45 protein-coding genes, 1 tRNA gene and 5 pseudogenes (1 of these 51 only partly in view) are annotated in these 57671 nt (G+C 39.8%); 31 read left to right on the top strand and 20 right to left on the bottom strand.

Annotated elements, in window-relative coordinates; all coding sequences use genetic code 11:
• The 12 genes and pseudogenes from ACX27_RS15080 to ACX27_RS15025 form a co-directional block, all read left to right on the top strand.
• Window positions 1-690, top strand: partial view of a two-partner secretion domain-containing protein gene (locus tag ACX27_RS15080; RefSeq protein ID WP_062293950.1) — the 3' end only. The gene continues 1770 nt to the left of window position 1, outside the view; 690 of the gene's 2460 nt are visible here — the last part of the coding sequence; the start codon falls outside the window, past its left edge; the stop codon is at window positions 688-690.
• Window positions 691-740: 50 nt separating this feature from the next.
• Window positions 741-1358 (top strand): Uma2 family endonuclease, encoded by a 618-nt coding sequence (locus ACX27_RS15075; RefSeq protein WP_062293947.1) that lies wholly within the window; start codon window positions 741-743, stop codon window positions 1356-1358.
• The gene (locus ACX27_RS35990) at window positions 1348-1485 is read left to right on the top strand and encodes a hypothetical protein (protein WP_200929950.1); all 138 of its coding nucleotides are present in this window, start codon (window positions 1348-1350) and stop codon (window positions 1483-1485) included. The genes ACX27_RS15075 and ACX27_RS35990 overlap by 11 nt, the downstream gene beginning before the upstream one ends.
• Window positions 1486-1797: 312 nt before the next feature.
• Window positions 1798-4269: a beta strand repeat-containing protein gene (locus tag ACX27_RS15070; protein WP_062293944.1), complete on the top strand. Its 2472-nt coding sequence runs from the start codon at window positions 1798-1800 to the stop codon at window positions 4267-4269.
• 73 nt (window positions 4270-4342) lie between these two features.
• Complete coding sequence (locus tag ACX27_RS15065) at window positions 4343-6781, top strand: beta strand repeat-containing protein (protein WP_062293940.1); 2439 nt, start codon at window positions 4343-4345, stop codon at window positions 6779-6781.
• Window positions 6782-6823: 42 nt separating this feature from the next.
• Window positions 6824-8056 (top strand): hypothetical protein, encoded by a 1233-nt coding sequence (locus ACX27_RS15060; protein ID WP_062293937.1) that lies wholly within the window; start codon window positions 6824-6826, stop codon window positions 8054-8056.
• A 17-nt stretch (window positions 8057-8073) separates the two neighbouring features.
• Complete coding sequence (locus ACX27_RS15055) at window positions 8074-9276, top strand: hypothetical protein (RefSeq protein WP_062293933.1); 1203 nt, start codon at window positions 8074-8076, stop codon at window positions 9274-9276.
• A gap of 248 nt (window positions 9277-9524) precedes the next feature.
• Window positions 9525-10505: pseudogene (locus tag ACX27_RS15050) on the top strand (S-layer family protein); the annotation flags it as partial.
• Window positions 10506-10697: 192 nt separating this feature from the next.
• Window positions 10698-11007, top strand: a pseudogene (locus tag ACX27_RS30940) (hypothetical protein); the annotation flags it as partial.
• A 960-nt stretch (window positions 11008-11967) separates the two neighbouring features.
• Window positions 11968-13869, top strand: a complete 1902-nt coding sequence (locus tag ACX27_RS33895) for an SdrD B-like domain-containing protein (protein ID WP_062293919.1) — start codon at window positions 11968-11970, stop codon at window positions 13867-13869.
• Window positions 13773-16334 (top strand): SdrD B-like domain-containing protein, encoded by a 2562-nt coding sequence (locus ACX27_RS33890; RefSeq protein ID WP_235526674.1) that lies wholly within the window; start codon window positions 13773-13775, stop codon window positions 16332-16334. The genes ACX27_RS33895 and ACX27_RS33890 overlap by 97 nt, the downstream gene beginning before the upstream one ends.
• 251 nt (window positions 16335-16585) lie before the next feature.
• On the top strand, window positions 16586-20755 hold the full coding sequence (locus ACX27_RS15025; protein WP_062293914.1) for a non-ribosomal peptide synthetase: 4170 nt from the start codon (window positions 16586-16588) through the stop codon (window positions 20753-20755).
• A gap of 352 nt (window positions 20756-21107) precedes the next feature.
• Here ACX27_RS15025 and ACX27_RS15020 read toward each other — a convergent pair whose 3' ends face one another.
• From ACX27_RS15020 to ACX27_RS15010, 3 genes are all read right to left on the bottom strand, one after another.
• Window positions 21108-22277, bottom strand: coding sequence for a pyridoxal phosphate-dependent aminotransferase (locus ACX27_RS15020; RefSeq protein ID WP_062293911.1), 1170 nt, complete (start codon window positions 22275-22277; stop codon window positions 21108-21110).
• Window positions 22278-22326: 49 nt separating this feature from the next.
• Window positions 22327-22668 (bottom strand): hypothetical protein, encoded by a 342-nt coding sequence (locus tag ACX27_RS15015; protein ID WP_062293908.1) that lies wholly within the window; start codon window positions 22666-22668, stop codon window positions 22327-22329.
• Window positions 22669-22957: 289 nt separating this feature from the next.
• On the bottom strand, window positions 22958-23359 hold the full coding sequence (locus ACX27_RS15010; protein ID WP_062293905.1) for a fasciclin domain-containing protein: 402 nt from the start codon (window positions 23357-23359) through the stop codon (window positions 22958-22960).
• Window positions 23360-23515: 156 nt separating this feature from the next.
• On the opposite strand from ACX27_RS15010, the gene ACX27_RS15005 reads away from it, so the two are divergent.
• On the top strand, window positions 23516-24454 hold the full coding sequence (locus ACX27_RS15005) for a putative 2-dehydropantoate 2-reductase (RefSeq protein ID WP_062293902.1): 939 nt from the start codon (window positions 23516-23518) through the stop codon (window positions 24452-24454).
• 432 nt (window positions 24455-24886) lie between these two features.
• Here ACX27_RS15005 and ACX27_RS15000 read toward each other — a convergent pair whose 3' ends face one another.
• The 3 genes from ACX27_RS15000 to ACX27_RS14990 form a co-directional block, all read right to left on the bottom strand.
• Complete coding sequence (locus ACX27_RS15000; protein WP_062293899.1) at window positions 24887-25381, bottom strand: hypothetical protein; 495 nt, start codon at window positions 25379-25381, stop codon at window positions 24887-24889.
• 98 nt (window positions 25382-25479) lie between these two features.
• Window positions 25480-27612 carry a pentapeptide repeat-containing protein gene (locus tag ACX27_RS14995; RefSeq protein ID WP_062293895.1) on the bottom strand — a complete coding sequence of 711 codons (2133 nt, stop codon included), beginning with the start codon at window positions 27610-27612 and terminating at the stop codon, window positions 25480-25482.
• Window positions 27613-27671: 59 nt separating this feature from the next.
• A complete protein-coding gene (locus ACX27_RS14990; protein ID WP_062293892.1) occupies window positions 27672-28013 on the bottom strand; it encodes a hypothetical protein in 342 nt (113 codons plus the stop codon).
• 378 nt (window positions 28014-28391) lie between these two features.
• Between ACX27_RS14990 and ACX27_RS14985 the strand changes: the two genes are divergently transcribed.
• The 3 genes from ACX27_RS14985 to ACX27_RS14975 all read left to right on the top strand — a co-directional run bounded on the left by ACX27_RS14985 (window position 28392) and on the right by ACX27_RS14975 (window position 30611).
• On the top strand, window positions 28392-28829 hold the full coding sequence (locus ACX27_RS14985) for a hypothetical protein (RefSeq protein ID WP_062293890.1): 438 nt from the start codon (window positions 28392-28394) through the stop codon (window positions 28827-28829).
• 241 nt (window positions 28830-29070) lie between these two features.
• Window positions 29071-29142, top strand: a tRNA-Cys gene (locus tag ACX27_RS14980).
• A gap of 230 nt (window positions 29143-29372) precedes the next feature.
• Window positions 29373-30611: a site-specific integrase gene (locus ACX27_RS14975; RefSeq protein WP_062293886.1), complete on the top strand. Its 1239-nt coding sequence runs from the start codon at window positions 29373-29375 to the stop codon at window positions 30609-30611.
• Between the two features lie 204 nt (window positions 30612-30815).
• On the opposite strand, the gene ACX27_RS14970 is transcribed toward ACX27_RS14975, so the two are convergent.
• Together ACX27_RS14970 and ACX27_RS14965 are read right to left on the bottom strand one after the other, a co-directional pair.
• Window positions 30816-32117, bottom strand: a complete 1302-nt coding sequence (locus tag ACX27_RS14970) for an Arm DNA-binding domain-containing protein (RefSeq protein WP_062293882.1) — start codon at window positions 32115-32117, stop codon at window positions 30816-30818.
• A gap of 84 nt (window positions 32118-32201) precedes the next feature.
• Window positions 32202-33500, bottom strand: coding sequence for an Arm DNA-binding domain-containing protein (locus tag ACX27_RS14965; RefSeq protein WP_062293879.1), 1299 nt, complete (start codon window positions 33498-33500; stop codon window positions 32202-32204).
• Window positions 33501-33882: 382 nt separating this feature from the next.
• Here ACX27_RS14965 and ACX27_RS14960 point away from each other — a divergent pair, with 382 nt between their 5' ends.
• Entirely contained in the window at window positions 33883-34080 is a 198-nt protein-coding gene (locus tag ACX27_RS14960; protein WP_062293875.1) for a hypothetical protein, read from the top strand.
• A gap of 183 nt (window positions 34081-34263) precedes the next feature.
• On the opposite strand, the gene ACX27_RS14955 is transcribed toward ACX27_RS14960, so the two are convergent.
• Complete coding sequence (locus ACX27_RS14955; protein WP_235526645.1) at window positions 34264-34569, bottom strand: helix-turn-helix domain-containing protein; 306 nt, start codon at window positions 34567-34569, stop codon at window positions 34264-34266.
• A 281-nt stretch (window positions 34570-34850) separates the two neighbouring features.
• Between ACX27_RS14955 and ACX27_RS33885 the strand changes: the two genes are divergently transcribed.
• Both ACX27_RS33885 and ACX27_RS32430 read left to right on the top strand, forming a co-directional pair.
• Window positions 34851-35843 (top strand): endonuclease domain-containing protein, encoded by a 993-nt coding sequence (locus ACX27_RS33885; protein ID WP_235526644.1) that lies wholly within the window; start codon window positions 34851-34853, stop codon window positions 35841-35843.
• Between the two features lie 28 nt (window positions 35844-35871).
• Window positions 35872-36030 carry a hypothetical protein gene (locus ACX27_RS32430; RefSeq protein ID WP_158507387.1) on the top strand — a complete coding sequence of 53 codons (159 nt, stop codon included), beginning with the start codon at window positions 35872-35874 and terminating at the stop codon, window positions 36028-36030.
• 109 nt (window positions 36031-36139) lie between these two features.
• Here ACX27_RS32430 and ACX27_RS14945 read toward each other — a convergent pair whose 3' ends face one another.
• The 3 genes and pseudogenes from ACX27_RS14945 to ACX27_RS31750 all read right to left on the bottom strand — a co-directional run.
• On the bottom strand, window positions 36140-36394 hold the full coding sequence (locus ACX27_RS14945; protein WP_062293873.1) for a hypothetical protein: 255 nt from the start codon (window positions 36392-36394) through the stop codon (window positions 36140-36142).
• A gap of 87 nt (window positions 36395-36481) precedes the next feature.
• The gene (locus ACX27_RS14940; RefSeq protein WP_200929949.1) at window positions 36482-36811 is read right to left on the bottom strand and encodes a hypothetical protein; all 330 of its coding nucleotides are present in this window, start codon (window positions 36809-36811) and stop codon (window positions 36482-36484) included.
• 310 nt (window positions 36812-37121) lie between these two features.
• Window positions 37122-38155: pseudogene (locus tag ACX27_RS31750) on the bottom strand (IS630 family transposase); the annotation flags it as partial.
• 125 nt (window positions 38156-38280) lie between these two features.
• Between ACX27_RS31750 and ACX27_RS14925 the strand changes: the two are divergent.
• Window positions 38281-38730 (top strand): annotated as a pseudogene (locus tag ACX27_RS14925) (pentapeptide repeat-containing protein); the annotation flags it as partial.
• A gap of 400 nt (window positions 38731-39130) precedes the next feature.
• Window positions 39131-39901, top strand: coding sequence for an FHA domain-containing protein (locus ACX27_RS14920; RefSeq protein ID WP_062293859.1), 771 nt, complete (start codon window positions 39131-39133; stop codon window positions 39899-39901).
• Between the two features lie 94 nt (window positions 39902-39995).
• Here ACX27_RS14920 and recA read toward each other — a convergent pair whose 3' ends face one another.
• A complete protein-coding gene (gene recA, locus ACX27_RS14915; protein ID WP_062293856.1) occupies window positions 39996-41066 on the bottom strand; it encodes a recombinase RecA in 1071 nt (356 codons plus the stop codon).
• Between the two features lie 461 nt (window positions 41067-41527).
• Between recA and xseA the strand changes: the two genes are divergently transcribed.
• Window positions 41528-42775 carry an exodeoxyribonuclease VII large subunit gene (gene xseA, locus ACX27_RS14910; protein ID WP_062293853.1) on the top strand — a complete coding sequence of 416 codons (1248 nt, stop codon included), beginning with the start codon at window positions 41528-41530 and terminating at the stop codon, window positions 42773-42775.
• A complete protein-coding gene (gene xseB, locus ACX27_RS14905) occupies window positions 42775-43008 on the top strand; it encodes an exodeoxyribonuclease VII small subunit (protein WP_062293850.1) in 234 nt (77 codons plus the stop codon). The genes xseA and xseB overlap by 1 nt, the downstream gene beginning before the upstream one ends.
• 71 nt (window positions 43009-43079) lie before the next feature.
• On the opposite strand, the gene ACX27_RS14900 is transcribed toward xseB, so the two are convergent.
• Window positions 43080-43493 carry a heavy metal-responsive transcriptional regulator gene (locus ACX27_RS14900; protein ID WP_062293847.1) on the bottom strand — a complete coding sequence of 138 codons (414 nt, stop codon included), beginning with the start codon at window positions 43491-43493 and terminating at the stop codon, window positions 43080-43082.
• A gap of 371 nt (window positions 43494-43864) precedes the next feature.
• Between ACX27_RS14900 and ACX27_RS14895 the strand changes: the two genes are divergently transcribed.
• Together ACX27_RS14895 and ACX27_RS14890 are read left to right on the top strand one after the other, a co-directional pair.
• Complete coding sequence (locus tag ACX27_RS14895; protein WP_144427468.1) at window positions 43865-46438, top strand: sensor histidine kinase; 2574 nt, start codon at window positions 43865-43867, stop codon at window positions 46436-46438.
• A 93-nt stretch (window positions 46439-46531) separates the two neighbouring features.
• Window positions 46532-48684, top strand: a pseudogene (locus ACX27_RS14890) (sensor histidine kinase).
• Between the two features lie 240 nt (window positions 48685-48924).
• On the opposite strand, the gene ACX27_RS14885 reads toward ACX27_RS14890, so the two are convergent.
• The 4 genes from ACX27_RS14885 to ACX27_RS14870 all read right to left on the bottom strand — a co-directional run bounded on the left by ACX27_RS14885 (window position 48925) and on the right by ACX27_RS14870 (window position 52575).
• On the bottom strand, window positions 48925-50169 hold the full coding sequence (locus ACX27_RS14885) for a bifunctional sterol desaturase/short chain dehydrogenase (RefSeq protein ID WP_062293844.1): 1245 nt from the start codon (window positions 50167-50169) through the stop codon (window positions 48925-48927).
• A 135-nt stretch (window positions 50170-50304) separates the two neighbouring features.
• Window positions 50305-50529: an RRXRR domain-containing protein gene (locus tag ACX27_RS14880; RefSeq protein ID WP_062293841.1), complete on the bottom strand. Its 225-nt coding sequence runs from the start codon at window positions 50527-50529 to the stop codon at window positions 50305-50307.
• A gap of 627 nt (window positions 50530-51156) precedes the next feature.
• The gene (locus tag ACX27_RS14875) at window positions 51157-51942 is read right to left on the bottom strand and encodes a DUF5331 domain-containing protein (protein ID WP_062293838.1); all 786 of its coding nucleotides are present in this window, start codon (window positions 51940-51942) and stop codon (window positions 51157-51159) included.
• Between the two features lie 297 nt (window positions 51943-52239).
• The gene (locus ACX27_RS14870; protein WP_062293834.1) at window positions 52240-52575 is read right to left on the bottom strand and encodes a (2Fe-2S) ferredoxin domain-containing protein; all 336 of its coding nucleotides are present in this window, start codon (window positions 52573-52575) and stop codon (window positions 52240-52242) included.
• A 55-nt stretch (window positions 52576-52630) separates the two neighbouring features.
• Between ACX27_RS14870 and ACX27_RS31745 the strand changes: the two genes are divergently transcribed.
• Window positions 52631-52861 (top strand): hypothetical protein, encoded by a 231-nt coding sequence (locus ACX27_RS31745; protein ID WP_144427467.1) that lies wholly within the window; start codon window positions 52631-52633, stop codon window positions 52859-52861.
• Between the two features lie 13 nt (window positions 52862-52874).
• Here the strand turns inward: ACX27_RS31745 and ACX27_RS14865 are convergent, their stop codons facing one another.
• Together ACX27_RS14865 and ACX27_RS32425 are read right to left on the bottom strand one after the other, a co-directional pair.
• A complete protein-coding gene (locus ACX27_RS14865) occupies window positions 52875-53849 on the bottom strand; it encodes a cysteine synthase A (RefSeq protein ID WP_062293831.1) in 975 nt (324 codons plus the stop codon).
• 23 nt (window positions 53850-53872) lie between these two features.
• Complete coding sequence (locus ACX27_RS32425; RefSeq protein ID WP_158507386.1) at window positions 53873-54136, bottom strand: hypothetical protein; 264 nt, start codon at window positions 54134-54136, stop codon at window positions 53873-53875.
• A 170-nt stretch (window positions 54137-54306) separates the two neighbouring features.
• On the opposite strand from ACX27_RS32425, the gene ACX27_RS14860 reads away from it, so the two are divergent.
• The 5 genes from ACX27_RS14860 (at window position 54307) to ACX27_RS14845 (ending at window position 57529) form a co-directional block, all read left to right on the top strand.
• Window positions 54307-54597 (top strand): hypothetical protein, encoded by a 291-nt coding sequence (locus ACX27_RS14860; RefSeq protein WP_062293828.1) that lies wholly within the window; start codon window positions 54307-54309, stop codon window positions 54595-54597.
• On the top strand, window positions 54584-55222 hold the full coding sequence (locus ACX27_RS14855; RefSeq protein WP_062293824.1) for a hypothetical protein: 639 nt from the start codon (window positions 54584-54586) through the stop codon (window positions 55220-55222). The genes ACX27_RS14860 and ACX27_RS14855 overlap by 14 nt, the downstream gene beginning before the upstream one ends.
• Window positions 55222-55431, top strand: a complete 210-nt coding sequence (locus ACX27_RS31740; RefSeq protein WP_144427431.1) for a hypothetical protein — start codon at window positions 55222-55224, stop codon at window positions 55429-55431. The genes ACX27_RS14855 and ACX27_RS31740 overlap by 1 nt, the downstream gene beginning before the upstream one ends.
• A gap of 125 nt (window positions 55432-55556) precedes the next feature.
• Entirely contained in the window at window positions 55557-56099 is a 543-nt protein-coding gene (locus ACX27_RS14850) for a hypothetical protein (protein ID WP_062291211.1), read from the top strand.
• 746 nt (window positions 56100-56845) lie between these two features.
• Complete coding sequence (locus ACX27_RS14845; protein WP_062293820.1) at window positions 56846-57529, top strand: site-specific integrase; 684 nt, start codon at window positions 56846-56848, stop codon at window positions 57527-57529.
• The last annotated feature ends 142 nt before the right edge of the window (window positions 57530-57671 follow it).

Below are 57671 nucleotides of genomic sequence, written 5' to 3'. Positions count from 1 at the left end.
TTAGCCAATACAAAAGCAGGCGAAGGCGGTAACATCAATCTGCAACTGCGAGATTTATTACTCATGCGTTATGGTGGCTTTATTAATGCAGAAGCAGGCGGTACTGGCAATGGTGGCAATATTAGTATTAATGCTCCAGTCATAGTTGGGCTAGAAAATAGTGACATTATCGCCAATGCCGTACAAGGAAAGGGTGGTAATATTGCCATTACAACTCAAGGTATTATTGGTTTAAAATTCCGTGATACCCTGACTCCAAGAGAAGATTTGACAAACGATATTACAGCGAGTTCTGCATTTAATGTAAATGGCTCAGTAGAAATTAACAATATTGGTGTTGACCCCAATTCAGGTTTAGTTGAATTACCAGCAAATGTTAGCGATCCATCGCAAAAAATAGCTAGTGGTTGTACTGCCAATACTAGTAGTAGTTTTGTTGCCATTGGTAGAGGTGGAATACCACAAAACCCGATGCAGGAAATTAGGAGCGATCGCACCTGGTCAGACATCCGCGATATCTCTGCATTCCACACCACAAAACCAGCACAAGCCCAAATACCAAAAACTTCAGAAACTCTTGTCCAAGCTACTTCTTGGCGACGTAACGCCCAAGGCAAAATTGAGTTAGTTGCTGTTCACAGTGGCTATACACAACCGGATTTAACCTGTGCTAGCGTCGTAGCCAACTAATCACTTTGGTTGTTAAGAATGCTAAAGTCAAAACAAGCGGAGGTTTTGCAATGGCTCAAGTTTTACCCAAACTATTAACCTTTGAAGAATTTGTGGTATGGCTACCGGACAACACCGGAAAACGTTACGAACTACATGATGGAATCATCGTAGAAATGCCTCAACCAAGTGGAACACATGAAAAAGTTACGGGTTTTTTAGCAGGAGAAATTACCGTTGAATATAAACGCTTAAAATTGCCATACTTTATCCCTAAAACAGCATTAGTCAAACCACCAAGAAAATCATCAGGTTACTCGCCAGATGTGGTTTTAATCAACGATGCTAATCTACATAATGAGGAACTATGGGAGAAAGAATCGACCGTCATGTACAGTGAATCGATTCCTTTGATTATTGAGGTTGTGAGTACAAATTGGGAAGATGATTACTATACTAAATTAGGAAATTACGAAGCTATGAAGATTCCCGAATATTGGATTGTAGATTATGCTGCTTTGGGAGCTAGAAAATTTATTGGGAATCCTAAACAACCAACTATTTCTATTTATCATCTAGTTGATGAAGAATATCAAGTTACTCAATTTAGAAATTCAGAAAGGATTTTATCTCCCACTTTTCCAAATTTACAACTAACTGCTAATCAGATTTTTCAAGGTGTTTTATAAACTCACAGACTTATCTACGAAAAACCAAGGCAAACAGGTAAGAAGCGATCGCCGTAGTAGTTTTGTCACTACAGAAAGGGGTGGTGTACCACAAAATCCGACACAGGAAATAAAGAGCGATGTCTAGCGACAAGACGCTTTGCGTCTACGCACTTGGTCAGGCATACACGATATCTCTGCATTCTATATAAAAAACCAGCACAAAACCAAATTTCTAAATCACCAGAAACACTTGTCGAAGCTACTTCTTGGTGACGTAATCCTCAAGCCAAAATTGAATTAATTGCCGATAAATCTTCTGGGAATTTACCACCATCATTAACTTGTGCTGCTGTTCATAAAAACTGAAAAAAACTTACCATAACATTACACAACCACCCCAATAGCAAAATTTATTTTGGGAAAAATAGACACAAGGTAGATAATTACAAATAAGTTGATGAAAGTAACTTTGGCTAACTTAGGTTTAATAGGTGCATTCTACATCTTAGCTATTGGTAACAGCCATGTTCAGGCAGAAGTCAAACCCGATACTACTCTCGGCACTGCTGTGTCTCCTGGGTCTGGAAGTAATAGTTACAACATCACTGGCGGTACGGCTGTTGGCAATAATTTATTTCATAGCTTTAGCCAATTCTCTATTCCTGCTGGTGGTTCTGCCACCTTCAGCAGTACTTCTGGCATCCAAAACATTTTTAGTCGAGTGACTGGTGGTGAGGTTTCCGACATTAACGGTTCCATCACAACTAATAGTGGTGTAAATCTGTTTTTACTCAACCCGGCGGGGATTATTTTTGGGAAAGATGCGAGTTTAAATGTGGGTGGTTCTTTTATCGGCACAACGGCAAATAGCATAAAATTTGCTGATGGCAAAGAGTTCAGCACCAATATAACTCAATCCCCATTGTTAAGCATGAGTGTACCTGTAGGGTTACAACTTGGGGGCAACCCGGCAACTATTTCCGTGCAAGGAATGGGAAATAATAGTAAATTGAATCCTACATCTCCTGTTACTGGATTAACTAGTACAAATGGCTTACAGGTTAAACCTGGAAAAACACTAGCTTTAATAGGTGGTAATCTCGTTCTCGATAGCAGCTTTCTTTCTGCACCGAGCGGACGAATTGAACTTGGCAGCATAACTCAAGGCAGCGCAAATATCAATCTTACGCCACACGCATTAACATTTAGCTATCCCAGCAATGGTTCTAGCTTTGGAAATATCCAAATGAGTCAACGTGCTGTTGTATCTGTACGCGGGACAAGTCCAGGTTCGATTCAACTTCAGGGTAAACAGATCAATCTTCGGGATGGTTCTTTGCTGGTAGTACAAAATTTAGGCAAAAGTCAAGCAGGAGATATTACTGTTAATGCTACAGAATCGCTACAAGTAATTGGGAGATCCTCAGATTTTCTCAGTTCCAGTGGCATAGTCAATGAAACTCTACTATCAGGAACCGCAGGAAATATTGTAATTAAAACTCCAACATTAACAATTGATCGCGGGGCAATTGTCATGAGTCGTAGCTATCAATCGGCCCGTGGTGGTAACATCACAATCAATGCCAATGCAGTTTCTGTAGGTGGAGTTGATCCGAAAGATCCATCTACTGTTCCGCTCTTTGGTGTGCTTGTTGCTGCTGCTTTTGGAACTAAGCCAGGTGGAGATTTATCGATTTCTACTAATAGCCTTTCAATTTTGGGCGGTGCTAATGTTGGTACTAGGAGCTTTTCTAGTGGTAAGGGAGGCAATGTTAAAGTTACTGCTGATACCGTGAATGTCTCAAGTTTGAATGCTCCCCCTGGATCACTTTTTATCAGTTTGCTATCAGCGAATACTTTTGGCCCTGGAGATGCAGGAGACTTACATTTAGATACTCGGAAATTGTCAATAGAAAATGGGGGTTTAGTCTCAGTTTCGAGTGTGAGTAGAGGGAATGCTGGCAACCTTACCATTAATGCCACTGAGTCAATAGATGTGAGCGGGATGAAAGACGCAGCAAATCCTAGTTATATTGGAGCGATCGCCCGTTTATTCATACTGAGAACTCCTACAACAATTAGTAACAATAGTACCGCTAAGGCAAATGCAGGTAGCGTCACAATTAATACTCCTAAATTAAGCATTCGTGATGGAGCAAGAGTGTTTGTTGAAAATGAAGTTCAAGGTGATGCAGGAACCTTAAATGTTAATGCCAATACCTTGTATCTCAACAATGGTAGTAGTCTTTCTGCATCCACAAAAGTTGGTCAAGGGGGTAATATCAATCTGCAACTCCGCGATTATTTGCTTATGCGTAATGGTAGTTTCATTAATGCTGAAGCTGGTGCTGCTGGCAATGGTGGTAACATTACCATTAATTCACCTATCATTCTCGGCTTAGAAAACAGCGATATCATTGCCAATGCTTTCCAAGGTAAAGGCGGAAATATTGACATTACAACTCAGGGGATTTTTGGTTTAAAATATAGTTCGCAACTAACACCAGAAAATGATATCACTGCTAGTTCACAATTTGGGGTGAATGGTACAGTTGAAGTGAATAATGTTGGTGTTGACCCCAATTCAGGTTTAGTAGAACTACCAGCAAATGTTACTGATCAATCACAGCAAATAGCAAGTGGTTGTTCTAATACCAATGGTAGTAGTTTTGTTGCTACAGGAAGAGGTGGTGTACCGCAAAACCCAACACAGGAATTAAGGAGCGATCGCACCTGGTCAGACATCCGCGATATCTCTGCATTCCACACCAAACAACCAACACAAGCCCAAATACCAAAACCCTCAGAAATACTTTTCCAAGCTACTTCCTGGCGACGTAATCCCCAAGGTAAAATTGAGTTAGTTGCTGCTAAATCTTCTACAAATGTTCAGCCATTGTTAAGCTGTGCAGCAGTACCTAAAAGTTAAATTTAAATCTTCATAGTATTAAAATTCTCATCTGGGAACACTAAATTACCTGTATAAAATTAGAGATGAGTCGATGAAAGTAAGTTTTATTAGCTTGGGCTTGATTGGTGCAATTTTTCTATCTATTATTTGCAACAGAAGTGTTCAAGCGGAAGTCATACCTGATGGTACTCTCAATACCATTGTGACTGGCAGTAATAGTTACACCATTACGGGCGGTACTGTTGTTGACAAGAACTTATTTCATAGCTTCAGCCAATTTTCTATTCCCAGCAACGGCTCTGTCACCTTCAGTTATAGTGGCAATATCCAAAACATTTTTAGTCGCGTCACTGGCAATAGTGTTTCTTACATTGATGGCAGCATTAACGCCAATGCCAATTTATTTTTACTTAACCCAGCAGGGATTATTTTTAGTAAAAATGCCAGTTTGAATATTAGTGGTTCCTTTATAGCGACAACTGCAAATAGTATCAAGTTTGCCGATGGAACTGAATTTAGTGCGGTTAGTCCACAAACAAATACATTATTGACTATGAGTGTTCCTATTGGACTGCAAATGGGTAATCATCCCTCACCGATACAAGTCCAAGGTACAGGACATAGCTTAGATACTAACAATAGTTTTGCTCCTTTAATTAGGAATCCTAGCTCAACAAAATTGCAAGTACAGTCTGGCAAAACCCTGGCACTAGTGGGTGGTAATATCAATTTGAATGGCGCTACCTTAATCACTGAAACAGGGCAAATAGCATTAGGTAGTTTAGGTGGTGCAGGATTAGTTAGTTTAGTACCAACTACCCAAGGCTATAAATTGGAGTATGAGCAGGGACAAAGTTTTGCCGATATTCAACTGACGCAAAAATCTCTATTAGATGTGAGTGGGTTTAACTCCGGTGCAGTTCAACTTCAGGGCAGAAATATCAACTTTACTGATGGTTCATTGATTTTTTCCAAGAATTATGGCAACCTACCCAGTGGAGATATTCATTTGCAAGCATCAGAAGCGATCGCTATAATTGGCACCACACCCGATGCTAAAATTCGCAGTTGGATTCGCTCGGAAGCCTTGGGAACGGGTACCAGCGCCAATATTAGTATCATCACTCCCTTTTTGACACTCCAAGAAGGTTCAGCAATAAATACTGTCACTTTTGGATCTGCTAACAGTGGCAACATTCAGATAAAAGCAGCAGATATAGAGGTATCAGGTTTTTCACCTCTTAATCCTACTGGTGTAACTTCCATTGCCACTAGTACCTATGGAAAAGGAACGGCTGGTAATCTCTTAATTGATGGGAATAATTTATTAGTATCTGAGGGAGCCTCTTTATCTTCGGTGACATTTGGTCGAGGCTCCAGTGGTCAGGTGATAGTTCGTAATCAAAATACTACAGTCATGGGCGAAAACCCTTCTGGGCTTTATAGCAGTATTAGTCTAACTAGTTTTGCGACTGGAAATACCCAAGATTTGATTATAGATACTGGCAAATTACAAATATTGAATGGTGGATCAATTGGTTCATCGGTATTCTTTCAAGGTAATGCCGGAAACGTCCAAATCAATGCCAGGGAGGCGATCGCCATTAGTGGTAGCAGTAGTAACAATAACAGTAATATCAATTCTTCTGCTGTCCGTTTAAGTCCCCAGTTACGGCAATTGTTTGTTTTACCAGATATACTGACGGCAAATGCTGGTAATGTCAGCATTAATACACCTAAGCTGACATTAACTGATAATGGAACAGTCAGTGTTACTAGTCAAGGTACTGGTAACGCAGGCAATCTGCATATCAACGCAGATCAGATTCAATTAAAAAATCAAGCTTTAATTCAGGCACAAACAGAATCTGGTAATGGTGGTGATATTAACTTGCAAGTAGGAAGTTTGCTGCTGATGCGCGATCGCAGTAAAATTACGGCCACAGCAGGCGGTACGGGTAATGGCGGTAATATCAATATCAATGCACCCATCATCGTCGGTTTAGAAGATAGTGACATTATTGCCAATGCTGTTCGAGGTAGAGGTGGCAATATTCAAATCATCACTCAGGGGATTATCGGCTTAGAATATCGTCCGCAACTGACACCAGAAAATGATATTACTGCCAGTTCCCAATTTGGGGTGAATGGTACAGTGCAAGTAAATAACGTTGGTGTTGATCCCAATTCAGGTTTAGTAGAGTTGCCAGCAAATGTAAGTGACCCATCTCAACAAATTGCTAGCGGATGTGCAGATACCAACGGTAGTAGTTTTGTCGCTACAGGGCGCGGTGGTGTACCGCAAAATCCGACGCAGGAAGTGAGGAGCGATCGCACCTGGTCAGATACTCGTGATATCTCTGCATTCCACACCCCAAAACCAGCACAAACACAAATACCAAAATCTCCAGAAACGCTTGTCCAAGCAACAGGTGTATATCGTCGGAATGATGGTACAATTGAACTAGTGGCTAATAAATCTTCTATTCCCCTACCAACACAATTAACCTGTAAAGCCGTTCCTCAATAGCGAACACAATATTAGTCTATCAAAGGATGAGTGGTGGAATTGATGCAAGTCAATGATCAATCAGAAATTGCTGTTGCCAAAAGTCTGAATACTGCACCAGAATTATTAACAAAATTAGCAAGACATAAAGATATAAAAGTCCGTCAAGCTGTAGCTGGAAATCCTCATACTCCACCATATATTTTATTTCTTTTAGCAGAAGAATTTCCTCAAGAATTTCTGCACAATCCTATTTTCCCCACACTAGATTTAGAAAATCCAGAATTAGTAATTCCCGGTTCATCTCTACAGACAATTTTAGCTTGTGAAGATGCACCTCAAGAATGGTTACACAGATTCGCAATTTCTGGATATCATTATCATTTATTAGGAATTGTGCAGAATCCTCAAGCTAGTAAACAAGTATTACAATTAGCAGCAGAAAATCCCTCTTGTGATGCGTTTATTCATGAATTGATTAAAATGCACGTCAATATTGCCGGAGAAATGGATTCAGGCTGGCAAGAATATGCAGAAAATAAACTACCACAGATTATCGAAGCGAGCTTTTCTAACTTTTCAGAAGTGGGATGTTATGGCAGTAGCCATTCTAAAGGACACTATTATCAATTTATTTTGTGGCAGTTGGGAATTACACCTGATTTACAACTCACTAAAACTTCAGAATATGTGCAAGTAGCCATTGTTAAATTTATTGATGCTCCACCAGCATATTTACAGCAATTGTTAAATATCAAAATTAATATTACCACTCTCATTGAAGTTGCTAAAAATAAAAACACACCTATTGAATGTTTAATTAAACTTGCCCATCATCATAGTCGGGTAATAAGGGAAGCTGCTATGCGTAATCCTAGTTTACCACGGTCAATAGTTAATGATTTTTTTCAAGAAAGATTTTTAGCCACCCATCCTCATACACAAGTAGAAAAGTTACGAGAACTTTGTAGTAGTAAATGGTCATTTATTAGGGTGCGAGTTGCCAGACATCCCAATTTAGAATTAAGTGACCTAAAAATATTAGTTCAATCTGCTGATTGGAGAATCAGAGAATGTGTTGCTAGTCATCCTCGTGCTGATTTCGATATACTCAAACAGCTAACTCAAGATAAGAGCGTTCGTGTTCGTCAAGCAGTGGCGTTAAATAGCCAAACACCGCCAGAATGTCTAGAGCAATTATCAGGCGATCGCAATATATTTGTACGTGCTAATATAGCTAAAAATCCTCATACTCCATTAAAAAATTTTACTGCTTCTTTACCACAACCAAGATAGCCGTATACTGCAAAAACTTGCCTATAATCCTGCTCTTCCACAAGAATTACAGCGGCAATTACAGTTACACTTTCCTCAGACAAAACCTCATAATATTTATCTACACTGGAGATTTTTTTAGCGAACCACATAGCTATGAAGGAACTCAAATTGAAGAAATATCTCAACAAGAACAATATGCACTAGCCACAAGTGCAATGACTCCAATTCCTCAATTATTAGAACTGCTGAGAATTACACCAGTTGATATTTATTGGGAAGCAGTACGTAATATTTGTCAACAGGTGGTTTGCAGTCCTGATATCTCATCAAAATTATTATTAGAAATTTTAGATATCCGGAGTGTAGATGTACATGCAGCAGTAGCTTCTCATCCTCACATCTCTGATGAAATTTGCGAGAGGATAGCCAAATTTAAAGAATATCGATTACGCTTATTGATGTTACAAAATCTCAATATCTCACCAGCATTTATCGAGAAATCATTATACGATAAACATGTAGAAGTTCGTCAATATGCCTTAAAAATATACCAAGAAAAATTGGCAGTCAATGGGAATACAAGTGATTTTATCATTCAATACAATGAGGCTATTAATGAGCATACACCACTGCCAAAATTAGCTGAACTAGCCAAGCATAAATCAGTACTAATCCGTGAAGCTGTTGCTAAAAATCCTCGGATAATAGAAGCGTATAGTAGTCCAAAGAGTGAGAACTACTTAGAAAGACTTGCTAAAGACAGAAATCAATTTGTGCAAATAGCTGTTGCCAATAATATCAATACCCCAATTCATATACTAGAAATTTTGGCTGAGAATTATCAATATGACCATTATGAATATATCTGTCCTCCGTCTGATCATAAGCGTAAAGAGCATAAGGTTTTTATAGCAGCAGTTAAAAGATTAATTCAAATTGCACCTACCATTGCCAGTAAATATCTAGCTAATTTTATCGAACCAAAGTTTCATAACCTCGACACAATACCATTTCGTTTGGCTCTTCTCCAACATCCCGCCGCACCTATTGAATATTTAACTCAAAATTTACAAAAATTACGTTCATTTCCTTGGTATGAACTTTATGTTATTAGCCAACATCCGCAAGTAACCACAGAAATTCTCCAAATTCTCTTGCAAGATGCACATCGAGTTGTCAGAGCATCTGCAAAAGCAAGATTGGATCAAAAACTTCAGCCACACTTAAAGATTAAGTAAAAATCATAATAAAGTTACAAAATTTCTGAAATAACAAAATCATAAGCTGGGAAAACTAGATGCACAGTTGAATATTACAGATAAGTTGATGAGACTAACTTTGGCTGGCTTAAGCTTCATTGGTGCAATTTTCCTATCTACTATTTGTAACAGCAGTGTTGACGCGCAAGTCATCCCTGATAATACCCTTAGCACCACAGTGTCTGGAAGTAGTATGTATACTGTCACAGGTGGTACAATTGTAGCGAAGTGCTGGTAGTATTGACTTGAAAGTCAAAAATGTTGATTTACAAGGAACTTCCCAAAACTTAGTTAATGGTAGCTATCTCAACAGTGCAATCGCAGCTTCTTCTGCTAGTAGTTTTGCTGCTGGTTCTGTCATTATCAAATCAGATTTTGTTCAAGTCAGAGATAGTGCCGAAATCACTGTTAGTAATACAGGTAGCGGCGATGCTGGTAATTTGGATATTACTGCTAATAATATCTTCCTCAAAAATGGAGCAAGTCTGCGTTCGGAGGTCAATGGCGGTAATCAAGGAAATATTCACCTTGAGATCAATGAGGTATTGCTATTACGTTATGGCAGTAAAATCGTTACTAATGCCCTTGGTGCTTCCACAGGGGGAAATATTAATATTAATGCCGGGTTTATTGTGGGTGTAGCCAAGGAAAACAGCGACATTTCTGCAAATGCTGTCTTGGGAAGTGGTGGTAATATCCAAATTACGACTCAAGGTATTTATGGATTAAAATTTCGTGACCAAATCACGCCCAAAAGTTATATTACTGCTAGTTCGCAATTTAGGGTAAATGGTACAGTGCAAGTCAATACTGTCGATGTTGATCCTAATTCGGGTTTAGTAGCATTACCAGCAAATGTCACTGATCCATCTCAACAAATTGCTAGTGGTTGTGCTGGAAATAGTGACAGCAGTTTTGTTGCGACAGGAAGAGGTGGTGTCCCACAAAATCCCACACAAGAACTGAGGAGCGATGTCTAGCGACAAGACGCTTTGTGTCTACGCACTTGGTCTGATATCCGTGATATCTCTGCTTTCCAGACAAAACAAGCCGCACAAGCACAAATACCAAAACCTCAAGCAGTGCTTGTCCAAGCAACTGGCTGGCGACGTAATCCTCAAGGCAAAATTGAACTTGTTGCAGATAACTTTCCCAATCAAATGCAACCATCTTTAACTTGTGCTGGCATTTCCCGACAACATAATTAGTGTGTTCAATTAAAAACTCTCGACACTGAAGGATAGCTTTATGTCCTACAGCGAGTTTAATCGGGAGCATCCACATTTTGGAAGATATACAAGTTTTAGGAGAAGATAAGAGAGACAAACAAGTATGAATCAGTAATGATGAACTAGGATAAACAAGAACAGCTGAAAACTTGCTTATAAGAATTAGCAACACTGCTGTATGAAAAAGCAGACAAAAGTAAGCTGATAGACCTTGAAGGTATAGAAAAAACAATTCGCAGTCAAATCCTGGAACTAGTCAGCCCAGAAATAGCCCGCAGTCACTACAATGGGGGAAATCCGCGCAATGGGCTGCTCTTTTTTTATCGAACAAACAACAAAAACAAAAATCGGTAAAACCAGGAAAATAAAAAGGCTAGTGGGAGAACTTACTCTGAAAACCAAACAACTACAAAAGCTGGGTGTAAAACCAAGAAGTCGGTTAAGTCCCTTACTTCAAAAATGTTGTTTGAGGCTATCAGCCCTGAAAAAAATCTTACCTTTCCAAGCCAAAGTTTATTGTGATGGCAAATTAACTGTCATTCCGACTCTTGAGTTAGTTAGCGGCGATGTGACGCAGTAAACTTTTTCGCCATTCATCTTAATAGCCAACGAATTATGAAAGCAAATTATGGTCAAAACTCTATAACTAGTTTATGCCTCATGCAAACCTTGACATCTGCTTTTATCTTAAAATCTCAAAGGTTTAAATCTTGTTATACGGGCATTGCATATTGATTATTATTAGCAGATACTCAATCGTAATTTTTTCTATTGTAGTACTTAGTAAAAATCTAACCTCATTGCTTTAGCCAATAAAGCATAAAACTCAATATTAAATATTCCGTTTTTTTGGTTACAGTAGTAAGAATAAATAAACTATTTTATTTGTTTAAACAAGCAAAACTTATATTTTTTAGTTTTTCATTAATTGTTATTCTAAAAATAGCTACAGATCAGATCCCTTGCTGGGTAAGAAATACAGCTTTTAACTTGACGTTTTAACTCTTGGGAGAAAACCTAAGCCCTAACTGGCTAAAACCCTTGATTTTTAAGACAAATACTTAATTTGAGTTTAAACTTTGGCATAATATCTATGGAAGAGCCGATTTCTTGGTCTTGTTGGAAAAATTAATTTATGCACCTATAAAAACTTCATTTTTTTACTCTGGTAGCGAAACAAAATATTTTAGCAATCACAGCTAAACTCATTAGTACTCATGCTTAGAATTTATATCATACACTATTTTTTTTAGCAACCATAAAATTCTTGGGTCTAATGACTTTCATAAATTTTATGTTGTTTTGATTAAAAAAAATATTTAAAGTTAAAAAATTACGTAGATTACTGAGATGATATTTTAAAGATAATTTGTTCCCTACATTTATTTATAATTCCTTGACTCGCTTAGATTCGCTGAATCTAATTTTGCGGAGCCTTTCAATGTCTTTAACTAATGAGCTATTGCAAGCTTTAAAGTCAACATTACCGGACAACAATGTAAATATCGTAGTCGCTTACCCAGGTTCTGGTGGTGATGGGCCAAGCTATGTGGATCTCACAATCACCAATGGTAATTTCCTTAACGGACTATATGACACTTATTGCATTGATGCCAATCAAACTATAGTTCCGGGGCAAACCTACCAAGCGCAAGTTTATTCTAGCTATGATGACCCATTGCCCACAGGGATAATTGATAAACCCCAAAACCTAGATGAGATTAACTGGCTAATCAATCAGAAATTCGTTGGACAAACATCTTCTGGAGGTTTTGGTGCTTATACCTCTGGCGATTTACAGGTAGCTATCTGGACTTTACTGGAGAACAGCTTTTCTTCCGGGATATTAAGTACAGTAGGTGCATATAATCAAAACCGAGTTAATGAGCTGGTTAATACAGCCCTTCAAAATGGTGCAGGCTTTGTACCGGGTATTAGCCAAAATGGCATACCTCAAGATATCGCAATTATTGTTGTTCCTGTTAACCAAGCTGGAACTAATGTTGCACAAAGTACGATTAATATTCTCAAGACGGCAGCTCTAGGTGATTTTGTCTGGGAAGACCTCAATGCTAATGGTATTCAGGATGGCAATGAAGCGGGTGTGGAAGGTGTTACTGTTACCCTCATTGGCGGTGGCAAAGATGGTGTAATCGGTACAGCAGATGACACTACTGTCACCACAACCACAGATGCCAATGGTTCTTATCTATTTCCACTTCTTCTGCCTGGTGTAGAGTACCAAGTTACCTTTAGCAATCTACCAACAGGTTTTGTCTTTACCCCCTCCAATCAAGGTAATGATACAACCGATTCTGATGCTGACCCACTCACCGGTCAGACACAAATCATCAAGCTGAATCCACATGAGTTCAATCGTACTATTGATGCAGGTATCTATAGGAAGGCAAGTTTAGGAGACTTCGTATTCAACGATGCCAACAACAACGGCATTCAAGATACAGGAGAAGTTGGAGTTGGTGCAGTCAAAGTCGAACTCATCAACCCCAGTAATGGTAATGTCATCGCTACAACCACAACCGATGGTAGTGGAGGCTATCAATTCAGTAACCTCACCCCAGGAAACTACCAAGTCAGATTCACAGCCCCGACAGGTTACGTATTCTCAGCAGCCAACCAAGGCAATGATGACGCATTAGACAGTGATGCCAACCCCAGCACAGGTATCACCCAAACAGTCACCCTAACATCAGGAGAATTCAACGGCACATTAGATGCAGGCTTAGTCGCCCTAGCCAGTTTAGGTAATTTCGTCTTTGAAGACAAAAACGCCAACGGCATTCAAGATGCAGGAGAAAGTGGAATTAGCAATGCCACAGTCAACCTGTTAAATGCTGCTGGGAATGTCATCGCCACAACTACAACCGATGGTAATGGACTGTATTCATTCACCAACCTGCAACCAGGAGATTATCGAGTCCAATTTGTGCAACCCAATGGCTTCAACGGTATTAGTCCACAGAATGTGGGTGGAAACGATGCCATTGATAGTGATGGATTAACCTCCGATACAGTCAACCTGTCACCAGGAGAAAATGACACCACAGTTGATGCTGGGTTCTACAAAACAGCAGCATTAGGAGACTTCGTATTCAACGATGCCAACAACAACGGCATTCAAGATACAGGAGAAGTTGGAGTTGGTGCAGTCAAAGTCGAACTCATCAACCCCAGTAATGGTAATGTCATCGCTACAACCACAACCGATGGTAGTGGAGGCTATCAATTCAGTGGCTTAATTCCAGGAACTACCAAGTCAGATTCACAGCCCCGACAGGTTACGTATTCTCAGCAGCCAACCAAGGCAATGATGACGCATTAGACAGTGATGCCAACCCCAGCACAGGTATCACCCAAACAGTCACCCTAACATCAGGAGAATTCAACGGCACATTAGATGCAGGCTTAGTCGCCCTAGCCAGTTTAGGTAATTTCGTCTTTGAAGACAAAAACGCCAACGGCATTCAAGATGCAGGAGAAAGTGGAATTAGCAATGCCACAGTCAACCTGTTAAATGCTGCTGGGAATGTCATCGCCACAACTACAACCGATGGTAATGGACTGTATTCATTCACCAACCTGCAACCAGGAGATTATCGAGTCCAATTTGTGCAACCCAATGGCTTCAACGGTATTAGTCCACAGAATGTGGGTGGAAACGATGCCATTGATAGTGATGGATTAACCTCCGATACAGTCAACCTGTCACCAGGAGAAAATGACACCACAGTTGATGCTGGGTTCTACAAAACAGCAGCATTAGGAGACTTCGTATTCAACGATGCCAACAACAACGGCATTCAAGATACAGGAGAAGTTGGAGTTGGTGGTGTAACTGTTACCCTTACTGGTGGCGGTGCAGATGGCATTATCAATGGTATTGGCGATACTACTGTCACCACAACCACCAATGCCAGTGGGAATTACAACTTTACGGGTCTTACACCTGGTCAACAATATCGAGTGGGATTCTCTGGTCTACCAGCAGGATTTCAGTTTACTCAAGCTAATGTAGGTGCTAATGATGCTGTAGATTCTGATGCTGATCCTGGCACTGGACAAACTCAGATTGTTACCCTTGTCTCTGGTGAAAATAATCTCACTTTGGATGCAGGACTAATCAAAAATATTGGTGATTTGTCAATAACGAAAACAGATGGTTTGACAACAGTGGTGCCAGGACAGCAGATAACCTATACCATCGTGGCGCGAAATAATGGTCTGATTACTGCTACCAACGCCCTGGTGAGTGATATCATCCCCAGCAACTTAACCAACGTCACTTGGACAAGTGTTGCTAGTGGAGGTGCAACAGACAACCAAACCAGTGGCACAGGTAATATTAACGATTACGTCACCTTGACAGCAGGTAGCAGCATTACCTACACAGTCACAGGGACGGTAGCGCCTAGCGCAGTATCTACAGGTAGTCTGACCACATTTGACTTCAATGGCAATAGTGCGTTGGATGGAACAGATGGCAATACTCGGACATTCACAAAAGATGGAATTACCGTCACAGCCAAAGCCTTTAGCCGTGTCGATGGCACAAATGGAGCTTGGAGTGCGGCTTATCTGGGTAGCTATGGTGGTGGATTGGGTGTTACCGACAGTAGCGAAGGAGATGGCGGTAACAACACTCACGTCGTTGATAACGTTGGCGGAAGGGATAACTACGTCTTATTCCAGTTCTCAGAAGCAGTGGTGCTGGATAAAGCTTATCTGCAATATGTTCTTCAGGACAGTGATATCTCTGTCTGGATTGGCAACTTTAGCAGTCCCCTGACGACTTTAAATGACTCAGTTCTCAGCAGTTTTGGGTTCTACGAAGTTAACGTTACTACTAGCAGTAGCGATCGCTGGGCGGATGTGAATGCAAGTAATTATGTGGGTAACACCATTGTGATTGCTGCTTTAGACACAGATACCAGCCCAGAGGATCAGTTCAAGATTCGCCACCTTGATGTTCTCAAACCAATTCCTGCTTCTCTAATCAATACTGCAACCATTACTCCTCCCTCTGGTTTCACCGATACCAATCCCAACAATAATACTGCTACTGATACTGACACAGTAATTGCCGCTCCTGGCGTGCGTACCCCAGGTTTCTGGGCAAATACTGAGTGGCAGAAGTTCTGGGATGGTATTCAAGGCAATGAGCCATCACAAAAAACATTAGCTAATTTTGCAGACAGCGACCTCCTATTCCCTTCTTATACCAACTCCGCCCAATCGGGAAAGGTTCTTGATCCTGTGACTGGACAGTATAATGCAGGTTTACTCATTGGTGACTACAACCGCAATGGTAAAACTGATGCAGGGGAGAATACCATCTTCTATACTCTCAGCCAAGCACGCCAGATAGTTGATTCCTCATCACATCCTAATGGAGATGTGCGCTACGATCTTGGTCGCTCTTTAGTGGCTAGTTGGTTGAATTATCTCGCTGGCAACCCCATTGACACCGCCAATACCAGTGATAAGGATGCTCGATACTATATCAACGAAGGCATCAATTGGTTGCAAGCTGTAACTCCAGATGAAAATGGTGATAAGAAAGGTGATGGCGCGTTAAATCAACTTACTGGTAGCAGTGTCAATAGCCCACGCATAGATAATTACTGGAGTCAAGGTATTTCCAGTGCATCTAATTTGCCAAGTCCGTACAACTCCAATACCAATGTTATCTATCCTTTAGATGCTGGCAGTCTGATTACTAGCAAACTAGATGATTACAACAACGGTTTGGGGCTGGCAGATCATGTTTTCTACGGAGGAAACGCATAGCAGACTGGGAGAAAAAGCATTTTGATTGAAATAATCAATCAAAATGCTCTTGTCTTTTCGAGTCTGTAAAAAAACTTGGTACTACTTTGCAGAATTGATCTGAGCGCATTGAGCAAATGTAGCTTAGATCAATTCCTACATTCTCTTTAAATTATAAGAATTGCGATCTGTTCAATTAAGATATCTTCGCAAATAAGCTCCGTAATGATTTTTCATAACCATTTGTAACTTCATTTTCTTACGTTAAAAAGATGAATATTACCGACTCATTAGTTCAAGTTGCGAACTCTAATTTATTAGAAGAATGGACAAATACAAAAACAGATTATCCCAGAGATGCGACCATTCATGAATTATTTAAAATTCAAGTATTAACAACACCTAACTCTGTCGCTATTGAGTATAAACAGCAGAAAATAACTTATCAAGAAATTGAAAACAAATCAAATCAATTGGCTGCTTATTTATGCCAAGTTGGGGTGACAACAGAAACTTTAGTAGCTTTATATTTAGACCGTTCTCCTGATGTAATTATCACTATTTTAGCTATTTTAAAAGCAGGTGGAGCTTATTTGCCATTAGATACTGCTGCTCCTGTAGAACGCTTAAAAACTATTCTACAAGATGCAAGATCATCTGTTTTAATTACTCAAAAACACCAGTTAAATCATCTAGCATCAATTACAAATCATCTTCAAACTATCTGTATTGATGAGCAAAATAATTTAACCAATATTTCTGATGATATTGTTCTGTATGGTGAAGTTACTTGCCATAATTTAGCTTATGTAATGTACACATCAGGTTCAACAGGTAAACCCAAAGGTGTGTGCATAACACATCGTGGTGTTGTACGACTCGTTAAAAATACAAATTATGCTAATTTTAGTGTTGATGAGGTTATTTTACAACTTGCTTCTATTGCCTTTGATGCAGCAACATTTGAAATTTGGGGTGCTTTATTAAATGGTGGCAAATTGGTGATTATGCCAATTAAAACACCATCATTGCAAGAAATTGGCACAGCGATTAAACAATATCATGTTACTACATTATGGTTAACCGCAGGATTATTTAATTTAATAGTGGAAGAACAGATAGAAAATCTAAAATCCTTGCGTCAACTTTTAGCAGGAGGAGATGTTTTATCAAAGTATCATGTCAAGAAAGTTTTGGAAGAATTACCAGAGTGTCAATTAATCAATGGTTATGGCCCTACAGAAAATACGACCTTTACCTGTTGCCATAAAATTACTGTTAAGGATTTGCAAAAAGACTCAATTCCTATTGGTCATCCGATTGCGAATACTCAAGTTTATATACTTGACGATATTTTACAAGTAGTTCCCGTTGGTATGCCAGGAGAACTTTATATTGGTGGTGATGGGTTAGCGAGGGGTTATTTGAATAGACCAGATTTAACCGCAGAAAAATTTATTCAAAATCCTTTTAGTGATGACCCCAATTCGCGTCTTTATAAAACAGGCGATCGCGCTCGCTGGCTACCTGATGGCACAATTGAGTTTTTGGGAAGAATTGATTTTCAAGTCAAAATTCGAGGCTTTCGGGTCGAACTAGGTGAAATTGAGGCAGTTCTGGCACAGCACCCATCGGTGCGATCAGTCGTTGTACTCGCCCAGGAATATCAGCCAGGGGACAAGCGATTAGTAGCATATTTTACTCAAGAAGCAAACATTGGTGCAGTAAATTCTAGTGAATTACGCCATTTTCTCCAACAGAAATTGCCAAATTATATGATTCCGTCGGCTTTTATTTTGTTGGATCAGTTACCTCTGAATGCTAATGGTAAGGTGGATCGAAATGCTCTACCTAACTTGGAGAATCTCTGCATACATATAGACAGCAATTTTGTGTTACCTCGTACCCCAACCGAAAAAATACTAGCTAACATTTGGGCAGAGGTTTTAGGGTTTCAAGTGGGAATTTATCAACCATTTTTAGAAGTAGGTGGACACTCTCTTCATGCTACTCAGATTGTTTCTCGCGTGCGGGACTGTTTTAGAGTAGATTTACCTGTTTCCGCAGTCCTAGAAGCATCGACAATTTTTGAGTTGAGTCAACAGATTGAGTCAGCAAATCAACAAGCAGACTCTCTTATGAGTATTCCTGAATTGCCAGAAATTTCAGATAAAAACAACCTACCTTTGTCGGTATATCAAGAACGATTATGGTTGTTAGAACAAAAATCTGGTCTTAGACCGATTTACAACCTACCAATGGTGTTTCGACTGACAGGAACTTTGCATATTGCGAGTTTGGAACAGGCAATTAACACAATTATTCAACGACATGAATCGCTGCGAACTACCTTTCCAGTTGTAGAAGGGCTACCGATTCAACACATTGCTGCTGAATTGAAGATTTCCATTCTCGTCCAACAAATTGAAAACTATGGGGAAATGGAGATCCAAAGTTTAGTTGATGCAGAAGCCAGACAGACATTTAACCTTAAACAAGAGCCACCCATCCGGGCGCGATTACTGCGATTGACCGAGAAAGATCATATATTGATGATCACGATACATCACATTGCTGCTGATGGCTGGTCATTAGGAATTTTTAACCAAGAATTATCCGTTCTCTATAAAGCTTATACACAACAATCTCCGTCTCCTCTGGCTCCACCATTATTTCAATACAGCAATTTTAGCCTTTGGCATCGACAATGGTTTCAGCAGCCACAGGTATATACACCTTTAGTAGATTACTGGAGTCGTAAACTAGCGGCTGCGCCTCCCTTACTACAATTACCAAGCGATCGCCCTCGTCCTCAATTACAATCTTTTTCAGGGCGTATCCAATCATTTCACCTTGACTTAGAGTTAACGCAGCAACTAATAAACCTCAGTCAAAAATCTGGCTCTACACTGTTCATGACACTGTTAGCTGGTTTTGCAATTTTACTGCATTCTTATACTAGTAATAAGGACATACTAGTTGGTTCCGCAGTCGCCAACCGCAACCATACCAAAATTGAATCTATAATAGGCTGCTTTTCTAATATTATGCCGCTTTGTATCAGTATAATTGGGAACTCCTCTTTCCTGAACTTGATCAAGCAGATACGGCAAATTGCTTTAGAAGCCTATCCATATCAAGACTTTCCCGTTGAGCATTTGTTGTCTAGTCTACAATCCAGCAGAGATTTAAGTTATTCACCCTGGTATCAGGTGATATTCAATCTACTGAATGTACCTATGAACAATCTAGAGTTAACTGGACTCGATATAGAACCAATACCAGTTGAAAAAGGTACGGCTATATGTGATTTATCAGTTTTGATCTGGGAAACACCTCTAGGATTGGAAGGTATATTTGAATATAATACTGAGCTGTTTGATGCTGCCACAATTGAACAGTTAATCCAAAACTTTCAGATTTTGCTACAAGAACTAGTAAGCAATCCAGACCAGAATATCTTGTCATTGCCAATATTGACCCAAGATAAACAATATTGGCAACAACAAAAAGATAAACTAAATGCTGTCAGAATCCAACCAAGCCGACAACTTTCCCAAGTTACTCATTCTGCGCCTCAAGATGAGTTAGAAAAACAATTGATTAAAATCTGGAAAAAAGTGTTAGGTGTTTCATCTATCGGAGTTAATGATAACTTCTTTCATCTAGGAGGACATTCTTTATTAGCATTGCGTTTATTTGCTGAAATTGAAAAGGCTTTGGACAAAAAACTACCCCTAGCCACACTGTTTCAAGTACCAACAATTAGAGAATTGGCAGAGTTGATACGTCAGACACAAACTGTAGAATCATCTTTCTCTTTCAGTTCTCCTATGTTGAATCCAGAAGATTACCGCAAACTTATAGCAATCACTGCTGGTCGTCAGGGAGAAAAACTTAGACCTGAATCCTTAATTACCAGTCTCAATCATAAAGGTAATAAACAACCATTTTTCTTCTGTGCTAACCGTTTAGATGAAGTATTAGTACTTGCTAAATACATAGGAAAAGAACAACCAATTCATGTTTTAGAGTCAGGTTATTCTGTATTTCTGCATAAACCTACAGAAGAAAACATCAAAGCACTTGCTGCTTATCATATTCATGATATTCTCAACTTGCAACCGCAGGGAGATTATCTGTTAGGTGGTTTTTGTTTTGGGTGTTTACTAGCTTATGAAATTGCAAAACAGCTTGAAAGTCTCGGTAAAAAAGTATCTGTTTTAGTAATAATAGATTTTCCTGCTTATGAGAGGAATTTGTATTACTTTATTACTAAAGTTCACCCAGTGCTTCGTAATATAAAACTTTTTTATAAGCAACCTTATAAATGTATTTTACAGAAAAATAGGAATAAATTGCTCGTACCAATAGATAATTCTCAACAGCTTTATATTATGCGACAAGACTACTCTGGGAAAATTCACCTTTTTTTTGTCTAGTAAATTTATATCTTTATCTCATAAACTATTACGCTTTCTTTTTCCCCGATTTGGGTGGAATGAGCAAAAAATAGCACAAATTTATCATCTACCAGGTAATCACTTCAGTTTGCTCCAAGAACCGCATGTGAAGGTTTTAGCAGATCGATTAACTTTGTTGTTTGATAAGAGAAACTCCTAATTGTATGAGAAGGCTAAAAATTAAATATGGCTGAGAATTAGGAAAGCGAATGATGAGTTTATACCTCACGCAGAGATGCAGAGACGTGGAGAGTTAGATACTCTTTGCGCCTCTGGTGACTGAGCGCAGCACCGCCCTGAGCCTGTCGAAGTATGCACCTTTGCGTGAGAATTAAATAATATTCCGCAAACCATTAACTAATCTTTCTATCCCTGCTTTGGCTGTATTTTCTTGTAATGCACCATAAGCAACTCGCAAATAGCAACCGTTTTCCATTCCAAAGGTTGTCCCAGGAATCACAGCAACTTTGTGTTCTTGAATTAATCTTTTCACCAACTCAAAAGCATTCATTTGAGTATGCACTTTTAAAAAGAAATAAAACGCACCATCTGCTTGGGCAATAGTACATAAACCTTGCAGATGATTCAGTGAGTCTATCACTAACTGACGTACTTGAGCGATCGCACCAATATTTTCCTTTAAATACTCATCTTTTGCCTGCAATGCACCTAAAGCAGCATACTGCGACACCACAGGCGGACAAATCAAAATTGTATCTTGAACTTTTTTAACAGCCACAAGTAGATGTTTGGGAATTACCATATAGCCAATGCGCCAACCCGCAAAACCATAAGCTTTAGAAAGGCTGTAGAGAGAAATTGTATAATCACTACTGCCAGCAAATGCTCCCGGTGAAATATGTTTGACACCGTTGTAGGTAAAATATTCGTAAGCCTCATCGCTGATATGGTAGATATGGCGATCGCGACAAATTTGATTGACTTGCCGTAATGCAGCTTCAGAATAAACTACCCCTGTGGGATTATTTGGGGAAATTGTCACAATAGCCTTTGTTTTTGGCGTAATTGCTGCGGCTAATGCTTCTGGACGCAATTGGTAATTTTCATCTGTTTCTACCAACACCACCCGACAACCCGCCATTGTAATAGCCATTTCATGATTGAAATAGTATGGCGTATTTAAAATAATTTCATCACCAGGCGAAGTAATTGCCAAAATCGCGTTCATAAACGCCATATTACTGCCGGCTGTCACGACAACACAGCTGTCATTATTAATTTCAATACAGTTAAAAGCTGACAATTTTGCTTTCAAAGCAGTTAATAAAGGCGGAATTCCCTCCACTGCTTGATAGAGATTATTTCTCGCTTCCCCTAAAAACTTCGGTAAAAGTTCAATTGCTTCTGGTGGTGGACTGTAGGAGACTACACCCTGTCCGAGAGAAATGGTTCCCGGAGAATTTTTAATCAGTTCCCCAACCACAGGAATTATCGGCGACTGAACCGCCTGCATCCGAGAAATCAATTTATCATCAGTCATTTGTGACTTCCTATCACCCCATCTCTCTCATCTTGACAGGTGTAGGTTCTTAAAGTTGATAGGTTTTGGAAAAACCAGAATGACGGATAAAGCGTTTGTGGAAAATCAGCGCCGCAAAATTCACCACCAAACAAGTAATTGCTAGAGACAACAATATATAAGTGGGAGCCATCACGACACCAACCACAAACCAACTATATACATGCAGTACCATCACTACAGCAGAAATAATGGCAATTCCTACAACTGGTTGCAATTGAGATATTGGTCTACGTAAGGCCGTCAAGATGATGGTTAATAATGTGGCAATTAAGTTAGCTGGTACAAGAAAGGCACAAATACCAACACAGTTAATACGGGAAAATTCGGCTAAGGTATGAAAATCGAGCATGTATAGTTATTTAGTTTAGTATTGACATTTTAAATAAACAAATTAAACATATTTTTATCTATTTCAACTAACACTAGCATCAACTTAAAGTAAATGCTCCGCAAATGTAACATAAATTAAACTGTACAAAATCTGATTAATTCTTAAGAAGTTTTGAAGTACTTAGAAACCCAACTTTTCAAATAAGTCGGGGTTCTCGTAAACTACTAGTGAAATGAGTTCAATATTACTAATCGTTAATATTAAAAAATAGAAATAATTGAGGTGGGGATAACCCACCTAAAGTCAATTACCCAGGCAAAATTACTGTATCAATGACATGAATCATGCCATTGTCAGCATCGATATCGGCTGCTAAGACAGTGGCGTTTTTGATTTCAAACCCGTCAGAACAATCTATTTTAATGATTGAGCCTTCTACCGAAGTAACTGTACCTAGTTTTGCTAAATCAGCCTGAGACAACTTCCCAGCCACGACGTGATATTTTAAAATTCTGGTCAACTGGGGAATATTCTGCACTAGAGTTTGGATTGTTCCTGGTGGTAACTTGGCAAAGGCATCATCAGTAGGTGCAAAGACTGTAAATGGCCCTGGACTTTTTAATGTTTCGACTAAACCAGCCGCTTGTACAGCAGTTACCAAGGTTTTAAAAGCGTCGTTACTAACCGCAATATCAACAATATCAGCCATATTTTTTACCTATTCACTGCTAAAAATTTTAAATTATATTAAAGCGATTTAATTTTTTTGACGAAAGCCGAAGTTATAAAATTACACTATCATAGGCAAAAGTCAATCTAATTAATAGATACTAATCAATAGTTATTAATTATCTTGGGAGCAGCAATGGGCGATCGCAAGTACGCCATCATAGGAACAGGTGCATTAGGTGGGTTTTACGGTGCAAAACTGCAACACGCGGGTTTAGATGTTCATTTTTTACTCAAAAGTGACTACGAACAAGTCCGCCAGCATGGTTTAATCATCGAATCGAAAGATGGCGACTTTACCTTACCCCAAGTTAACGCCTATAACGATGCGGACAAGATGCCACAATGTGATGTAGTTATAGTTGCACTCAAAACAATCCAAAATTATTTATTACCACAATTATTACCGCCTGTAATTAAAAATAATGGTGTGGTATTAGTATTACAAAATGGATTAGATATAGAACTAGAAATTGCCCAGATTGTGAGTAATGTCAACATTATTGGTGGCTTATGTTTTTTATGTTCCAATAAAGTCGGACAAGGACATATTCGTCACTTAGATTATGGACACATTTCTTTGGGTGAATACAGCCATAACTACGAAGCTGAGGGAATTACCAATAGAATGCAGCAAATTGCCAACGACTTTCAAAATGCTGGCATAGCAATAGAATTAACGGAAGATTTACTCTTAGCGCGTTGGCAAAAATTAGTCTGGAATATTCCCTACAATGGGTTATCTGTGGTTTTGAATGCTAGAACTGATGAATTAATGGCAAATTCATACACTCGTCAATTAGTTGAGCAATTAATGGATGAAGTAGCCGCAGGCGCAAAAAGTACCGGACGTATAATTGCTGATAGCTTCATTCAAAAAATGCTAGATTACACAGTCAAGATGAAGCCTTACCGCACCAGTATGAAAATTGACTATGACGAACAACGTCCTTTAGAAGTAGAAGCGATTATTGGGAATTCATTACGCAAAGCCCAAGCGGCAGGTGTATTTTTACCACAAATTAACTGCTTGTACAATCAGTTAAAGTTTTTAGATAGTAGAAATCAACGTTAATTCAACTTCTTGACTTAAAAATTAAAAAGGCAATATTTATTAAATAAATTACAAAATTTTTTCCTCAATATTGCCTGTTACTATTTAATTTAGGACTTACGCATAGCTTTCGGAAAATAAACCACAGAGACGCAGAGAGAAGTTGCGTGCGCGAGTTCACCGCATTGAGCAAACTTCGGTAGTTCACGGAGAAATGAGAGCTTGAGAGGTTTTTGCGTAAGTCCTAAAATTTTTGCAAGACCAAAATAGCGATCGCCTATATTCACATCTTCCACCTAACGACTGAAGTCGCGGCTACACAGACAAAACCCGCCTACGCGGGTTCAAAACCTTTAATTTTACCTTAGTCCGCGCAGGCGGACTTCGTTTGTTGAGCCGCGAATTCCATTCGTCGGGGCTAGGTGTAAGATATGTGTATATTCAATTTGCTAGTTAAAATCTCAAACCCACACCACCTTGCACAGCTACAGCTGCACCACCACCATCACGGTAAGCATCAAAAGCAATAATCGCGTTGCCAAAAATTACAGTATTGCTATTGGGAACAACGTAATCAACTCCTGGCTGTAAAGCAAAACTAATTTTATTTCCTACAGGAGAAGGACTATCACCACCAGTTAATACCAACCCTGCGCCTAAATAAGCATCTGTTTGCCAGTTGAGTGGCAAGTCATAAGATACGGTAGGGACAACAGCCGTATTCTGACCAATCAATGCTTGAGCGCGAAAAGAAACTGGTGCTTCTAAAAGTTTGTAACGAAAAGCCAGAACTCCGCCGATTTGAATACCATCAGTCAACCCAATAGTGGGGCCGACACCCACATAGCTACCATAAGCAACTTGAGCTTGGGCTGGTTGATAACCCATCAGCAAGCTGAAAACTGCACTAGCCGCTATCAATGAACTTAAATTAGGCAGATACTTCATCACCCGACTCCTCACACCATAATTGGGATGTTTTCTTGTGTCATTTGTTATTAGTGAGGAGGTAGGATTAAGTATTTTCCTGACTCCCCATCTAAATTTTACGGGCAACGGGGATGAATGCCACCTTGGGTACAAATATAAGCTAATTGCTTGGCATCTAAGTTTTTCGCTTGAGAAAAATCAACACCTTTGACCACAGCCGATACTGTACCAGTATCAGGTGTTTCCACAAATTGATCTGCGGGATCTTGTTTGCTGGGGGCAATAATTGTGTCTTTAAAATCTGCACCTGCAACGTTGGCACCACGTAAATCTGCAAAACTCAAATCAGCGTTACGTAAGTCAGCATTTTCTAATTGAGCAGAACGTAAAACTGCACCAGTTAAACGACTAGCACGAAGATTAGCATTGCTGAGATTGGCACGATCTAAATAAGCGCCAGATAAATCTGCACCTTGCCAATCAGTTTTGGTTAAGTTGGCAAATGATAATTGTGTACCGATCGCAATTACTCTACCTAACCGAGCCGCATAAAGATTAGCTTCGTTTAATTTAGCATCACCTAAATCTGCTCCAGTCAAGCTGGCATTTTCTAAAACTGCATTCCGCAAATCAGCCCCCACTAGTTGGGCGCTGCTGAGGTTAGCCCCAATTAAACGCGCACTTTCTAAATTAGCGCGGTTGAGAGTTGCCCGACTTAAATCGCTCCCAGTCAATAAAACCCGACTGAGGTTAGCATCGGTGAGATTGGCTTGTTTCATTTGTACTTGAGTTAAATCCGCGATCGCATCATCAAAAGTATCCCAGCGACCATCTTCACCCATACTCCGGAAACGACTACCCTTAAAACTTGCTTGGTTGAGATCAGCCGCTTTTAATTTCAGTCCTGACAAATCAATTTTTTCTAACACCAAATTAAACAAAGGACTGCCATTTGTACTGGTTTGGCTTAAAGTAGTGCGAGTCAAGTCAAGACCATTGATTTTGCCACTATAAACATTCAAAATCTTATTGATTGTTTGCTGGTTGAGTTGTAGCCGCTTTTGCCATGATTCGCGCTCTTGGGGTGCGGCTGATTGCAGTTCATTAGCAAGAAACTGATTCTTATTTTTTAATTCTGGGATGGCTGGAATACCTACAGTTGTTAAAGCTTGTTGAATCGAATCCAACAGTACAGGGTTGGTTTCATTCACCAACAAATCAGCCAAAAATTGCATAGATTGGATATCATTTAGACCACCCATCGCCAGAACTGCACTTTGGCGTTCTTCTAAACTAGTGCCAGAGTTGGGACTTAATTGTTTGACAAGTTCCAAAAACTTTTGGCTGTTAATTTGTGAAGTTTCTCGCTGAGTTTGCTGTTTTTGAATATAGACTTGAGTACCAATTAAAGCCGCTAGTACCGCACTCATACTTGCTAGGGTGACTGCAAACAAAGCGAGGTTGGAGTTTTGCCGCATCCGCCGCCACAATGTTGGCAATTTGGTGTCTGTGGCTGACATTGGTGCGAGACTGTTTTCGCTGGCTGCTTGGGCTTCTGGTTCACCAGTTTTCACTAATGCACTCCGCCTATTTTGACCTTTAGCATCAATAGCCTCTGTACCTGCTAACCAATCATGTAAAGCGCGACGACCTTGGCGGGAGGATAAAGCTACACTTTCGCCTAACACCATCAATACTGCCAAAAATGTAAACAGACCCAAATTCGGAAAGGCAAAACTATAGCGCCAGAGGATGTAAGCAATCGAAACTGGTACAGACAAGCGACCAACCCCTTCCCTAGCTATCGCTGCGCCTAAACCTGGGGCTTTACCTTGGTCATTCACCACCCGCACACCAAACCAGCGTTTTGGTAAAGTACTCCCGGTTTTTGCTAGTAAGTATAATTGCCACCAAGATAAAGTTACAGGTGCAATTAAAGCCAACATCCATAAATAATTAGTCGGCCAAGCAACATTAGGAATACCGTAACTGACAGGTAAAGCCAAAGGTTGTGCGATCGCCCTTTCTGTCACGACTAATATAGGATTCAGTGGTACACGGTTGAGATCACTCCTGGAATTGGCATAAGCTCCCAATCCAAAAGGAATTAACCCACTAGCCGCCACCAGCGTAATTTCTGCTGTCCAAGCCGCCAAACGTCTAGTTACTAACGGCAATGAATTAGTTTTTGTGGGTGCATTTGAATTACTAGGTTGACTATCATTTCTCCTCACAATTGGGGTCGCCATTGAATAATTCCCTTTAAATTTAATAGTTGTGCCATGAATGGCGTGATTAATATAGAGTGCTATTGCTTATTGGAAAAGCTACCAGCGACAAAAAATTTGTATCCAAGATACACTAACCCTGCCAACACTGCCAGACTAATTGCAGAGGTCACAAGTTTTAGTACTGCTTGCAACACCGCCAAACCCAATAGCACCGTGACACCCATAACTACCAACTTCCCCGTCCCAGATAAACTTTGAAACCAAAGTTGCGAACGAGTAAAATACTGTTTAAAGTTGAGAAAATAAGACTGAGATTGCTGTCTGTCCGCTGTTTTTTTTGCTTCTACACTCTCAGCATTAATCTCTGCTTCTAGCTTTTGTAGGCGTTGTTGCCAATCTTCTTCCGGTTGAGGATTCATAAATCTTGTCTACCTCTGCTAAAACACTTGTTCAACAGGTGAGCAATCACATCCGAAATTTTTCCGGTTGTGTTTGTGATTTTAACGAATGTTTGGTTTTTACAAGGCTGATAATGGCAGAAAATAGAAACTTCTGTCGCTATGTATGTATAAACTTAATGAGAATATCAGTCTAAAGTTTTTTACCATTAAGACAAATTCTTTGTCTATCCAAAATGAATGACTTCATCTCTTTTTCATATTTAGCCATATAGTCATCAAAAAAGAGCAATAAAATTTTATACTTCGTTTTAGGAACATTGAGGGATTGCGATCGTCTATTAATTCAGACTATTTATATCAATATCGCTCTACAAATAGTGGGGAGCATAAAAGAATATGAAAACTCTGAGACTATGGCAAATTGTTCCCATCACTGTTGTACTGAGTATGGGAATTATCCAGCCTAACTTGGCAGAAGCACCTTCAATTCCAATTCCCGCCAAACTCAAATCAGACCCTCTAGTTTTAACTGGCAAGTCTGGAGGGACTGTCCAAAGTAACTGCGGAAATATTTCTACTGTCCCTAGCCAAATTATTCAAGTCACAGAGTCAATGCCTTATATGAGGTTAACTGTTGACAGTCCTGGACAGCCAACATTACTCATTGATGGCCCTAGCGGACGCTTTTGCGTGTTAGCAGATAGCTACTCTCAAAGCAAACCAGAATTATCCGGTTACTGGCAAGCTGGCAAATACTCACTGTATATAGGTCAATTGTCCCAAGAGCAGCATAACTATACTCTTTCAATTTCGCAACAAAAAAAGCCTAAATAACAATCAGGACTTACGCACAAAGATTATCTGTGGAGACTGGGTGAAGGAGTGTAAGGGTTTTGGATACATATACCCCTCTACCCATATACCCATTTTTTATAGACAATTTGGTGAATCTATATATAGGACATCAGGTCTTTTTGCCTGTGGATTTTCGCCTTTCTTCCGCTTCTTGGCTGATTGTACCTGGGAACCCTTTCAATTTTGATAAAATATTGCTATAATGAATAATCGTGGAAACGGCGACATAGCCAAGTGGTAAGGCAGAGGTCTGCAAAACCTTTATCCCCCGGTTCAAATCCGGGTGTCGCCTTTTAAGAATATCAAGATTACGGGGCTTCCAAGCCCTTTTTTGTTTGGCGTTAAAGGTTTGATTTTCAAAGCCTTCAACCATTTTTGGGGTTATTTTGGGTAGTTTGGGGAAACAACTGGGGTAAAACTGGGGTAAAAATGTAAGGCAAAGGTTTTTACCCCAATCAAGATTTCTGGGGTAAAACTGGGGTAAAGTAAAGGGTAAAGGTGTTTACCCCAGTCAATTAGCTTATGGAATCTCAAAAATCTCAAAGTATTGCCCCTAGGCGTTCAGTGCAGATCAAGAACTCTAACGGCAGTCTCCAATTAGTTTTTTCCCACCCTATTATTACGCCGACGGGAGAGCTAAAAACCAAGCGTTTCTACCTTTCTACAGGACAATATGATACGCCTTTAGGAAGACATCAGGCATCGACTTTAGCAGCAAAAATCCAGAGGGATATTGATTACGGTGAGTTTGATGCCAGTTTGGTTAAGTACAAACCAGCAGCATCATTAACTACTGTTACCCCAATTACCTCAGTTCCACCTTCAGCTGCCCCTCAATTTGACTTGGGAGAATTATGGGAAAAATATACTGAGTTTAAAAAACCACAAATTAGCCCTTCGACTTACGCTGTTGATTATCGAAAGTACCGCAATCACATCGCTAGTTTACCAACTAAAAATTTGGATGATGCGATCGCAATTCGGGACTATTTGGTACAAAATCTTAGTGCTAATGCAGCTAAACGTACTCTGACAAATATTAATGCTTGCTGTGATTGGGCGCTTAATAGCCAACTGATTGAATCCAACCCCTTCCAAAATATGGCAAAAGATATTCAGACACCGAAGTCAGAATCGGTTGAATATGAAATCAATCCCTTCACTAGAGAAGAACGCGACATTATAATTACAGCTTTTGAGGAAAGTAAGCTCTACAGTTACTACGCTCCTTTAGTAAAATTTTTGTTTTTTACTGGTTGCAGACCATCAGAAGCGATCGCCCTTCAATGGAAGCATATCAGTGAGAGATACATCACATTTGAGCAAGCAATTACAATCAGTACTAAAGGATTAGCCCTCAAAAATGGATTAAAGACTCAAAATCAAAGACGTTTTCCGATTAATAGTCAGCAACGTGAAATTTTAGACTCCATCAAACCAGAAAATTGCAACCCAGATGACTTTATATTTAGAAGCAAAAAAGGTGGCATAGTAGACTTTGGAGATTTTCTCAATCATGCTTGGAAAGGTTACAAAAATCATCGTGGTACCCACATAGATGGAATCGTAACTCAACTTGTAAAACAGGGTGTAGTAAGCGAATATCGCAAACCTTACCAATGCAGACACACTTTTATTACTCTTTGCCTAGAAGCTGATATTGATGCGAAAGACGTAGGAAGGTGGGTGGGAAACTCTCCAGAAATTATTTACAAGCATTACGCAGGTAATAAACGTAACCTACAGGTACCAGAGATATAAGCTTAGTTCTATCGCCTCCCTTAGACTGAAACAACTACTCATGTTTTTTCCAGAACTTTCAAAACCAGATTTTTGTCAGGAACACAGCTTATAACTATTTGGTATTTACTATTAAAGTTCATAACGGTAGCGATAGAGCTAAAAATATTAGTAATATCAAAAATTAATGTTTTACATAGAGATGCCTATCTAAATCAAAGATTGTTATTTTTCTGCCAGCTTTTTTCTAAGACACAACTCAGCTTCCAACTGAGCAATAAGAATCTCAGCCTTCTTTAATTCCATTTCTAATTCGCTAATAGAAAGCCCTCCATTTTTGGTTCTTTCTAACTCCTCAATACGGCGCAGCCCTGCTTTATAAATAATAGAGTGTGAATTGTCAGTCCAATACTTTTGATAAGTTTGGGTATGTTCATCTAAAGTATGACCCATCCATTTTGCTAATTCATGGCTATCTAATCCTAATTCACGTCCCCGAATGGCATAGCGGTGTCGCAAGTCATAAGCTCGAAAGTTTATTCCTTTAGTTTTTAATCTCTCGCCAAATCGATCAGCAAATGTTCGGATTTTTGTCTGAAAAAGCTCTCTAGATTCATCTATATATTTTGTTTTGGGCTTAACGATGTCAAAATGCTCTACCCACTTATAGGGAAGTGGGTAGACCAATCTTGAACCTGTTTTGGTTCCTCCAGTAATTTTCTCATTAATATATATAGGAAAGTGTGGAGGTTGAAAGGATTTTTCATAGTCAATTGCTAATACCTCATGAGGTCTTAAACCGTAAGTAGCAATTACTGCAAATATCCAACCCCACGATTCTGCATTACCTTTATGTCTCTTATGACAAGATTCGCCCTCTAATTGAATTTTGTGCCAAGCATCGATAATTTCGCCATCATTTGGTAAAACTCTTTTTTCTGGTTTATAACCAGCAGTTAGACCTGATTCAAATTCATATTCAAATTTGAAACAAGCTAAAAAAACCTTAAGAGAAACTACTGTTCTATTTCTAGTAGAAGAACCAGCTTCAGTTGAATAAATTGCTTTATCAATATCTTCTTTGGATAAGTAAAAGTCAAAATTATCTTTGAATTGGAAGGCACGAATAATAAATTGTCGATATTGAGAAAAACTATCTTGAGATTTTCGTCCTTTTTTACGTTTGAGAAAATATTTTTTCTCAAAAACCTCTAACATTTCCTTAAAAGTTAGTTTTTTGTCTGGCTCATCATCCTTAATACTAGTTGAACTTTTAGCAGGTAATTGATACTTATCTAAAGTCACATCAAAATTATCATAATCAATATCTCTTTGAATTTCCTGTAGTTTAGCTTCTGCTATAGTCCAGTTTTCTGTTGTATCAATCAATCCCAAGGTTAAGTATTTTTGTTTACCAGCATAAAGATGTCTAGGCATTTGTATACGTAGATATTTGCCATTTACTTGAATGTTAGCTGTGCCTTTAGATGCACGAGAAGTATGATTGACTGATTTGGATTTTTTCATATAGTCTCAAAAATTGAGTAAATAAATTGGATTATTGATAATCACTCTGGCTTTCTCACCTAGCTTGCTTGATTCGCTTGTAAGCTAACTTTCATAATTGAGTAATTCAGCTTGTAGTTCCGCAATGCGCTGATTCGCTTTTGTTAATAAGGTTTCTAGTTCGCTATAAGAGAGACTTTGATCCGAGATTGTTTCTAATTCCTGCTGACGACTTAGCATTTTTTCATAAATTATGGTATGTGAATTATCAGACCAGTATCTTTGGTAAGTTTCTGTATGTTCTTTAAGACTATGCCCCATCCATTTGGCTAAATCATCGACTTTATACCCCAATTCTCTTCCTCTAATTGCATACCTATGGCGCAAATCATACGGTCTAAAGCCTACATTTTTAAATCGCATTCTTTCAGCAAACCGATCTGAAAATTTATCTAAATTTGCTAGAAAAGGATCTTTGTATTTATCCAAATATTGAGTTTTGGGATTAGCAATATCAAAAAGCTCTACCCATTGAAATGGGAGTGGGTATACAACCCTGGAACCAGTCTTGGTTCCCCCTATAATATCTTCATTAATATATAAACGGTAATCAGTATCTGCTTGAAAAGACTTCTCATAATCTATTGCTAATACTTCATGAGGTCTTAAACCGTAAGTAGCAATCACTGCCATGCTCCAACCCCAAGACTCTCCATTACCTTTATGACTGCAAGAAGACTTTTCAATTTGGATTTTCTGCCATCCTTCTATAATTTCTGCATCTGTTGGTAAGTTCCTCTCTTGTGGTTGGTAGCCCTTAGCTATACCCGATTCAAATTCATAATCAAACTTGAAACACTTGAAGAATACTCTTAAAGAAGATACTGTATCTTTTCTTAAATGAGTGCCAGCATCAGTTAACTCTATTGCTTGGTCAATATATTTCTTAGTTAAGCAAAAGTTGAAATCCTTTTTAAAGTTGAAAGCTCTAGTGACTACTTCTTGGTGATGATTAAACGTACGTTGAGATTGTTTAGTTTTTTTACGTGTCCAAAAATATCTAATTTCAAAATCTGCCAACATTTGTTTGAGAATAAGTTGTTCAACCTGTTCCTTATCCTGAGTCTCGGCAGTATTTACTTGATTTTTTGAACCAGGTAGATATTTGTTGAGGGTAGTGTCAAATTCGTTGTAATCAATATCCCGTTGAATTTCTAATAGTTTTGCTTCGGCTCTAGTCCAATTGCTTTTAGTATCAGCTAATCCCAAGCTCAGATACTTGCGCTCACCTGAATACAGATGTTTAGGTAGGACAATACGCAGATGTCCACCGTTTGATTCAATCCGAGCTTTACCTACAGTTGATGAATCAGATTGATTTCGCCTAGAAGTACGTTTTTTCAATGGTTTGAGCCTTTGTATTCAAATTGTAGCTACAAGCAACTAATCAATTAAAAACTTCTACAAACAATAAGTATATTTACTCAAAATTTTTACGGTATACCAGTGAATTCAACTGATGAGTTAGCTGCTTAATTTTAAATTATAACAGTCAGTAGAGTCCATTTGGTAATCAGGAAAATACGTAAAAATTCTTGTTTTATAGTAGTTTCAGGTATCTAAAGTATTGGATTTTTTATTTTTGTATTCAATTTGTAGCAGACTGTGGCAAATTTTAGGTTATTTTCACTGGTATACGTGTGAAAAGTTCGATTAATAGGCTTTTTGGGCAAAATGACTTTAATAAAACTGTGTATTCAATTTGTAGCGAATCAATTGTTGACCGATGAAAAATAACAAATTAGACAATCTTAAACACTTTGAGCCAATGGGAAATGAGGCACTGGCTAAGACACCTCTGTGTGTGAAGGTTTCCCCAAAAGTGGATCTAGCTATTAAGGCACTGCCGGACAAGTCCGCTTGGTTACGAAGGGTAATTACAGAAGCTGCTGTTAAAGAAGGTATTTGCTCAGAACAATCCTGAGAATTATTACTAGTTCATTGGGAACATATAGAGCGAGAATTATTTAACCGTAGCGACAAATAATTCCTCGCTCTACAAAATCACAATGATTGACCTGGCTTCTCTATACTGGCTTACGTTGCTTGCACAGTTTTGTACCGCCGGAGTCAGGAGGCTAACCTCCTGGCTTTGGCATCCAACTACCTATGACTCCTCTACATAGCGTGCAAAGAACTCCCAAATCTTTAATCCCAGTCCGTGAGCCAGCTTCTCGACATTTTCGAGTGTTGGGCTACGTTCGGCTCGTTCTATAAGCGATATATATGTGCGATCAAGATTACTGATTTCAGCTAACTGTTCTTGGGTTAAATCTAGTTCTCGCCGTCGTCGTCGCACAGCTTTAGCAAACCGAGTTTTAATGTTTTGGCTATCGTTTAATTGGATCACGACACTATCATCAGTCAGTGCTGACAAAGCGTCTACGGACAAGTCGCCGCATTTTGCAAACAAAACGTCTAATATGATAATATTTCTGATAAACGAGCCAGCCTATTAAGTACTTACAAGTAATAAAATGCCCAGCCGTATCAATAATATTTTTGGCTTTGCCGAGGTATTTAGGCGCTTTCGTCCCAAACGGCTAAAGCAACATCTGGGCACTTTACTATTTGCATCTCCTTTACTAAATAAGTTTCTGAAAAAGCAATACAAAGAGAAGCATATGTGATACGTACACAAGATAATCAAAAAGCCAGATTGTTGTAATAGTTACTCAGTGTTTCGTGTCTTACATGGAAATTGATCCTGTAACTGGAGGAATTATGAAAGAAAAGTATTTGTCAGAAAAAGAAGAGTTGGAATGCAATATAACAATTGCTTCTATAATCAAATGCAATAGTCAACTAGAGTATTTACTCTGGCATTTAAAATACAATGTTTTAAAAAATGATACGAAAAAATCGATTAAACATGGTTCTTTTACTCAAATTTGTACTCAATTATATAAAGAAAATAAGATTAGTTTAGCTCCTACTACATGCTATGAAATTGCCTGGGCTTACGAGGAGAAAAGAATTATCAAGGACGTAATAAAAATAGATATTACTGGTATTAAAATCTCGGTCAATGCACGATTGGAGTTAAGAAAGGAGACGGATATCAAAAGAAAAGAAAAAATCTTTAGAATTGCCTTGTCTAATGCGGCTCGAAAAAACAATATTACCCACCAAGATATTAAAAATGCCCGGTTTCAACTTGAGCAACAGTCTCTTAATACAGGCGAAATGGTATTAATACAAAGTAAGAAAAAAACTCAAAATGGCAGTTCAAAATCTCCTCAAAATCATGAAGATGTTGGTGTAATTTCTTGTGCTGATGAGGTTGTTAACAATCAAGGCGTTCCATTCTATCCCAATAAACCAATTTATACTTGGCAGGGAATGCGGTTTCGCTCAAAAGCCGAAGTTCAAATAGCAAAAGCTCTTGACCGTGTTAATGTCTTGTTTCTTCCCAACTGTTTAGCCCGTCTTACCGATCCTAGAAAAACTGGTAACAGAGGGAATATGGAAGCAGATTTTTTTGTTTTATATGAAGGAAAGTGGGGCATTCTTGAAGTGGATGGCCCTTCTCACAAACCAGAAAGCCGAGTGAATGAGCAGGAGCGAGACCGCCTTTTCCAGCATAATGGAATAGGGATAATTCAACGTTTTACTCACTCGAAATGCGAGCAACATCCAGATGATGTTGTTGAGGAATTTTTGCAAATAATTAAGAAGATAGGTTAACAATAGGGTGCTAAGTGCTAAATAGGTCTTGGCAACTTTTGGTGATCTAGGTTGGGGTAAGGCCGAAGCCAATACATCTGAGTTTGCAGACTGGGCAGGGGCTGCACTGCCGGATAAGTCCGCTTGGTTACGAAGGGTAATTACAGAAGCTGCTTTTAAAGAAGGTAGTTGCTCAGAAGAATCCTGAAAATCAATACTGGTTGCTTACTAAAGTTAGTTTCTAAGCAAGACACCGTGAGTAACCTTTGTTTCAAAAAATAGGGCTGTAGTAATACAGCCCCAGTAAAGAGTTAGAGTTACTGCACCACAATCGGTCTGTTTAAAATGCTCATGACTTCACCAGGATTAGGGCTGGGTAGTAAGGGACTCCAATCACCAACATCTGCATAGCCAATAACTTGGAAATGATAAATTGTGCTGGTTACAGCTTTAGAAGAACCAATTAAAATATGTTTTAGTGGTTCTTTACCTTGCACAATCTGAACTTCGTTGGAACTATTAGTTGCTGCATTCGTTTCTTCGATGCTGGATAAAAAGCTTTGGGTAATCATAATTCACCTATGTGAGGTGGAAATGGCTATGACACACAATAAAGCTCGTGTTGTCACCATGACAACTAAATAATGCACTGATGACAACTAATCATTACATTCCTTGTCTTGTTTGCGCCGTCGTTTTCTTGCCCATATCTCTCGAAGGTGGGCAGGTTCATTTTCAAATTGAATCCACAGAGCATGAATTTCAGCTAATCGCCGTTTGTCAGATGCTGAAGGTTCCCTACGATGCTCACCTTGGGAAAACCAATGCGCTACCGTGCTTTTAGAACGACCACACAATTCGGCAAGTTCTTCGTAGTTGACTGCCCAGTGTTTTAGGAACTCTTCAGGCTCCATTTTGATAGCAACCCTAGCTTTGTAAACCTCAAACACTTCCCAGTGTCGTCTAGTGGGCGTTTTGGCTGCAATCATATCGATTATTTTAAGAATGCACGGATGACAACATATAAGGTTATCATACCGGAAATAAGCGATCGCAGATTCAATTGTCCCAGAACTAGATTTGATAACTGTTTTAGGCAGATGCTAATGCCCAGTGCTAATACCAATTCACAAAATTACTGATATACATCACGCCTCTGTAACTTTGCTTCTGTTCGCCGAGCGAAGTCGAGGCGTTGCTTGCATATCTGGATCATTTTTAAAGTGAAATAGTATAACATTCCAAATTTATAAATTACGTAGCTTGTCATGTCTACTCAATAAGTAGAGACATATAGGACTAATATTTGATTTTTGAAAAAGCTCCGTACATCTGAAGAGTGGGAAAATCAAAGGTAGTGTGACGGATAAACCATTCAAACATCCATTTTAAATGAGAAAATGAAGGGAGCAAAGCACAAAAACGTCGAACCCAGGTTTTGGCTTGCAACCAAACATCCTCAATAGGGTTTTGTGTTGGACAATTAGGAGCAAAACGAACGCAGTGTATTTTCCACTGGTCAGTTGAAAGTCCTTTATTCAGTTCATCCAAAAAATTCTTAATTTCTTGAGAACGATGGTAACTAGCACCATCCCAAAAAATTAATAATTGCTGATTAGGAGACTCATCTAGCAAATAACGTAGATAATCAATCGTATTTTGGGAATTTCCAGCATCATAAGTTTTAAGTATTAATTCTCCTTGAAGATAGTCAATGGCTCCATAATATGTTTGTTTCTCTCGTTCATTGACCACCGGAACCATAATTTCTTGGTCTGTTTTACCCCATATATAACCACTTAAGTCTCCCCACATTAAATGACATTCATCAATCAGTAGCACTCTTAATTTACCTGTTTCAATTTCGCTCCGGTTGTTTTCCAACAATGTTTCAATCTCTTTTTTTTTGCATCAACAGCATCTGGGTCGGCTTTTGGGTTAACTTTCGTGTTTTTTTTCCAACTTATTCCTGCTGCTTTAAACAAATCGTAGTAACTTTTTTTCGTTTCGTAAACTACATCGTATTCAAAAGCTAGTTTATACTCTAATTCTCCTATTTCCCAATAATCCTTTGTTTGAAGCCAACTCAATACTTCCTCTCGCTGCTCATTACTCAAATAGCTTTTTCTTCCTTTATAATTTAGTCTTAGACCATCAACACCATTCTCCTCATATACTTGTTTCCAACCTGTTATTGAACCAAGTGAAACACCAAGAATTTTCTTGATTTCCTCATATAAGTAACCTTGATAAACCAGCTTTACTGCTAATCCTTTTCTCGCTTCACGGGCATTTATATTTTGAACTATAAATTCCTCTAGTTCAGCGATCGCCTGCTGCAAGTGCTGATTCAGCATTGTTCTTCCTTATACTTATTACCTGTCTCCGTATTATCTCTTGTTTTTTTTCAAAAATCAAATATGATTCCTATAACAGTCATAGTAATAGTGCAAATAATCAACAATCTAAAGCTGGACGTAGATTAGATAGCCAAACTTTATTAACAGCCTATCTCAAGGGAAGACGAGATTTCGCCTTACACAATTTAAACTTTCTCAACCTCCAAGGTAGTGAGTTGTCAGAAACCAATTTTCATTCGGCTCAACTACAAAGTACTAATCTTCAAGGTGCAAATCTTCATAACAGTGATTTTGGTAGGGCTAGCCTCACCCGCGCCAATCTCAGAGATGCAAATTTAAGCAAAGCTTATTTCAACCATGCTGATTTAGAAGGAGCAGACTTACGGGGTGCTGATCTCAGCTATGCCCATCTGAGTAACGCTAATCTTAGAGGCGCTAATTTATGTGGTGCTAATCTGACTGGTGCCAAAATTTTAGATGAGCAATTAGCTCTAGCCAAAACTAATTGGATGACAGTACGCCCGAATGGTAAACGTGGTTTATTGTAATTCCAGATAAAAAGGAACAGGGAAATCCTCATAAATAAATTTGAATAACTCAAATTAAAAATTAAGTATTGATACTCAATACTTAATTTTTGCTTTTGTATTAATTCTGAAATTAATCCTATAGATTTAATCTTTCTAATATTACTTAAGAAATACTTAAATTATTCTTAATAATTAGTATCTGTTAAAATAAGACTACAGTAATTTACAATATAGAACGAAATAAAACAATTTTTTAAAAAAACTAAAGCTGCATGATATTTAGACTAAGTACCAAAATATAAGTAGGAATTCTTAGTCAAAATCATCCAACTCAATTCTCGGAAGTTGCTAAATTTTTAAAATAGCAGCAAAAACTCAAAAAGCCACTGTTCCTGATTGTAGGCTGAGAAAAAAGTTCATGACCGACATCAGTAAATCAAATCTATTCACACTACAAACTTCAGCTAAAATTGCTGAGTTCCAGAGTAAAGAAATAGAAAGAAGACTAAGTTTATATCAAGTATTTGTCAAGTTATACGAACACCATAGTGGACTTCTAGATGAAATTCTTCAGATGGAAGGCCGATCATTGCCTGGTGTAACAGGGTTAAATGTAAGTTATGTGCAGGGTGTAGTAGATGATGAGCAGGTTTACTTGGTAACTAATTTGGCTGAAAATCAAACCCAAACTTTACTACAACCGCAGCGAATTTGGACAATTGGACGCGATCGCCACTGTGGTATCTGTATTAATGATAAATACTTATCACGTCGCCATGCTGCCATCCAATATGATGAAGACGAATTTTACTTAGTCGATTTTAAAAGTACAAATGGTTGCTTTGTAAATGGCGAACGAGTCTATGAAACAATTAAACTCAAAGAAGGCGATCGCATTCGGATCGGTAGTCTGAGTTTTTATTTTTTCTATAATCAGACTTCTCGCGTTTTACCGACAGTAGCTATTGAGTTACTGATGCAGCTTTCATCTCGCAAAAACTGCAACTTAGATGATACTTTAAGTCACGTTGCACCAGGAAAATACTTACATGAAATTACTGATACTGATAAGGCTATTCCATTTACCAAAAACTTTGGACTAGACTATCAAAATAGCAATGATGGTTTTAGTACAGAACAAAAATCAGAAATTTTAGATAGATTTTTCAGCAGAGTTACGCCTTCTTAGGTATGAATAGAGTTTAAGATTTTCAAATTTGATTTCTGCAATTAGTGGCGAAAAGACATACGCCACTAATTGATTCACTGTTCAATAGTAAATACTATTCTTCCTCTTCGTAGTCTTCTTCCTCGTCTTCATTGACTTTAGATACAGAATTAGCTGAAACAACCGCACCCATATCAAGTTTTTGGCGCACTTGTTGTTTAATTTGTTCAGCAAATTCTGGTTTTTCTTCTAAATATTTAATCGCGTTATCTCGACCTTGAGAAATGTTGTCGCCGTTGTAGCTATACCAAGCGCCCTTGCGAGTTAAAACACCTGTTTCTTCAGCTATATCAACCAAACAACCTAAAATTGACACTCCCTTACCAAAAATAATGTCAAATTCTGCCACTCTAAAAGGTGGTGCGACTTTATTTTTAGCAACTTTTACTTTAACGCGGTTCCCAAATTCATCAGTTCCTTTTTTCAAGGTTTGAATGCGGCGAATATCTAAACGCACAGAAGCATAAAACTTCAACGCATTACCACCAGTTGTAGTTTCTGGGCTACCGTAAGTGACACCAATTTTTTGCCGTAATTGGTTGATGAAAATTACTGTACAACCAGATTTACCAATATTACCCGTGATTTTACGGAGAGCTTGGCTCATCAAACGTGCTTGTAAACCAACGTGTGCATCTCCCATATCGCCTTCGATTTCAGCGCGAGGGACTAATGCAGCTACTGAGTCAATAACTACAATGTCAACGGCAGATGAGCGCACCAATTGATCAACAATTTCTAAAGCTGCTTCCCCAGTATCAGGTTGGGAAACCAGTAAATTTTCGATATCTACACCTAAAGCCGCCGCATAAGTAGGGTCTAGGGCGTGTTCTGCATCCACAAAAGCCGCAATTCCGCCTTGTCTCTGCACTTCGGCGAGGGCATGTAGGGCAACTGTGGTTTTACCAGAACTTTCTGGGCCATAAATCTCAATTACCCGCCCTTTGGGTAAACCACCACCTAGGGCTAAATCTAAGGTGAGTGCGCCTGTGGAAATTGTCTCCACCCGCATCCGGGTTGCATCGCCCAGGCGCATAATAGCACCTTTACCGAAGCTGCGCTCAATCTGGTTGAGTACCATATTCAGGGCTTTTTGCTTACCGGAATTGTCAGTGTTGATAGCCATTACTGCCTCTATCTATATATGGATTTATGGAGTGTTAGGTTTGGAGTTGAAGTAGAACAGATATACTATTTTAGCCAGAAAATGCGGAAATCGGATTTCTCTAAGAAACAAACGTCACAACTTTGATTAGTCTTTACCCCCCTCAACTATTATGGCTTTCGCCAGGTCTAGTGGTAAGTTATTCCCGCCTCAGCCAAATTTTATCTGAGGTGTTCAGGACTACCAATCTGAAAAATACACGGTTTTGTTAGGATTTGGATAGAAGTTTTGCTAGTTTATCAAAATAGAATTCAGGAGTCAGGAGCCAGAATTCAGCTTGGGGATTCTTTGCGACACTTCAGCAAGCTCAGTGCATCGTTGGCGAATGCTCCACTAATTGATTCTGACCCTTCGACAAGCTCAGGGCATCGCTCCTGAATTCTGAGTTCTGAGTTCTTATTCAATCAGCCCCCTTATTATTGATGACTTTTGATTTTACTGACTCTGTAACTTTCAATACAGCACTTTCGGTAGCTGGGTTAACTGATTATATCCGGTTGCTGTTAGAGCAAGATGAGCAACTACGACAAGTTTGGATCACAGGGGAGGTTTCCAGCGCCAATCATCATCGCAGTGGTTTATTTTTTACACTCCAAGACCCGGATGGGACAGCAGCGATTAAGTGCGTGGCGTGGAATAGTCAAGTAGCGAAACTCGTGCAGATTCCTGCGGTTGGGGAACAGATAATTATTTTGGGGAGTATACGCCTGTATCCCCAAAGAGGAGAGTATCAATTAACGGTTTGGCAAGCTTTACCTGCGGGTGTGGGTTTACAAGCATTACGCTATCAACAATTACGGAATCGCTTGTTAGCGGAAGGGTTATTTGACCCCGAAAAAAAGCGGCCGCTACCACCCCATCCCCAAACGATCGCAGTTGTGACTTCACCCACGGCTGCGGCTTGGGGTGATATTCAAAAAACCCTCAAACATCGATATCCTGGGTTACAAGTATTATTTTCCCCAGCCACAGTACAGGGCGAACAAGCCCCAGAATCGATAGTGAGGGCGATCGCTAGAGTTGAGAAAGATGGTCGGGCTGAGGTGCTAATTTTATCACGGGGTGGTGGGGCAGTTGAAGAATTAGCTTGCTTTAATGATGAGCGAGTCGTTAGGGCTGTGGCAGAATGTTCTATCCCAGTAATTACGGGGATTGGTCATCAACGAGATGAATCTTTAGTTGATTTAGCAGCTGATGTCTGCGTACATACACCGACCGCTGCCGCCGAATTAGTTGTGCCGTCACTATCAGAATTGTATGTTCAACATCAGCAGCGAATTGATGCTTTGTATGATGCCGTGTATGAAGTGAGGACATCAGCAGTCAATCAACTGCAAATATTACGTAATCGCTTGCAGCGTGTAGGGTTAGATAGACAAGTCAAACAAGAAATGCAAAAGTTAGGCTGGAAACGTCAGCAACTTTTGCAAGTTACTAGCCAGCGATCGCAACAAGCCACACAACATTTAGAATTGTTGCGTCAAAAGTTAGCTACCCTCGACCCGAAGGCGGTGTTACAGCGAGGTTATGCAGTGGTACGCCAAGAAAATGGTGCGATCGCCCGTCATGCAACTGAGTTAACTGTTGGTCAAGAATTGTTGGTTCAGTTGGGGCAGGGAGAAGTTAAAGTAAAAGTTATGGAAGTGACGACTAAAACCCTAAAAGATTAATGGTTAAGCGTAAAAGTTCCTCGGATTCTGAAGCGATCGCAAACGTGAATTACGAGGCGAAGGTATCAGAAATTGAAAAAATTATTGCCCGCATCGAAGCGGGTGAACTAGAGTTAGAAGCAGTGTTTGAGCAGTTTGCCACTGCTGTTGAGTATTTACGTCAGTGTGAAAGCTTTTTGCAACAAAGACAAAAGCAAGTAGATTTATTGATTGAAACTTTAAATGATGATTGAAGAATTCAGGAGTCAGACTCACCAATGATTGTAGACCTCTAAATCGAAATCTTTACTCTTATCGGTGATATTTATTCATTTTCAATGATGGGGCAAATAGTAGCATGAGAATGATCAGGTTTGATTTCCCAACCAGAAAGTAATCCTGATAATTCTTGTCGCAAAATCATTAATTGTTGAATTTGTTCATCAATAGCTTTTACCTTGTCTTCTAATTTCGCTTTGATATGTTCACAAGGTAATTTACCACTATCATGAACATTTAAAAAATCTTTAATTTCTGACAAACTTAAGCCTAAACTTTGAGCGCGTTTAATAAAGTGGAGTCGTGCTAAAACATCAGAGTTAAATAATCTAAATCCGCCTTCGGTTCTACCTGATGATTTAAGTAGACCGAGTTCTTCGTAGTAGCGAATGGTTTTAATTGGTACGCCGCTTTCTTTAGCAACTACACCAATTTGTTTTGCTGCTGTTGGGGTGAACATAATTCGTAAACTTTTAGTCAGACATGATTACTGATTTTATTTTAAACTCTCCAGTTGAATAGAGAGTCAAAAGGAAATAAGCTAATTGTCATTTAAATTGCGCTATGTTCATTGGTAATAAAAGCTGCAAATCCTCTCCCTTACTCCCTGCCCTCTGCCCCCTGCGGCCTCAACTTGCTGTCTTATCTGCTATTGTTCCGGGCATCAACTAATTTACAATCCAAAGTGGTGTAAGCCAATGGTTCACCCGATTGGGTGAATGCGATCGCCCCATCAAGAATTAACCTGAAATAAGGCTAGGTTTTGCTGCTGTTAGCACTGACGTTCACAACAGCGAAATTGTCGCCATAGTTACCATCTCTTGACAAATCATGTCAGTTGGTTGGGTATCAAAGGGTGAAATAGTGAATGAAGCCTTAAAATTACTACGTAAACTTGAATTTCCGCCAGAGACTATCACTTTGTTGGACAAAATTGCTGCTATTTTACCAGGGATGATTTTTCAATTCCGACAACAGGCGGATGGTTCCCAGGTGGTTTTATACGTAAGTTCTGGTTGTCGAGACTTGTCAGAATTAGAACCAGAACTAATTCAAGCAGACTGGCAAATCTTATACCAGCTAATTCACCCGGAAGATAGAACTAAGTTTAAAAAATCTCTAGCTGTAGCTTTTGCCACACTTAAACCTTGGCATTGGGAAGGCAGAATTATGACTCCTAGTGGTAAACTCAAGTATATTCAGGGAGCTTGCCAACTAGAAGCAGAAGCCAACGGTGATATTCTCTGCAATGGCTTAGTGATAGATATTACATCTAGAAAACACACCGAAGAAGAGTTACGCGCTAGTGAGGCGAGGTATCAAGCAATTTTGGCAGCAATTCCAGATTTGATGTTTCGCTTGAGTCGTGATGGTGAATATCTTGATTTGAAAGGTGATGGTATCAGTCTCACTTTAACGAAAGAAGAGATAGTTGGTAAAAATATGCGAGATTTATTACCAAATGATATAGCCTTAATTGGACAAGAAACCATTGCGAAAACTTTGGATGCTGGCACTTTACAAACTTGCGAATATCAATTGGCAACACCCCAAGGTATTCGTGATTTTGAAGCGCGGTTAGTAGTTAGTGGCGCTGATGAAGTGTTAGCCATTGTTCGAGATATTACCGAGCGTAAACAAGCAGAAACTTCACTACGAAATTTAGCACAAAAGTTTTCTAAAGCTTTTAATTGCAGTCCAGATCCAATTAGTATTAGTACCCTTAAGGAAGGACGCTTCATTGAGGTGAATGATAGTTTTATGCAGCTATCAGGCTATGAGCAGAATGAAGTAATTGGTCATACAGCCTTTGATTTAAAAATCTGGGTAAATGAAAGCGATCGCACTCAATTATTGGCAGATTTGCAAACCAAGGGAGCCATCCGCAACTTAGAATTTACGTTTCGGCGCAAGTCCGGCGAAGTACGCACAACACTACTTTCTGCCGATGTGATTGATTTAGATGGCGTACCATGTATTTTAGCCATTAATCATGATATTACCGCCCGTAAGCAAGCAGAAGCCCAAATGCGATTGACAGCACAACGCGATCGCTTGTTGACGGAAACTCTAGTTAGAATTCGCTCTTCCCTGAATTTAGAACAAATTCTTCAAACTACCGTCTCGGAAGTTAGGCAATTTTTACAAGCTGATCGGGTTTTTATTGGGTTGAATGATTATGAAGTAAAAGTCCAAACAATCGCAGAATCAGTAGATCCTAAATTTCCCTCTGTATTAGGTTGGACACCAGAAGATAAAAGTTATTTGCAAGAATTGAAAACTATTTTTTCAACTCATCGCGTGCGTGTAGTTGAAGATGTCAGCAAAATCACAGTATCGCCAAAATTACAAGCCAATTATCAACAATTTCAGACTAGGGCAAGTTTGGCTGTACCGATCATGTTAGGTGAAGAATTAATTGGTGCCTTAGTTGCTAACCAATGTTCTGCCCCGCGTCAATGGCGATCCATAGAAATCGACTTACTCCAGCAATTATCAGAACAATTAGCGATCGCTATTCAGCAAGCGCAACTTTACCAAGAACTCGCAGAACTTAACACTAATTTAGAACGCCAAGTAGAAGAACGCACCGCCGAACTGCAACAAAAAATGCAGGAGTTAGAAAACCTGCAACAAGTTAAAGACGTGGTACTGCATACAGTCGCTCATGATTTACGCACCACAGTTATGGGAAACTTAATGGTACTGAAGAATTTGCTGGAAAATGGGGGAGTCGGGAGTCGGGATTTGGGAGTTGGGGAACAATCACCACCTGTTCTCCTCTGTTCCCATACACCACCAGAAACTTCTTACCCTGCTGTTTCCCAGTCAATTCCTGTACCTAGTTCAATTATTGAACGGATGATTCAAGGGAACGATCGCCAACTGGCAATGATTAACTCTTTGTTAGAAATTCATTGCTGTATGGAGCAAGGTGTTACTATAAATCTCCAGCAGGTAAATTTAAACACACTCCTCGAAAAAATTCTTCCCGACTTACAACCACTGTTGTGGCAAAATCAGGCAACGCTAGAAAATTTAATCAAAGAAGATTTGCCATTAATCAAGACAGACCCCACACAGTTACAAACAGTGTTGCTAACTTTATTAATTTATAGTTTGCAACAAAATCCCCCAGGGTTGAGATTGGCGCTGACAGCCACCGTTGTGGAAAGTATGATCAAAATTCAAATTGAACATAACGGTGTCACAATGAGTAAAACAGATAGCGATCGCCTGTTTGATTTATATGTGCGGGAACCCCAAGCACCTTGTTCCACAATTCTAGGGTTGAAGATGTATCTTTGTCGTCAAATTATTCAAGCACACGGCGGCGAAATTGGTGTGATTAGTAACCGCAAACGAGGATTAACATTTTGGTTCACATTGTCTGTAGCCGATTAGTCGTCAAAATGTAGCCATAACTCATCATAATAAATACGAGGAGCAAAATAGAACAACGCCTGCGATGGTATGGTCAAAGTAGGTAAGACACTAATGGCTAAATTATTGCAAAAATTTGGAACTTGGTGGAAACAAGTTTTTTCAGCACCAAAAATAGATGTAATTACTGGTGAATATTACTCTTGGCGTAATCATTTTCTGTGGCAGAGATTACGCCTGTGGTTATGGCTGGCATTTATTTGTTTATTGACTTTTACCGTCCGTGATATTTATGATTTATTCTTTTCTCTACAAGAATTGGTACAGATCCCAAGAATAGTCAGAATTCAAGGACTGGCGATTAACGTTTCCATGTTACTGAGTTTATTGATTTGTTTTAGTTTACATAAAACTCGCTTTGGTCATCATCATCCAGGCAGATTATTTTTAGGTACATCTTGGTCAGTTGGTTTTGCATCTCAATTGTTCGCCACAATTAAAGGTTTTGCCTTACCAGATATTGTTGGTTGGTCATTACTATTTCTCAGTCAAGCTATATTTATGCCAGTGCGCTGGCCGCTCCATTTAATATCGCAGGTCAGTATTTTAGGTTATTATTTTATTGTTAATACTGCCTTGGGTTTAAAAACATTAAAACCAGAACATCCAGAAATATATAATGTGACATTTATTTTGTATATATTCTGGTTTTGTGTTATCTGTGATTTGGGCGTTTACTTATATGATCGCCTACAACGTTCGGAATTTTACGCACGCAAAGAATTAGAATCAGCTAATCGTAAATTAGTCGTCGCCGAAGCCAAATATCGCAGTATTTTTGAAAACGCCATTGAAGGGATTTTTTCAAAGCAGTCCTGATGGTCGATATATTACAGCTAATCCGGCATTAGCTAAGATTTATGGTTACTCTTCACCAGAAGAAGTTACAGCCAATTTTACAGATATTGAAAATCAATTATATGTTGATCCCAAGCGTCGGGCCGATTTTGTGCGGTTAATTGAAAAGTATGGCATTATCTCCGAATTTGAATCACAAATTTATCGCCAAGATGGCAGTATTGTTTGGATTTCGGAAAAAGCTTATGCTGTGCGTGACTCAGAAGGAAAACTACTTTATTATGAGGGGTTAATTGAGGATATTACCCAACGCAAACAAGCCGAAGAAGCCTTACAAGAACAAATAGATTTTTTACAAGTTTTAATTGATACAATTCCCACTCCCGTCTTTTATAAGAATACTCAAGGTTTATATCTTGGTTGCAACACAGCCTTTGAAGCAGTTCTCGGTTTGCGGAAAGAACAAATTCTTGGTAAATCTGATTATGACCTTGCACCCAAAGAACTGGCTGACCAATACTATCACGCTGATATGACCTTGTTTGAACAGCAACAAGTCCAAACTTACGAAAGTTTTTTGGTATTTGCTGATCAAACCAAACATGATGTCATATTTTACAAAGCTATTTTTTCTAAAGTTGATGGTTCCTTGGGCGGCTTAGTCGGGATAATTTTAGATATTAGCGAACTTCAGACTGCATTGCGCGATCGCCAGCGTACCGAAGAAGCACTGCGAGTCTTTTTTTCATGCAGTTTCTCACGACTTACGTAACCCAGTTTTGGGGAGTTTGATGGTGCTGAGGAATTTGCTAGACAATGCGGGAGAGGAGAGTAATATGATTTCTCTACCCCGTACCACCTTAGAACGGATGGTGCAGAGTAGCGATCGCCAATTGAATTTAATTAATTCATTAATGGAAGCCCATGTCAACGACATACAAGGGTTAGTTTTACAGCGTCAACCTGTGCAGTTAGATATGATTGTCGCAGATGCGATCGCAGATTTAGAACCAATGTTGCGAAAAAATCAAACTAATCTGATCAATCTTGTAAGTGCAGATTTACCCTTAATCAACGCTGATGCAACGCAACTATGGCGAGTATTTTCTAACTTAATTGGCAATGCTATCAAACATAATCTGCCAGGATTGCAAGTTACAATTAATGCCATAGTTGAAGGTAATAAAATTTATTGTACCGTCAGCGATAACGGTATTGGCATTAGCCCAGAACAAAGCCAAAGATTATTTGATTTATATTTCCGGGGCAAGAATAACCCTTATTCTTTAGGTTTAGGTTTAGGCTTATATTTGTGTAAACAAATTGTTCAAGCTCATGGTGGCGAAATTGGTGTACAAAGTGGATTGGAAACAGGCGTAACATTTTGGTTCACCCTACCAATTAGCTGAATATATAAATCTGATTTAATTCCTCGGCGTTGAAACTCCTGATTCTCTCTGCGCGGCAGTCGCTACAACGGGGGGAACCCCCGCAACGCGCTGCCTTGCCTTTGCGCCTCTGCGTGAGAACATTTATTCTGTATTTATAAATATTAACCGCAGATGGACGCAGATAGACGCAGATGAATTTGTGTCATAAATACATACGATCGCCATCCTACATTTTACTGATGAGCGATCGCATTAATTTTAGTTCTTGGCTTGACTAAACACGCGATAATATAACCATGTACTAGTCTCCTTGAAGGGAAATAGCAAATAAGTCAGGGGATTAATTGTCACGATAATATTGCGAAAGTCGCGGACTGCTAAAAATACAATGAATTTTGCCACTTGGGTAGCTGACATCACCCCATAAGGATTTAGTTGACTTTTAAACGGGCCGAGGATTAATTTGCGAATGATGCAATTACCTTCTAAACGTTTGAGGGTGATAATATTTCCCAATGTGCGTTTACTCAGTTCATAAAGTGGACTCAAGGCTGGTGATACCTCTGCCTCCGAAGTATTCACCCAAATTTCTTTAGTGGCTTTGTCTTGTGGCCCCGTCACCGTTGTCATAAAAATATCCATCAACCGCAACGCCGAAAAGGTATTCACCTCATAAGATGAATTGATGGCTTGGGGTGTGCGATCGCCATAAACATTCACACCATGATTGATAATCAAAATATCGACTTTTTCTAACCTATCTCGCAGTTGAGCCTCATTCCCCAACTCCCAAGGAAGTACCATGACACCTGTTTGAGTGATTAACTTCTCTGGATTTGTTGTAATAGCTACAACCTTGGCATTGTGTTTGATTAGTTCTGCTGTTAACGCTTGTCCCAAAGTTCCCGATGCGCCAGTTATGGCGATGGTTTTACCTTTAAGAGAAAGTGCTGTACCTAAAATTTTATCCACCAACGGAAACACACCACTGTAATAAGCGTTCACATCATCAAAATGGTGTCGCCAATGGTAAGCACGATTTACCCATAAACTTGAAGGAATAATTTCTAAAGGGCCTGGTAAGTGATTATAGTCAGTATCAATTTTCCCTTGAAAATATCGCACCGATGCCCCATACAAAAAGGTGCAAGCATATAGTACTCCGAACCAAAACCCCCATTGGTTTACTAACAAAGCCACTATTATCAAAACAAAGACTAAAAGCACCGACTCTACAATGTCATGGTAAAGCTGAGACTCTTGATACATTTTCAGAGAAACTACCGATAAGTCACGGCGATAGGCTGCATGATGTTTGTTATGCCATTTAGCTAACCAACTTACTTTGTGACATAAAGCATGGTAAGTATCCCTGAATACCTCCGCCAGCAACAGCGAAAAAACTCCCCAAGCCGCAAACTGCAAACAGTTATTTACCAGTAGCCAGTTAATCTGTAAATTTGCTTCAATCACAGTCCAGTTTTCAGCTAACATCTTAATCATGTTTTTTAGTACGCCATTATCTTAATCAATCTTTATATTTACTCTAGTCAGGGTTGGCGCATTTTAAAACCCCTACATTAAAGTAGGGGTTCAGGATGATGATTTGGCGATCGCTTCATCTTTTGCCAAAGGAACTTATATCAATCCCCGCTTTTTGTGTTTGGTAACAACAGTACTGAGTTGGAGTTTAAAACCAAGTTGCTCTAGCTGGATTTGCGAAAAAGACTCTTTCAAAATAATTGTGAAGGGATATCTTTGAAAGACAGTCGCTCTTCCTTGAGACAATAATGCTCTGGCATGACTGATGCGTACTGGAGATAGGGGTTGTTGATTGGCATCAAGAATTAAAACTTTAGTCATAAATCAAAAAATATTGTTCGTTCAAGTTACTAAGCGATCGCACTTGCTGATTTCACTGCTGACGAAATTGCGATCGCAACCTTTGCTGTTCATAAGAAAGATGAGAGCCTAGAGGTTAACTCCAGTACTCTCCTATAATTACCGCCCATTTAGCTGTGATATCGTGTCCTTAAACATCGGTTTATCGAGCGATTTACCGTTGTTTAGAGTACAAACAAAACTTAACACAGACAAATTAAAAAAGCAAGCTGATTATTAGAGGTGTTTGCACAGTCAAGTATTAAGGATGGGTGTAGGGGTGTAAGGGTTTTGGAGACATATAGCCCAATACGGTTAAGTTAAGATCCCCCCGCCTGCGGGCGACCCCCTTAAAAAGGGGGTAGAAGAGGGTTATTAGCCCCCCTTTTTAAGGGGGGTTGGGGGGATCTTCAGAAGATTAAAACGTTAACTGAACCGTATTGACATATAGCCCTACACCCCAGTTACTGAGCGCAGCGCCGCCCTGAGCTTGTCGAAGTAAACTCTTGCCCAAATCCTTGATTTTCCGGTTCAAAACCCTTAATTTTCCGTTAGTCCGCGCAGGCGGACTTTGTTTTTATAGCCGCGAATTTCATTCGTCGGGGCTATTCACTCTCTACCTTGACAAAATTCATCTACCCAAGAAGCTAGACTACGGGCATGAGAATGAGTCAAAGGCTGAGTTTTTAAATTTTGTGGTGATTTGCCATTAGTAGACACTCCAGTAGTCTCAGTCAAAGATGGTGCGGTTTTCGTCTGACTTTTTACTTCTGTCTGGCGAGAAACTACAATGCTTCTGGGCATTAGTTTGCCATGATTGGGAAGCTCCACTGCTAAAGCGACAGTTTTACCGTTGTTGGGAACTGTTGTAGCTAGAGCTAAAGCTGAGATTGGTATATTTTGGCGTGATTTATGAGCAGATTTGAGACTCACCTTGGTAGCAACTGCAAAGGCTGGTAAAGGTTGGTGCGCCTGTGGTGAATCGGAAGTGATGTTTTCGGGATGTTCGATTGTAGCTGGAGATTGAGGAATTATATCGTTAGCTGTGGCGAGCGATCGCACCGGTTGTTCCTCAAGCGATTTATTTTCAGGAAACTCCTTTATCGGTGCAACTTCATCCAAGTTTGTTAAACGCAACTCATCATCAGGATTAAAATTCAGCCCCAAAGCTGTCACTATGGCATCAGGATTATTATTCAGATCCATCATAAAACTCAGCATCTGCTCAAACTCTGGTTCTAGAACAGATAAAGTCGCCAAAATAAAGCCAGATGATGGTCTTCTTAGGCCATTATAATTTCCCCAAACTCGCATTTTTACCAGCCAGGGACGATTTTGTTTATAGTAACCCAGCCACTTCATTTTTAATGATTGACGTAGCTGCTGAATATTCATCGGATGCCTCACTTGAGTCAACAATAGAGCAGACCTGGTTGTTTGTAATTACAGCAGAATTCAGAAGTCAGAAGTCAGAAGTCAGAATGAGAATAGACTTTTTACCTAGCTTTGAAAACACAATTGTGTACTTCACTCACTTGAAATTTGCTGTAGATTTATTCATCTCTTGCATCTAAACTCGACTAATGGAATTCATGGCTATACAAACTAATGCAAAATTAAGGATTTAGAACCCGCGCAGGCGGGTTTTGTTTGTGTAGCCGCGACTTCAGTCGTTTGGTGCAAGATATGTATTTATCCTTGAGGATGAAATCGATAATAAAGCATCTGCTTGACTCTTTCACCACACCGGAGATGTTGTTCTACCAATAGAGGTACTTCATCGGCTTGCACACCGCTATACCAAACCATATCCGGTAGAACCAACACCATCGGCCCGTTACCGCATTGTCCTAAACAACTACTAGCTGTTACAGTCACATCTGCGGGGACTGGTAAATTTGCCAAAGCCTCTAAAACCTTAGCCGCGCCTTGCTTTTTACAGGTGCGATTTTGGCAAACCCGCACACACCTGTAAGTAGATGCTTGACTACTAGCCCCTGAATTTGATGGTTGAGTGATGTTTGTCATTTGTCAATAGTTATTTGTCAATAGTCAATAGTCATCAGTCAACTGGAGATGTCCATTGACTACTGACCAGTCCGCGAAGGTTGTCACTGAGCTTGTCGAAGTATCGCCTGTTAATAATTTACGCCGTGTGCAACTTTATCTCAAACCTAACCCCCAACCCCTTCCCTACAAGGGAAGGGGAGCAAGATTCAAAGCCTCTCTCCGTGTCGGGGAGCCAGCGCGTTGCGGAGGTTCCCTCCGTTGTAGCGACTGGCGTGAGAGGTTTGGAGAGGGGTTTCAAAGGTAAGTTGTACATCACGTTAATTTACCGATAACCCTTTAGCAGCCAGCCAATCATGGTTAAATATGCGTGACTGATAGCGGGAACCACTATCACAAAGAATAGTGACAATGGTATGTCCAGGGCCTAATTGTTTTGCCAAAGCAACAGCCGCCGCCACATTAATACCTGTTGAGCCACCCATAAAGAGTCCATCTTTCCGTAGCAATTGGTAAACGACGCGCAAAGCTTCTGTGTCATCGATTTGAATGGCATCATCAGCAGGTGCGCCTTCCATATTCGCTGTGATTCGACTGTTACCAATACCTTCAGTAATAGAATTACCTTCTAAATGGATTTCGCCAGTTTTGATATAGCTATAAAGTCCACTACCCAGAGGATCGGCAACAACACATTTAATCGCCGGATTTTGTTCTTTCAGGTACAATGCCACACCAGCAAAGGTTCCACCTGTACCAGTTGCAGCTACCCATCCGTCTATTTTACCATCTGTCTGTGTCCAAATTTCTGGGCCTGTGGTTTCGTAGTGGGCGCGGCGATTCGCTAAATTATCAAACTGATTTGCCCAAATGGCGTTATCTAACTCTGCGGCAACTCTACCAGATAGCTTGACATAGTTATTCGGGTCTTTATAGGGAACAGCGGGGACTGGGCGAACTTCCGCACCTAACGCTGTGAGTGCATCGATTTTTTCTTGGGACTGAGTATTAGGAATAATTATCAGGCATTTGTAGCCTTTAGCGTTGCAAATATGCGCCAGTCCAATACCTGTGTTACCTGCGGTTCCTTCCACCACAGTACCACCGGGTTTGAGTAAACCTTTTTCTTCCGCATCTTGAATAATATACAGTGCGGCTCGGTCTTTGACAGAACCACCAGGGTTGAGATACTCCGCTTTAGCCAGAATTTCGCATCCTGTTTCTTCACTAAAACTGTTTAACCGAATTAAGGGTGTATTACCTACAGCGCCAATGAAGCCGTTTTTGATGTCCATGTTCAATCTTCTCGAATTCTCGCCTATAGCGGTTCTCGGTTGGATGAGATACATTTCAACCCCACCCCCAACCCCTCCCCGTGAACGGGGAGGGGAGCGTTTGCGTTAGCAAATGCGTGGGGTGGTTCCGACTGCATTACAAGCAAGTAAGAACCGCTATATAAGAATTTTGGCTTATTGCGGCGGTAGAATTTACGGCTGCTATATGGATTTTCTACTGCAACAATAGGAAATGCAAACTGTTTGAGACTGGCGCGAGAGAAAAATAAATGTAGTTGGGACTTCATCGCTGAACCTCTGAGCTTAGTGAATGAACCTCTGAGCTTGACTAATGAACCTCTGAGCTTAGTGAATGAACCTCGGAGCTTGATTAATGAACCTTTAAGCTTAGTGAATGAACCTCTGAGCTTAGTGAATGAACCTCTGAGCTTGACTAATGAACCTCTGAGCTTAGTGAATGAACCTGATTACAGATCCAGTGGAATACATCCAGAAAAAACAAAAACACGTTGCCTTAGTCGGGGGTACTGGTGATGGCAAGTCAACTTTCACCCAGTACCTGTCCTCCAAAATCGGTGGCAGGGTCGTAGTTTATGATTCTGATGCCAAACCGGATGATTGGAGTTGGCTAGATCAAAAAGATGTCATTGGGCGGAAGGGGAATTTTAAAGCCATTGATACCGCAATGGGCAACGACTTAACCACCTTAGAAGAATTAGTAGAGTTGCGTGGTGATGGGGGGAGATAACGCGATTATTGGGCGCGATCGCTTTCTCATTGCTGAGGAATTTCCGCTGTTAGTAGATGAATGCGACAATGCAGCCCGATGGTTTAAGAAACACCTCAAGCGGGGACGGCGTTATAAGCAGTTCGTTTTGGCGATCGCCCAGAATGACACCGCCGAAAACTATGGCTTGCAAGGGGACAAGGAAACCTTGTACAGCTGCTGCTGTCTGGTGCGTTTGGGACAGTTCGCCCGTGACTATGCCCGAACAGTTCTCAAAAATCCACAACTTGAGCAGTGGTTGAAAGCTGGTGGTAAAAAGCGGTTCATGGTCGATGATGTCCCTTGCGAACTGGATTTGAGCAACTGGAGTATGGGCAGTGGTGCAGTGGCGCAAATCTCCGGCGGGAGTGTTGATGAGGTGCAATCACTAATGTCTTCCCTCAATGAATATGAGCAAATTATTGTGAATTGGGGACAAACCAATCCAGGAGTAGTTTTAAAAGCGCGAATACTTCAGCAAGCCAGCCCCCCTTTTAAAAAGATGCCGCCAGATGACATCAGAATTTTGTTTGCATCCCTAGCAGATCGGCTCATCGGTGAAGTGGTTGGTGATGGTGACAGGTTGGGCTGGAGGTGGTCACAGTAATGTCTACACCTTGTCTACAGTTCGTCAACACTTTATCTACACCGCATTTCAACCAATTTACTGTGCAATTCACCAATACTGCGACTATGCCAGTACCCAGCCAACAGTTCATTAGGTGTAGGTCAAAAATTCGTCTACAGCCTCTACAATTTTTCAGCCCCGAAAAATCGGCTGTAGACGCTGAAATCCCCACCAGAAAAGCACTGTAGCGATTGTAGACAAAATTTCGGGGATGCCAAAAAGTGCGAAATGATCGCGTTTTGATGCTACAGAATCGCGATCGCACTGGTGAAAGTTTTACGCCCACAGTTTAGCCCAAACAAATTAAGTAGAGATGAGTGAATGCCCAATTGGTTTAATTTGTGAAAACTTCGAGGAGGGCTGTCGCTACTACTGCGAATCATTAGCCCGTCCGTGGCCGCTGCCATTTTTTGATTGGTATTTCATCAATCCCAAATGGAGAAAAGAATGCGGTTTTGTAGTGCAATTGCCCGGCTATCAAGAAGCAGAGAATGAATGGGAGGAGACATTTGTAGACCGCCACAACGATTGGGTTAACAGCATCAGAGACGAGCTTTGGCTTGCGGGGTGGTGGAGAGCTATCGCTCTGCCTTACAAAGCACACCCTGATGGGGGACTAGAAGTAACTCAAGAATTGCTGCTTGACAATACAGTGACATTTTCTACCCCTTGGATTTCTAAAGGGGTTATTTACGCACCTCCACACTGGGAAGCATTCATTCCACCCGTGCCAGTAGATGGCTGGCCTCATGATAGTTGTTGGACTGAGTACATCGAAGCTGATGGATTTTACACAGATTGGGTCATCTATTGGCCTAGTGATTTTGAGGTTACCAGGGACTACGACTATGAATAATAGCAACGATGAGTTTCCTGACATAACTTTTGGTATCGAAGCTGTTTATGTTCCACGCGAAAAATTTATTTGGAACTTTAAAGACCCTCGTATTCAGCATTTAAATAAATCCACCTTGTTTCCACCCGAAATGATGTGAAGAAAAATCGACAGTTTTACAAGGTTACTATGATTGGTTCGATTTATTAATTGGTGATTTCAATAGATGCGAGTGCGAGGAGTGTTTGAAATCAAGTAATGAGCGCCTGGAAGCAATCAACGAATTAATTGCAGACTTTGATGAAGATAGAATTCCGTATTGGATTTTGCCATAATCATGGACATTGATAAAACGAATCAGGGGAAGCTAACGGACGGCTGAGAGCCAACAATTATGGTATTACCATTGAACAGCTAGGGGGGACAGATTCATCTACGGGCAACACTTCCACCCAAACCAAACTCTGGTAAAACTGGCTGGCATCAACAAAGAATAAGCATTGCCCCTGCCAATGCAGATGGAGTTAAAATCGCCGAAAAAGAAGCCAAAATACTAAGAGTTCGACTAGCTACTAGAACATTTGATTGGGCTGATCACACAGCCTTTTCCGTTGGTGCAAATCAAAACATTGGTCAATTAATTGAAGACTTTAAAAAAGATTATTTTCTAACGCCGTTCCGAAAATTTCAAATCACAATCAACATGGAAGATTGAATATGCCTCAGTTTTCAAAATACTAGATTCCAGCAGTCAGCTAACGGCTGAAATGTTGAAACAGGTCATCTTATCAACTCAACCGGACACAAGAACCCGTAAAAGATTCTGTCAAACCCTGGGGGCATTAGCTAAATTTGCCGGAATCGATTTTGACCCCAGCCCGTACGCAGGTAATTACAGCCCCAAAAGCAGACAACCGAGAGATTTACCAAATGACGAATTAATAGTTGAGTGGTATTACAAAATTCAGGACGTTAGGTGGCAATGGGTTTATGGCATTTTGGCGACTTATGGGTTGAGGAATCATGAGGTGTTCTTCCTTGACCTAAAGGCGTTGAGAGCCGGAAATCAGGTGTTAAGTGTACTTCAAGGTAAAACTGGTTATCGAAACATTTGGCCTTTTCACCCAGAATGGTTTGACCAGTTCGGATTGCAGAATGTCAAAATTCCTAACATCAACTGCGATCGCGCCAACTCAGACATCGGCGCAACCGTCAGCCAGAGACTGAGACGAAACGACGGCATTCCCTTTAAGGTCTATGATTTGCGCCATTGCTGGGCAGTCAGAACGCTTGAGTATGGCATTGATATTTCTCTGGCAGCGCAACAGATGGGGCATAGCCTAGCTGTACACAGCAACCTTTACCACACCTGGATACAGGCGAAGCACCACCAACGGGCGTTTGAGTTGGCCTTGAGTAAAACCGATAGACCAAAGCCACCAAAAATATAAGTTCATGATTGTTTACAAAAAAATAACCAGCAAGACCCTTGCTGGCTTTTTGTGCTATAAAAGTATACCAATCCTGTCTCTTAATCTATTGGTTGCGGGTTCAAATCCCTCGTCACCCACTGCTTTGAGAATTTTCGATACT

Source organism: Nostoc piscinale CENA21, assembly GCF_001298445.1.
Lineage (GTDB): Bacteria > Cyanobacteriota > Cyanobacteriia > Cyanobacteriales > Nostocaceae > Nostoc_B > Nostoc_B piscinale_A.
This window is presented reverse-complemented; position numbering and strand designations above follow the sequence as displayed.

Bases quoted from the DNA above. Each gene is read 5' to 3' on its own strand.
- ACX27_RS14870 (WP_062293834.1), bottom strand. From the start codon at position 52,575: ATGACAAACATCACTCAACCATCAAATTCAGGGGCTAGTAGTCAAGCA.
- recA (WP_062293856.1), bottom strand. From the start codon at position 41,066: ATGGCTATCAACACTGACAATTCCGGTAAGCAAAAAGCCCTGAATATG.
- ACX27_RS15020 (WP_062293911.1), bottom strand. From the start codon at position 22,277: ATGACTGATGATAAATTGATTTCTCGGATGCAGGCGGTTCAGTCGCCG.
- ACX27_RS14875 (WP_062293838.1), bottom strand. From the start codon at position 51,942: ATGAATATTCAGCAGCTACGTCAATCATTAAAAATGAAGTGGCTGGGT.
- ACX27_RS14940 (WP_200929949.1), bottom strand. From the start codon at position 36,811: ATGATTGCAGCCAAAACGCCCACTAGACGACACTGGGAAGTGTTTGAG.
- ACX27_RS14960 (WP_062293875.1), top strand. From the start codon at position 33,883: ATGAAAAATAACAAATTAGACAATCTTAAACACTTTGAGCCAATGGGA.
- ACX27_RS14850 (WP_062291211.1), top strand. From the start codon at position 55,557: ATGAGTGAATGCCCAATTGGTTTAATTTGTGAAAACTTCGAGGAGGGC.
- ACX27_RS31740 (WP_144427431.1), top strand. From the start codon at position 55,222: ATGTCTACACCTTGTCTACAGTTCGTCAACACTTTATCTACACCGCAT.
- ACX27_RS14855 (WP_062293824.1), top strand. From the start codon at position 54,584: ATGGGGGGAGATAACGCGATTATTGGGCGCGATCGCTTTCTCATTGCT.
- ACX27_RS15000 (WP_062293899.1), bottom strand. From the start codon at position 25,381: ATGAAGTATCTGCCTAATTTAAGTTCATTGATAGCGGCTAGTGCAGTT.
- ACX27_RS14845 (WP_062293820.1), top strand. From the start codon at position 56,846: ATGTTGAAACAGGTCATCTTATCAACTCAACCGGACACAAGAACCCGT.
- ACX27_RS14900 (WP_062293847.1), bottom strand. From the start codon at position 43,493: ATGTTCACCCCAACAGCAGCAAAACAAATTGGTGTAGTTGCTAAAGAA.
- ACX27_RS14920 (WP_062293859.1), top strand. From the start codon at position 39,131: ATGACCGACATCAGTAAATCAAATCTATTCACACTACAAACTTCAGCT.
- ACX27_RS15075 (WP_062293947.1), top strand. From the start codon at position 741: ATGGCTCAAGTTTTACCCAAACTATTAACCTTTGAAGAATTTGTGGTA.
- ACX27_RS14975 (WP_062293886.1), top strand. From the start codon at position 29,373: ATGGAATCTCAAAAATCTCAAAGTATTGCCCCTAGGCGTTCAGTGCAG.
- ACX27_RS14885 (WP_062293844.1), bottom strand. From the start codon at position 50,169: ATGATTAAGATGTTAGCTGAAAACTGGACTGTGATTGAAGCAAATTTA.
- ACX27_RS14970 (WP_062293882.1), bottom strand. From the start codon at position 32,117: ATGAAAAAATCCAAATCAGTCAATCATACTTCTCGTGCATCTAAAGGC.
- ACX27_RS33895 (WP_062293919.1), top strand. From the start codon at position 11,968: ATGTCTTTAACTAATGAGCTATTGCAAGCTTTAAAGTCAACATTACCG.
- ACX27_RS14880 (WP_062293841.1), bottom strand. From the start codon at position 50,529: ATGACTAAAGTTTTAATTCTTGATGCCAATCAACAACCCCTATCTCCA.
- ACX27_RS32425 (WP_158507386.1), bottom strand. From the start codon at position 54,136: ATGAAGTCCCAACTACATTTATTTTTCTCTCGCGCCAGTCTCAAACAG.
- ACX27_RS14865 (WP_062293831.1), bottom strand. From the start codon at position 53,849: ATGGACATCAAAAACGGCTTCATTGGCGCTGTAGGTAATACACCCTTA.
- ACX27_RS14985 (WP_062293890.1), top strand. From the start codon at position 28,392: ATGAAAACTCTGAGACTATGGCAAATTGTTCCCATCACTGTTGTACTG.
- ACX27_RS15025 (WP_062293914.1), top strand. From the start codon at position 16,586: ATGAATATTACCGACTCATTAGTTCAAGTTGCGAACTCTAATTTATTA.
- ACX27_RS33885 (WP_235526644.1), top strand. From the start codon at position 34,851: ATGGAAATTGATCCTGTAACTGGAGGAATTATGAAAGAAAAGTATTTG.
- ACX27_RS15070 (WP_062293944.1), top strand. From the start codon at position 1,798: ATGAAAGTAACTTTGGCTAACTTAGGTTTAATAGGTGCATTCTACATC.
- ACX27_RS14945 (WP_062293873.1), bottom strand. From the start codon at position 36,394: ATGATTACCCAAAGCTTTTTATCCAGCATCGAAGAAACGAATGCAGCA.
- ACX27_RS14895 (WP_144427468.1), top strand. From the start codon at position 43,865: ATGTCAGTTGGTTGGGTATCAAAGGGTGAAATAGTGAATGAAGCCTTA.
- ACX27_RS14990 (WP_062293892.1), bottom strand. From the start codon at position 28,013: ATGAATCCTCAACCGGAAGAAGATTGGCAACAACGCCTACAAAAGCTA.
- xseB (WP_062293850.1), top strand. From the start codon at position 42,775: ATGGTTAAGCGTAAAAGTTCCTCGGATTCTGAAGCGATCGCAAACGTG.
- ACX27_RS14995 (WP_062293895.1), bottom strand. From the start codon at position 27,612: ATGGCGACCCCAATTGTGAGGAGAAATGATAGTCAACCTAGTAATTCA.
- ACX27_RS14860 (WP_062293828.1), top strand. From the start codon at position 54,307: ATGAACCTGATTACAGATCCAGTGGAATACATCCAGAAAAAACAAAAA.
- ACX27_RS15060 (WP_062293937.1), top strand. From the start codon at position 6,824: ATGCAAGTCAATGATCAATCAGAAATTGCTGTTGCCAAAAGTCTGAAT.
- xseA (WP_062293853.1), top strand. From the start codon at position 41,528: ATGACTTTTGATTTTACTGACTCTGTAACTTTCAATACAGCACTTTCG.
- ACX27_RS15015 (WP_062293908.1), bottom strand. From the start codon at position 22,668: ATGCTCGATTTTCATACCTTAGCCGAATTTTCCCGTATTAACTGTGTT.
- ACX27_RS15010 (WP_062293905.1), bottom strand. From the start codon at position 23,359: ATGGCTGATATTGTTGATATTGCGGTTAGTAACGACGCTTTTAAAACC.
- ACX27_RS15005 (WP_062293902.1), top strand. From the start codon at position 23,516: ATGGGCGATCGCAAGTACGCCATCATAGGAACAGGTGCATTAGGTGGG.
- ACX27_RS15065 (WP_062293940.1), top strand. From the start codon at position 4,343: ATGAAAGTAAGTTTTATTAGCTTGGGCTTGATTGGTGCAATTTTTCTA.